The 55,697-nt window shown below is 71.9% G+C and carries 54 protein-coding genes (2 of these 54 cut by a window edge); 31 read left to right on the forward strand and 23 right to left on the reverse strand.

Annotation, left to right across the window (positions count from 1 at the left end; all coding sequences use genetic code 11):
- Both MED15_RS16310 and MED15_RS16315 read left to right on the forward strand, forming a co-directional pair.
- On the forward strand, positions 1-720 hold the 3' end of the coding sequence (locus MED15_RS16310) for an ABC transporter permease (protein WP_244220474.1). It extends 1,704 nt beyond the left edge of the window; the window shows 720 of its 2,424 coding nt (coding positions 1,705-2,424); its start codon lies off the left edge, out of view; its stop codon occupies positions 718-720.
- Positions 721-762: 42 nt separating this feature from the next.
- A complete protein-coding gene (locus MED15_RS16315; protein ID WP_112736078.1) occupies positions 763-1,773 on the forward strand; it encodes a hypothetical protein in 1,011 nt (336 codons plus the stop codon).
- Between the two features lies 1 nt (position 1,774).
- On the opposite strand, the gene MED15_RS16320 is transcribed toward MED15_RS16315, so the two are convergent.
- The 4 genes from MED15_RS16320 to MED15_RS16335 are packed head-to-tail and all read right to left on the reverse strand — an operon-like array spanning position 1,775 to position 4,813.
- Positions 1,775-2,338: an SOUL family heme-binding protein gene (locus tag MED15_RS16320; protein ID WP_112731841.1), complete on the reverse strand. Its 564-nt coding sequence runs from the start codon at positions 2,336-2,338 to the stop codon at positions 1,775-1,777.
- A 32-nt stretch (positions 2,339-2,370) separates the two neighbouring features.
- Positions 2,371-3,120, reverse strand: a complete 750-nt coding sequence (locus tag MED15_RS16325; RefSeq protein WP_112698722.1) for a YqeB family protein — start codon at positions 3,118-3,120, stop codon at positions 2,371-2,373.
- Positions 3,121-3,122: 2 nt separating this feature from the next.
- Positions 3,123-3,920, reverse strand: coding sequence for an ABC transporter permease (locus tag MED15_RS16330; protein ID WP_112582272.1), 798 nt, complete (start codon positions 3,918-3,920; stop codon positions 3,123-3,125).
- Entirely contained in the window at positions 3,917-4,813 is an 897-nt protein-coding gene (locus MED15_RS16335) for an ABC transporter ATP-binding protein (protein WP_091397128.1), read from the reverse strand. The genes MED15_RS16330 and MED15_RS16335 overlap by 4 nt, the downstream gene beginning before the upstream one ends.
- Positions 4,814-4,945: 132 nt before the next feature.
- On the opposite strand from MED15_RS16335, the gene MED15_RS16340 reads away from it, so the two are divergent.
- The 4 genes from MED15_RS16340 (at position 4,946) to MED15_RS16355 (ending at position 8,929) form a co-directional block, all read left to right on the forward strand.
- Entirely contained in the window at positions 4,946-6,199 is a 1,254-nt protein-coding gene (locus MED15_RS16340; protein WP_112601807.1) for a sensor histidine kinase, read from the forward strand.
- Positions 6,178-6,909, forward strand: a complete 732-nt coding sequence (locus MED15_RS16345; RefSeq protein ID WP_112736080.1) for a response regulator transcription factor — start codon at positions 6,178-6,180, stop codon at positions 6,907-6,909. The genes MED15_RS16340 and MED15_RS16345 overlap by 22 nt, the downstream gene beginning before the upstream one ends.
- Before the next feature lie 96 nt (positions 6,910-7,005).
- On the forward strand, positions 7,006-8,430 hold the full coding sequence (locus tag MED15_RS16350; RefSeq protein WP_181562606.1) for an ATP-binding protein: 1,425 nt from the start codon (positions 7,006-7,008) through the stop codon (positions 8,428-8,430).
- Positions 8,431-8,575: 145 nt separating this feature from the next.
- Positions 8,576-8,929 carry a hypothetical protein gene (locus MED15_RS16355; RefSeq protein ID WP_225855057.1) on the forward strand — a complete coding sequence of 118 codons (354 nt, stop codon included), beginning with the start codon at positions 8,576-8,578 and terminating at the stop codon, positions 8,927-8,929.
- Between the two features lie 103 nt (positions 8,930-9,032).
- Here the strand turns inward: MED15_RS16355 and MED15_RS16360 are convergent, their stop codons facing one another.
- A complete protein-coding gene (locus tag MED15_RS16360; protein WP_112582264.1) occupies positions 9,033-9,812 on the reverse strand; it encodes a D-Ala-D-Ala carboxypeptidase family metallohydrolase in 780 nt (259 codons plus the stop codon).
- Between the two features lie 305 nt (positions 9,813-10,117).
- Here MED15_RS16360 and MED15_RS16365 point away from each other — a divergent pair, with 305 nt between their 5' ends.
- Positions 10,118-10,756: a DUF6642 family protein gene (locus tag MED15_RS16365; RefSeq protein ID WP_091393643.1), complete on the forward strand. Its 639-nt coding sequence runs from the start codon at positions 10,118-10,120 to the stop codon at positions 10,754-10,756.
- Between the two features lie 42 nt (positions 10,757-10,798).
- Positions 10,799-11,263, forward strand: coding sequence for a PPOX class F420-dependent oxidoreductase (locus MED15_RS16370; RefSeq protein WP_112582263.1), 465 nt, complete (start codon positions 10,799-10,801; stop codon positions 11,261-11,263).
- Between the two features lie 23 nt (positions 11,264-11,286).
- Here MED15_RS16370 and MED15_RS16375 read toward each other — a convergent pair whose 3' ends face one another.
- Both MED15_RS16375 and MED15_RS16380 read right to left on the reverse strand, forming a co-directional pair.
- A complete protein-coding gene (locus MED15_RS16375; protein WP_112736084.1) occupies positions 11,287-11,928 on the reverse strand; it encodes an NAD(P)-dependent oxidoreductase in 642 nt (213 codons plus the stop codon).
- 52 nt (positions 11,929-11,980) lie between these two features.
- Positions 11,981-13,213 (reverse strand): serine hydrolase domain-containing protein, encoded by a 1,233-nt coding sequence (locus MED15_RS16380; RefSeq protein ID WP_112736086.1) that lies wholly within the window; start codon positions 13,211-13,213, stop codon positions 11,981-11,983.
- 96 nt (positions 13,214-13,309) lie between these two features.
- Here MED15_RS16380 and MED15_RS16385 point away from each other — a divergent pair, with 96 nt between their 5' ends.
- The 3 genes from MED15_RS16385 to MED15_RS16395 all read left to right on the forward strand — a co-directional run bounded on the left by MED15_RS16385 (position 13,310) and on the right by MED15_RS16395 (position 15,486).
- The gene (locus MED15_RS16385; protein ID WP_112582257.1) at positions 13,310-13,903 is read left to right on the forward strand and encodes a pentapeptide repeat-containing protein; all 594 of its coding nucleotides are present in this window, start codon (positions 13,310-13,312) and stop codon (positions 13,901-13,903) included.
- 282 nt (positions 13,904-14,185) lie between these two features.
- On the forward strand, positions 14,186-15,043 hold the full coding sequence (locus MED15_RS16390; RefSeq protein WP_244220475.1) for a hypothetical protein: 858 nt from the start codon (positions 14,186-14,188) through the stop codon (positions 15,041-15,043).
- A 113-nt stretch (positions 15,044-15,156) separates the two neighbouring features.
- On the forward strand, positions 15,157-15,486 hold the full coding sequence (locus MED15_RS16395) for a hypothetical protein (protein WP_030331319.1): 330 nt from the start codon (positions 15,157-15,159) through the stop codon (positions 15,484-15,486).
- Positions 15,487-15,531: 45 nt separating this feature from the next.
- On the opposite strand, the gene dacB is transcribed toward MED15_RS16395, so the two are convergent.
- Both dacB and MED15_RS16405 read right to left on the reverse strand, forming a co-directional pair.
- Entirely contained in the window at positions 15,532-17,115 is a 1,584-nt protein-coding gene (gene dacB / locus MED15_RS16400; RefSeq protein ID WP_112736088.1) for a D-alanyl-D-alanine carboxypeptidase/D-alanyl-D-alanine endopeptidase, read from the reverse strand.
- A 66-nt stretch (positions 17,116-17,181) separates the two neighbouring features.
- Complete coding sequence (locus MED15_RS16405) at positions 17,182-17,898, reverse strand: MIP/aquaporin family protein (RefSeq protein ID WP_112601802.1); 717 nt, start codon at positions 17,896-17,898, stop codon at positions 17,182-17,184.
- A gap of 109 nt (positions 17,899-18,007) precedes the next feature.
- Between MED15_RS16405 and MED15_RS16410 the strand changes: the two genes are divergently transcribed.
- Together MED15_RS16410 and MED15_RS16415 are read left to right on the forward strand one after the other, a co-directional pair.
- Entirely contained in the window at positions 18,008-19,081 is a 1,074-nt protein-coding gene (locus MED15_RS16410) for an NAD(P)-binding domain-containing protein (protein WP_112736294.1), read from the forward strand.
- A gap of 192 nt (positions 19,082-19,273) precedes the next feature.
- A complete protein-coding gene (locus tag MED15_RS16415) occupies positions 19,274-19,555 on the forward strand; it encodes an adhesin (protein ID WP_091393621.1) in 282 nt (93 codons plus the stop codon).
- A gap of 8 nt (positions 19,556-19,563) precedes the next feature.
- On the opposite strand, the gene MED15_RS16420 is transcribed toward MED15_RS16415, so the two are convergent.
- Positions 19,564-20,634 carry a beta family protein gene (locus MED15_RS16420; protein WP_181562592.1) on the reverse strand — a complete coding sequence of 357 codons (1,071 nt, stop codon included), beginning with the start codon at positions 20,632-20,634 and terminating at the stop codon, positions 19,564-19,566.
- 91 nt (positions 20,635-20,725) lie between these two features.
- Between MED15_RS16420 and MED15_RS16425 the strand changes: the two genes are divergently transcribed.
- The 4 genes from MED15_RS16425 to MED15_RS16440 all read left to right on the forward strand — a co-directional run bounded on the left by MED15_RS16425 (position 20,726) and on the right by MED15_RS16440 (position 25,714).
- On the forward strand, positions 20,726-21,604 hold the full coding sequence (locus MED15_RS16425) for a sulfotransferase domain-containing protein (protein WP_112698727.1): 879 nt from the start codon (positions 20,726-20,728) through the stop codon (positions 21,602-21,604).
- Positions 21,605-21,851: 247 nt separating this feature from the next.
- On the forward strand, positions 21,852-22,244 hold the full coding sequence (locus tag MED15_RS16430) for a cupin domain-containing protein (RefSeq protein WP_091397116.1): 393 nt from the start codon (positions 21,852-21,854) through the stop codon (positions 22,242-22,244).
- A 46-nt stretch (positions 22,245-22,290) separates the two neighbouring features.
- Positions 22,291-24,090 carry a glycoside hydrolase family 15 protein gene (locus MED15_RS16435; RefSeq protein WP_112736090.1) on the forward strand — a complete coding sequence of 600 codons (1,800 nt, stop codon included), beginning with the start codon at positions 22,291-22,293 and terminating at the stop codon, positions 24,088-24,090.
- Positions 24,091-24,346: 256 nt separating this feature from the next.
- Positions 24,347-25,714 (forward strand): pectate lyase, encoded by a 1,368-nt coding sequence (locus MED15_RS16440; RefSeq protein ID WP_112582249.1) that lies wholly within the window; start codon positions 24,347-24,349, stop codon positions 25,712-25,714.
- A gap of 51 nt (positions 25,715-25,765) precedes the next feature.
- On the opposite strand, the gene MED15_RS16445 is transcribed toward MED15_RS16440, so the two are convergent.
- Positions 25,766-26,956 carry a threonine synthase gene (locus MED15_RS16445; protein WP_112698730.1) on the reverse strand — a complete coding sequence of 397 codons (1,191 nt, stop codon included), beginning with the start codon at positions 26,954-26,956 and terminating at the stop codon, positions 25,766-25,768.
- A 14-nt stretch (positions 26,957-26,970) separates the two neighbouring features.
- Positions 26,971-28,017 carry a DNA polymerase ligase N-terminal domain-containing protein gene (locus tag MED15_RS16450; protein WP_112736092.1) on the reverse strand — a complete coding sequence of 349 codons (1,047 nt, stop codon included), beginning with the start codon at positions 28,015-28,017 and terminating at the stop codon, positions 26,971-26,973.
- Positions 28,018-28,111: 94 nt separating this feature from the next.
- Between MED15_RS16450 and MED15_RS16455 the strand changes: the two genes are divergently transcribed.
- From MED15_RS16455 to MED15_RS16460, 3 genes are all read left to right on the forward strand, one after another.
- On the forward strand, positions 28,112-28,900 hold the full coding sequence (locus MED15_RS16455) for an aldo/keto reductase (RefSeq protein WP_112582244.1): 789 nt from the start codon (positions 28,112-28,114) through the stop codon (positions 28,898-28,900).
- Positions 28,901-29,026: 126 nt separating this feature from the next.
- A complete protein-coding gene (locus MED15_RS33495) occupies positions 29,027-29,179 on the forward strand; it encodes a hypothetical protein (protein WP_167457661.1) in 153 nt (50 codons plus the stop codon).
- Positions 29,179-30,144, forward strand: coding sequence for a golvesin C-terminal-like domain-containing protein (locus tag MED15_RS16460; RefSeq protein WP_112582243.1), 966 nt, complete (start codon positions 29,179-29,181; stop codon positions 30,142-30,144). The genes MED15_RS33495 and MED15_RS16460 overlap by 1 nt, the downstream gene beginning before the upstream one ends.
- Before the next feature lie 162 nt (positions 30,145-30,306).
- Here MED15_RS16460 and MED15_RS16465 read toward each other — a convergent pair whose 3' ends face one another.
- Positions 30,307-31,431: a glycoside hydrolase family 12 protein gene (locus tag MED15_RS16465; protein WP_112582241.1), complete on the reverse strand. Its 1,125-nt coding sequence runs from the start codon at positions 31,429-31,431 to the stop codon at positions 30,307-30,309.
- 299 nt (positions 31,432-31,730) lie between these two features.
- On the opposite strand from MED15_RS16465, the gene MED15_RS16470 reads away from it, so the two are divergent.
- Positions 31,731-32,837, forward strand: coding sequence for an FAD-dependent monooxygenase (locus tag MED15_RS16470; protein WP_112582240.1), 1,107 nt, complete (start codon positions 31,731-31,733; stop codon positions 32,835-32,837).
- Between the two features lie 130 nt (positions 32,838-32,967).
- Positions 32,968-34,728, forward strand: a complete 1,761-nt coding sequence (gene ctaD / locus MED15_RS16475) for an aa3-type cytochrome oxidase subunit I (protein WP_091393593.1) — start codon at positions 32,968-32,970, stop codon at positions 34,726-34,728.
- Between the two features lie 385 nt (positions 34,729-35,113).
- Here the strand turns inward: ctaD and MED15_RS16480 are convergent, their stop codons facing one another.
- The 4 genes from MED15_RS16480 to MED15_RS16495 are packed head-to-tail and all read right to left on the reverse strand — an operon-like array spanning position 35,114 to position 41,015.
- The gene (locus MED15_RS16480; protein WP_112698732.1) at positions 35,114-36,361 is read right to left on the reverse strand and encodes an MFS transporter; all 1,248 of its coding nucleotides are present in this window, start codon (positions 36,359-36,361) and stop codon (positions 35,114-35,116) included.
- Between the two features lie 40 nt (positions 36,362-36,401).
- On the reverse strand, positions 36,402-36,983 hold the full coding sequence (locus MED15_RS16485; RefSeq protein WP_112736093.1) for an isochorismatase family protein: 582 nt from the start codon (positions 36,981-36,983) through the stop codon (positions 36,402-36,404).
- 50 nt (positions 36,984-37,033) lie between these two features.
- Positions 37,034-38,320 (reverse strand): nicotinate phosphoribosyltransferase, encoded by a 1,287-nt coding sequence (locus MED15_RS16490; protein WP_112736095.1) that lies wholly within the window; start codon positions 38,318-38,320, stop codon positions 37,034-37,036.
- A gap of 16 nt (positions 38,321-38,336) precedes the next feature.
- The gene (locus MED15_RS16495) at positions 38,337-41,015 is read right to left on the reverse strand and encodes a LuxR C-terminal-related transcriptional regulator (protein ID WP_112736097.1); all 2,679 of its coding nucleotides are present in this window, start codon (positions 41,013-41,015) and stop codon (positions 38,337-38,339) included.
- 195 nt (positions 41,016-41,210) lie between these two features.
- On the opposite strand from MED15_RS16495, the gene MED15_RS16500 reads away from it, so the two are divergent.
- From MED15_RS16500 to rdgB, 9 genes are all read left to right on the forward strand, one after another.
- The gene (locus tag MED15_RS16500; protein WP_112582232.1) at positions 41,211-42,761 is read left to right on the forward strand and encodes a P-loop NTPase family protein; all 1,551 of its coding nucleotides are present in this window, start codon (positions 41,211-41,213) and stop codon (positions 42,759-42,761) included.
- A gap of 148 nt (positions 42,762-42,909) precedes the next feature.
- Positions 42,910-43,200: an ATP-dependent Clp protease adapter ClpS gene (clpS, locus tag MED15_RS16505; protein ID WP_088946433.1), complete on the forward strand. Its 291-nt coding sequence runs from the start codon at positions 42,910-42,912 to the stop codon at positions 43,198-43,200.
- Positions 43,197-43,697 carry a DUF2017 domain-containing protein gene (locus MED15_RS16510; RefSeq protein ID WP_091393575.1) on the forward strand — a complete coding sequence of 167 codons (501 nt, stop codon included), beginning with the start codon at positions 43,197-43,199 and terminating at the stop codon, positions 43,695-43,697. The genes clpS and MED15_RS16510 overlap by 4 nt, the downstream gene beginning before the upstream one ends.
- A gap of 52 nt (positions 43,698-43,749) precedes the next feature.
- Positions 43,750-44,238 carry a M67 family metallopeptidase gene (locus MED15_RS16515; RefSeq protein WP_112736296.1) on the forward strand — a complete coding sequence of 163 codons (489 nt, stop codon included), beginning with the start codon at positions 43,750-43,752 and terminating at the stop codon, positions 44,236-44,238.
- 65 nt (positions 44,239-44,303) lie between these two features.
- Positions 44,304-44,705, forward strand: coding sequence for a MoaD/ThiS family protein (locus MED15_RS16520; RefSeq protein ID WP_112736099.1), 402 nt, complete (start codon positions 44,304-44,306; stop codon positions 44,703-44,705).
- Positions 44,706-44,716: 11 nt separating this feature from the next.
- Positions 44,717-45,682: a PLP-dependent cysteine synthase family protein gene (locus MED15_RS16525; RefSeq protein ID WP_112736101.1), complete on the forward strand. Its 966-nt coding sequence runs from the start codon at positions 44,717-44,719 to the stop codon at positions 45,680-45,682.
- 223 nt (positions 45,683-45,905) lie between these two features.
- Positions 45,906-46,649, forward strand: a complete 744-nt coding sequence (locus MED15_RS16530; protein WP_030331266.1) for an MBL fold metallo-hydrolase — start codon at positions 45,906-45,908, stop codon at positions 46,647-46,649.
- Between the two features lie 120 nt (positions 46,650-46,769).
- Positions 46,770-47,495, forward strand: coding sequence for a ribonuclease PH (gene rph / locus MED15_RS16535; protein WP_112736103.1), 726 nt, complete (start codon positions 46,770-46,772; stop codon positions 47,493-47,495).
- Positions 47,496-47,544: 49 nt separating this feature from the next.
- Positions 47,545-48,162: an RdgB/HAM1 family non-canonical purine NTP pyrophosphatase gene (rdgB, locus tag MED15_RS16540; protein ID WP_091393561.1), complete on the forward strand. Its 618-nt coding sequence runs from the start codon at positions 47,545-47,547 to the stop codon at positions 48,160-48,162.
- Between the two features lie 62 nt (positions 48,163-48,224).
- On the opposite strand, the gene hutH is transcribed toward rdgB, so the two are convergent.
- The 6 genes in view from hutH to MED15_RS16570 are tightly spaced (at most 53 nt apart) and all read right to left on the reverse strand, a layout consistent with a single transcriptional unit that may run on beyond the window.
- Positions 48,225-49,763, reverse strand: coding sequence for a histidine ammonia-lyase (gene hutH, locus MED15_RS16545; RefSeq protein WP_112736105.1), 1,539 nt, complete (start codon positions 49,761-49,763; stop codon positions 48,225-48,227).
- A complete protein-coding gene (hutI, locus tag MED15_RS16550; RefSeq protein ID WP_112582225.1) occupies positions 49,760-50,947 on the reverse strand; it encodes an imidazolonepropionase in 1,188 nt (395 codons plus the stop codon). Before hutI ends, hutH begins: the two co-directional genes overlap by 4 nt.
- Entirely contained in the window at positions 50,944-52,311 is a 1,368-nt protein-coding gene (locus MED15_RS16555; protein WP_112736107.1) for a formimidoylglutamate deiminase, read from the reverse strand. The genes hutI and MED15_RS16555 overlap by 4 nt, the downstream gene beginning before the upstream one ends.
- The gene (locus tag MED15_RS16560) at positions 52,302-53,504 is read right to left on the reverse strand and encodes an allantoate amidohydrolase (protein ID WP_112736109.1); all 1,203 of its coding nucleotides are present in this window, start codon (positions 53,502-53,504) and stop codon (positions 52,302-52,304) included. Before MED15_RS16560 ends, MED15_RS16555 begins: the two co-directional genes overlap by 10 nt.
- Positions 53,505-53,557: 53 nt before the next feature.
- Positions 53,558-55,216 carry a urocanate hydratase gene (gene hutU, locus MED15_RS16565; RefSeq protein WP_112582221.1) on the reverse strand — a complete coding sequence of 553 codons (1,659 nt, stop codon included), beginning with the start codon at positions 55,214-55,216 and terminating at the stop codon, positions 53,558-53,560.
- A 17-nt stretch (positions 55,217-55,233) separates the two neighbouring features.
- On the reverse strand, positions 55,234-55,697 hold the 3' portion of the coding sequence (locus MED15_RS16570) for a MurR/RpiR family transcriptional regulator (protein ID WP_112582219.1). The gene runs 388 nt beyond the window's last position; 464 of the gene's 852 nt are visible here — the last part of the coding sequence; its start codon lies beyond the right edge, outside the window; the stop codon is at positions 55,234-55,236.

The raw sequence follows: 55,697 nt of genomic DNA on the forward strand, positions 1-55,697 counted from the left end.
GTCGTCGCCGGTTCGCTGAACGACCTGAGGGGTGACGACACGGTGGTGGTCAGCGCCTCGGCGAACCGGCTGCCGTCCGAGCCGTACCCGGTGGTCTTCGCCGACGGGACGACGGTGCCGTTGCGCGTCGTCGCCGTTGTCGACGACGCCTCGATCCCCGGCGACCTGCTCGTGCCGCGGGCCGTGGTGCGGGCGCACGACCCGTCGGCGCTGACGTCCACTGTGTACGTCCGGGACCGCATCGATCCACCGGTCGGCGCGCGGATCCTCGACGTTCCGGGCTGGGCGGCCGAGGCGGACGCCGCCGAGGACCGCCTCGTCTGGCTCTTCACAGTGCTGCTGATCGGGGTGTCCGCCGGCTACGGGGCCATCGCGGTGGCCAACACGCTGCTGCTGGCCGCCGCCGGCCGCGCCGCGGACCTGCGGCTGATCCGGATGGCCGGGGCGACCCGACGGCAGGTCATCTGGCTGGTCACGGCGGAGTCCGCCCTGGTGGTCCTGATCGGCGCGCTGCTGGGTGGGGCTGTCGCGTTCGTTGGTCTGCTCAGCATCAGCGCCGGCCTCGCCGAGCAGGTCGGTGCTCCCGTCGATCTGGTGATGCCGTGGTCGGTGGTCGTCGGGGTGGTGGGGCTGTGCCTGCTGCTCGCGGTGCTGTCCAGTGTGTTGCCGACGTGGCGGCTGCTGCGTTACCGCCCCGCCCGCTCACCGGTCGGCGGATGACCGCGCCCCCCGCACGGGCGGTGGGCCCGTTACCGTCCACGGATGCGATCCGCGCGCCCGGTCGGGCTGCTCCTCTCCGCCGCCGCCGTCGCGCTCTGGGCGTACGGCATGACCACGTGGCAACCGCTGACCGAGCCGCTCGGCCCGTGGTCGGAGAGCCTGCCGGGCAACAACGCCTACTGGGCGCGCGACCTGCGGTTCATGGCGATCATGGCGGTGCCGCTCGGGCTGGTGCTAGCCGGGCGCGGGCAGGTGCGGTGGAGCGGCCCGGCGGTGGTGCTGGGCGGCTGCTGGATCGCCGCCGACGTGGCTGTCGACCGGGCCGACCCGATCGGCCTCGACGCGACGGTGCTGCTCGCCGTCGCCGGCTACGCCGTGCTCGGCGTGGTCGCGGCGCTCCTGCTCTGGTGGGAGCGCGCCGCGCCGCAGACGCGGGAGCCTGGCACGACTCCGGCCGCCGACCGGCGGGTGCTGACCGGGGCGGCCTGCGTGGCCGGGGTGCTGACGCTGGTGGCGGCCGGAATCGAGTCACCGACCGACCGGGAGCCGGAGCTGAACCAGGGCGCCCTGGCCACGGCGGCGCTGCTGGTGGCAGTGGCCGTCGGTGCCGCGCTGGCGGCGGCTCCGGCGCGGACCCGGGCTCGCGTCGGGCTGGCGGCCGGCCTCGTCGTGGCGGCCCTGCTCGGCGTCGGGCTGGTCCGTGCCGCCGCGCCCGGTGAACGACTCCTGCCGGAGGCCGCTCTCGGGGCGGTGCTGCTCACCGGGGTCACAGTGCTGGCCTGGGACTGGCCGGGTGGTCGGCCGATCTGGTGGCACCACGCCCTGGCCGCGCTCGTCGCGCTGGTGGGCCCGTTGGTGTTCCTGGTGGCCACGGCCGTCCCGATGATGCTCCTGCTGCCGATCGGGGCGAGTTTCACAGCGCTGGCCGGCAACAGCCCGATCAACGCCGCCGACTCCGATCTGCTGGTCTCCCTGGCCGGGCTGCTCTCGGGGCTGGGTATGGCAGTGCTGCTGGCCCGGCCGAGCGTCGAAGACCGTCGGCGGCTCAGGTAGCTCACTCGACGACCGGCAGCACCACCTCGTTGCGGCGCAGGAACCACGGCTTCCACGGCGGGTCGAAGCGCGCGTACCGGATGGCGCCGGTCGGTTGCAGCCCGGCGGCGGTCACTGACCGGCCGAGCATCGTGGCCCGCTGGCTGAACGCCTGCTCCGTCCACCGCCCGGAGAACCGCATCGCCGCCGCCAGCCGCGCCGGAACCGCGCGGATCCGCACCCGGGCGTCCACCGGCTCGGGCAGGGTGGCGGTGGTGAAGCTGGCCGGCATGACGAACTGGATCAGGTACGCGCCCGGCCACTCACCCTCGATCTGCACCACCGGCACCGTCATGGCGATCTTCTCCGAGCCGCTGGCCGCCGCCGTCGCCGGCGCGGCGGAGCCGATCGGGTGCCGGGCCCGATTGGCGCCACCGATGTACGCGGCCAGCGGCCGGAACGCCTCGATCGGCGCCCGGGTGAACGACGCCTGGATCTGCATCTCGGCCACCAGGTGGGCGGGGTACCGACGCAGCTCGAAGCCGGGGTGTCGGGACACCACCCGGTACGGCTGCTGTTCGGTCATCGCGCGGCTCCCAGCGTCTGCTGGGACAGACGCTACCGCCCGTCCGGCTCCCGCTCGGCCGAAGTCGGCTGCTCCGGCCCGGGGGCGAGGGCCCGGGTGGTCAACCGCCAGTACTGCCGCTTGCCCTCGTCGCGCAGCACCACCCCGATCTGGCCCAGCTCGCGGCGCAACTCCCGGGCGTCGTCGCGGCGGTCCCGCTCGATGGCCCGGTCCCGGGCACGCAGCAGCGCGTCCGCGCCGGCCGGCAACCCGGGCAGGTCCGGAACCCACAGCCGGTACGCCGACCGGTGCGGGTCGTCGTCCGCCCAGCCCCAGCCGTGCGCCCGGAACGCCGCCGCCAGTTGGGCGGCCGGCAGGTCCGTCGACTCCCGGACCAGTTCCGCGCCGTCGGCGTCCAGCAGCACCAGGTGCTTGTCGGCGAGGAAGACCACCCGGGTGTCGACCCGGGCGATGGTCCGGTTCTCATCGGAGCGGCGCAGCTGGACCTGCGCCCCGTCGACGGTGACGATCAACCGTTCGGCGGTGCCGATCCCGGCGATGACCAGGCCGGCCAGGACGCCCACCCCGATGGTGCCGGCGGTGGCCTGCGGCTCGGGCAGCCGGTCCAACCACTCGATCAGGTCGCCGAACGGCACCCAGGGCAGCCGGGCGAGCCAGCCCGTCGCCGCCGCGAGGAGCCATCCGGCGCCCGCGCCGAGCAGCGGAAAGCCACCCCACAGGACCGCCAGCTCCAGCAGGCCGCCGCTGACCACGGTGCGCGGACGGTAGCTGGCCATGTCCATGGTCAGGACACCTCGCGGCGGAGCGTCCGGAACAGCCCGGCGGCCAGCGGGAGGACCATCCAGACCAGCAGGGACACCACAATCCGTCCCCACTGGCCCCCGGTCAGGGCGTCGCTGCTGAACAACGGTTCCATGGTCTTGCTGGTGTCCAACCATTCGGAGGGACCGCGCAGCGGCTTGACCATCTCGCCGAGCACCCCCCACAGGGTGGGCAGCAGCAGGTAGCCGACGATCGCCAGCGGCGGGTTGAGCAGCAGCAGACCGAAGGCGGCACCCATCAACACGCTGGTGACCTGGAGGATCCCCGCGTTCAGGACCAGCGACCAGTCGAACTCCCAGGTGCCCGCCCCGCCGGTGGCGGACGCCACCAGCGTGCCGACGGCGGCGACCGCGAGGCTGGCCAGCACCGAGGCGAGCGCGGTGAGCATCACGGCGAACAGCTTCGCGGCGACCACCCGCTCCCGGCGGGGCACCAGGGCGTACGTGGTGAGCGCGGTGCGCTGCGACCACTCACTGGTGATCGACAGGATGCCCAGCACCGGCAGCAGCACCGACACCGGCAGCAGTGAGGGGACGAAGAAGTTGAGGAAGGTCTGGTCGGCCTCCCCGGCGTAGATCAGTTGCAGGATGACGATCGCGGCGGTGGTCAGGCCGATGGTGATCAGCAGCCAGCGACCGGCCCGGGTGTCGACGAGCTTGCGCAGCTCCACGCCGGTGAGCCGGAGCAGCGACGGTCGACGTACCGGAGTGTGGTGCCGGGGCGCGACGGCGCCGGCGGCGGGCGCGGTGGTGGTGGTCATCGGACGGCCTCCTTGGTCGATTCGCCGGCGGTCAGGGTGAGGAAGAGCTGTTCGAGGCCGCCGCCGCTGGCGGGGCGCAGCTCGGCCAACGCGACGCCGGCATCGGCGGCGGCCTGGCCGACCGCCTCGGCGTCGGCCTGCACGAGCAGCCCCTCCGAGCTGTCGGCGGCGCTCAAGTTGGCCACCTCCAGCGCCCGCCGCAGCGCCGCACTGTCGCGGGCCCGGACCACAGTGCCGCCGCCAGCCAGCAGCTCGTTCTTGTCGCCCTGGGCCACGATCCGGCCGCCCCCGATAACCACCAGCCGGTCCGCGACCGCCTCCACCTCGCGCAGCAGGTGGGAGGAGAGCAGCACGGTGCCGCCCCGGTCGGCGAAGTCGCGCAGCAGGCCGCGCATCCAGAAGATCCCCTCCGGGTCCAGACCGTTGGCCGGCTCGTCGAGGATCAACACCCGGGGGTCGCCGAGCAGCGCGTGCGCCAGCCCGAGCCGTTGGCGCATACCCAACGAGTACGCCCGTACCCGACGCTTCGCGGCCACCGCGTTCAACCCGACCAGGTCGAGCTTCGCGGCGACCTCGCGCCGGTCCAGACCCATGGTGTACGCGGACAGCGTCAACGCCTCGCGGCCGGTGCGCCCGGCGTGCTGGGCGGAGGCGTCCAGCAGCACCCCGACCTCCCGCCCCGGGTTGGGCAGCTCCTGGTACGGGTGCCCGGAGACCGTGGCGCGGCCGGCGGTCGGCGTGGTCAGCCCGCAGATCATGCGCATGGTCGTCGACTTGCCGGCGCCGTTGGGGCCGAGGAAGCCGGTGACGGTGCCCGGCTCGCACTGGAACGACACGTCGTCCACGGCCGGGTGTGGCCCGTATCGCTTGGTGAGGTTCTCTACGGTGATCATGCGGTTGAGCCTGCCCGCGCCGCCCGGCCATCCGCTGCGGCCACCGGTCGGTGCTCCGTCGACCTTGGTCGATCATCGGATCTCGACTTTGGTAGCTGGTTGTCGGGCCCCGATGCTGCCTAGCATGGGCGCGTGACCAGCCTCGCCGTCCCGGAGCACCCCTGGCTGCTGCCAGGGGAGCTGGTGGTGCCGGCTGACCGCGGGCGTACGCGTCCGCGTCGCACCACCCGCGACTGGATCGTGGACAGCGTCGCGTTCCTGGTCTCCCTGCTCTGGGTGCTCTTCGCCACCGCCGACGCCCTGTCGCCCGACCCGGCGATGGCCACTCCGCTCCCGCACGACTGGATGACCGGTGCCGACGCCGTGATCGGGTTGGTCTGCTGCGGGCTGCTCTGGATGCGCCGCCGATGGCCGCTCGGGCTGATAGTGGCGACGACACCGCTGACGCTGTTCTCGATGGCCGCCGCCATCCCGCTGCTGATCTTCTACTTCACTGTGGTGGTGCACCGGCGGACCGCCATCGCGATCGCGGTCACCGGTGCCGGTCTCGTCACCAACCTGGTCTTCAGTTGGACACGCCCGGACCCGAGCATGCCCTACTGGGCCACCGTGTCCTGGGGAGTGGTGCTCAGTTTCGCGGTGCTGGCCTGGGGGATGTTCGTCCGGGCCCGCCGGCAGTTGATCGTGTCGTTGCGGGAGCGGGCCGAGCGGGCCGAGGCGGAGCAGCAGCTGCGGGTCACCCAGGCCCGCCACCTCGAACGCACCCGGATCGCCCGGGAGATGCACGACGTGCTGGCCCACCGGATCTCGCTGCTCAGCCTGCACGCGGGTGCGCTGGAGTTCCGCCCGGACGCGCCGGCCGACGAGGTGGCCCGGGCCGCCGGGGTGATCCGGGGCAGCGCGCACGCCGCCCTCCAGGACCTGCGCGAGGTGATCGGGGTGCTCCGCGCCGAGGACGACGGTGCCGGCGACGCCCCCGAGCCGCCGCAGCCCACCCTCGCCGACCTGCCGGCCCTGATCGCCGAGTCGCGGTCGGCCGGGGTGCGGGTGAACGTCAGCGACAGCGTCGCCAGCCCGGGGGAGGTGCCGGCGGCGTTGGGCCGGGCCGCGTACCGGATCGTGCAGGAGGGGCTGACCAACGCCCGCAAGCACGCTGCCGGCGCGGCAGTCACCGTGGACGTGGCCGGCGGGCCGGGCGCCGGGCTGACCGTGGCGATCGGCAACCGGTGGCCGGTCGGCGCGCCGGCCGGCGGCACACTGCCGGGTGCCGGCACCGGCCTGGTCGGCATCAGCGAACGGGTGACCCTGGCCGGCGGGCGACTCGCCTACGGCCGGGACGACAGCGGTGACTTCCGGCTGGCCGCCTGGCTGCCGTGGCCGGCGTGACCAGCCCTGCCGGCGCGGCCGGCCCGCCGGACGCGGCCGCGCCCCCGGTACGCGTGCTGATCGTGGACGACGACGCGTTGGTCCGGGCCGGGCTCTCGATGATCCTCGGCGGTCTGCCGGACCTGACAGTGGTCGGCGAGGCGGCCGACGGTGGCGAGGTGCCGGCGGCCGTCGCCGCGTACGCCCCGGACGTGGTGCTGATGGACATCCGGATGCCCCGGGTCGACGGGCTGACCGCCACCGAGGCGCTGCGTGCTCAACCGCACCCGCCGGAGGTGCTGGTGCTGACGACCTTCGACGCCGACGAACAGGTGCTGCGGGCGCTCCGCGCCGGGGCGGCCGGTTTCCTGCTCAAGGACACCCCACCGGCGGAGATCGTGCGCGCCGTACGCCGGGTCGCGGCGGGCGAGGCGACGCTCTCGCCGACGGTGACCCGGACGTTGATCGCCCACGTGACCGCGGCCGCCCCTGGCCCGGTCGGCCCGGACCCGCGCCGCGAACGGGCGCTGCGGCTGCTCACCGGGCTCAGCGAGCGGGAGCGGCAGGTGGCGGTCGCGTTGGGGCGGGGCCGCACCAACGCGGAGATCGCGGGGGAGTTGTTCATGAGCGTGGCGACGGTGAAGGCGTACGTCTCCCGGCTGCTGACCCGACTGGAACTCAACAACCGGGTCCAGGTGGCGCTGCTCGTGCACGACGCCGGCCTCGTCTGACGAGGCCTTCGCCGGGGTCAAGGGCCGGACACACCAACGCGGATGAGGTTACACTCATTTTTGGTTGTTCCATCGTTGGTTGTGTCAGGAGTGATCGTGGACGGCTTTGTCGGACGGGACCGTGAACTCGACCTCCTGGGCGCCATGCTTTCTCGGGTGCGACGGGGTGGCCGTGCTGGTCGGCCTGGGCGGGCCCTTCTCATGCGCGGTCGGCGGCGGGTGGGCAAGTCCCGACTGGTCGAGGAGTTCGTGGAGCGGGCCGAGGTGCCGTACCTCTTCTTCACCGCCTCGGCGCAGCCGACCGTCGCAGCCGAGCTCGCCCTCTTCGTGGAGGAGGCGGCCGCCTCGACACTGCCGGGTGCGCAGATCCTTCGGGAGCAGCAACCACAGACCTGGGACGCCGCGCTGACCCTGCTCGCCGCCGCGCTGCCGTCCGACCGGCCGAGCGTCGTCGTCCTGGACGAGATGCCGTACCTCATCGCGGGCGACCCGGGTTTCGAGGGAACGTTGCAGAAGGTCTTCGATCGCGAGTTGTCCCGTCGACCGGTTCTCCTGATCTGCGTCGGATCGGACCTGGCCATGATGGAAGCCCTCAACGACTACGGCCGGCCGTTCCACCAGCGAGCCACGGAGATGGTCATTCCGCCGCTGAGCCCGGCCGACGTCAGCGACATGCTCGGCCTGTCCGCCGCCGACGCGTTCGACGCCTACCTGGTGTCCGGCGGTTTGCCGCTGATCCTCGACGAGTGGCCGACCGGTGCGTCGGTCCACGAGTATCTGACCGACGCGGTACGGGATCCGACCTCTGCCCTGCTGGTCAGCGGCGAGCGGGCACTGGCGGCGGAGTTTCCGCCCCAGTCCCAGGCGGGGCTGGTGCTGCGGGCCATCGGCTCCGGTGAGCGGACCTTCTCGCTGATCTCCCGCGCGGCAGGGGATCTTCCGCAGGCGTCCCTCAACCGCGCCCTGCGCCTGCTGAAACAGAAACGGGCCGTGGAGGTCACCGTTCCGCTGTCGACCAAGCCGTCGCGGGAGACCCGGTACTCGGTGGCCGATCCGTACCTGCGTTTCTGGTTGTCGTTCCTGGGGCCGCACCTCTCCGAGATCGAGCGGGGGCGGGGCGACCTGACCCTGGACCGGATCGACCGGTCGTGGACGTCCTGGCGAGGGCGAGCCATCGAACCTGTCGTCCGGGAGGCGCTGCGCCGGCTGCCCAGTGACCATCTACCGGCGGAGGCGGCGACGATCGGCGGCTACTGGACCCGGACCAACGACCCGGAGATCGACATAGTCGGCGCCGACCGTGCGCCCGTCGCTCGGAGCATCAGCTTCGTCGGATCGGTCAAGTGGCAGGAGAACCGACCCTTTGACGCGCATGACCTGGGCCGACTGCTCCTGCACCGGTCCCAGCTTCCCGGCGCCGACGAATCGGTGCCGGTCGTCGCCGTGTCGCGCAGCGGCACTGCCGTCGACGGCATCCGGGTGCTGTCGGCGGAGGATCTGCTTACCGCGTACCGGAATTGAACTTTCGTCCGGTGTCCGCCGTACCCATGGCCGAGGATGTCGGTGCGGTAGGTCCGCCGTACCGCTGCCGAACTGCGGGAGGCCTGCCGTGCGAGTTGGTGAGCAGTCGACGGATCCCATCGATCAGGTACTGGGTGAGGTGCCAATGCCGGCACCACTGACCCCGGAGGATGTCCGGCTCGCGGTCCGGGCGGTGGTCGTGCACACCGCCGAGGAGTGGCCCACCGGGCCGCTGTGCCGCAACGACGGCGCCTCCTACCCGTGCCGGCTGCACCGCTGGGGGCGTCGGGTGTTGGAGACACACGGGCTCAACGAGCGGCAGATCGAGGCGTTGATCCGGCATGGCAATCCGTTTGTGCACGTGCCGTTCCCGTTCACGGCGACCGGGCCGTCGCGGCAACAGGCCGCGCGAGTCGTCCCCCAGGGGGTACGGCCCACCGCTGCTGGCCGGCCGGTGACTCCCCCCGTCACCGCGCCGCGCTGGCCCCGGGCGAGCTGAGCGCGCTACCCCCTCCGCCCATCCGACCCGGGGCGACACGACGTCGGCCCGGCGCGAAGATTCCCCCTCCGCGTCGGGCCGACGTCGCTCTGAGCGGGTGGGCTCAGTTGCCAACCCCGCAGTCCGGGGCGGACCAGCTCGTCGTGTTCGAGCTGTCGTCGCTGTTGTTCTCCCGACGCGAGTCGACGTGCACGTGGTCGTCGTGGTCGGGGTAGCCCGGCCCGTAGATCCCACTGAAGCCGTTGTTACGGGCACCGCGGGCGACCTGGCACAGCGAGGACGTCCGTGAGGTCACGTCGGCCGCGTTGCCGTACAGGTGTTGGCTGTCGGACGCGCCGCCGACCTGGTTGTTGCAGGCGCGACTGCGGAACCCACTCGACACGTAGAGCGGCTTGTCACCGAGGCCCTTGCGCAGCGCCTCCAGCTTCCACATGGTGCGCAACGCGTTCTGCTTGGTCTGGTTCGCCGACAGCGGGCCGCCGCTCCACCCGCTCCCGCCGCAACCGTTGTCCAGCTCGCCGTAGGTGAAGTGTGCGGGCGTGCAGTCGTTGTCCTGGAGTTGGTACAGCTTGGCGAAGGTCTGTGGGCCGGCGATGCCGTCGGCGCGCAGCCCGTACGCCTGCTGGAACCGCTTGACCGCGGCGGCGGTCTTCGGCCCGTAGCGGCCGTCGTTCTCCACGATGTCCCGGTAGCCGGCCCACCCGGCGACCCGGATCTGCAACTGGCGGACGTCGTCGCCGGAGCGCCCCTGGCTCAGGGTGCGGTTCCAGGTGTAACAGCCGTCCGCGTACGCCGCCGGTGCGGCGATCACCGTGGCGATTGCGGCCCCGGGCAGTGCCAGGGCGAATGCGACAGCGACCCGCTTCAAGGTGTTTACGCGCACAGAAGTCCTCCCGATAGGAGAGCGAATGGGGTGGCACCAGGACATCGACCGAGAAGTCCCGTGATTTCCACCCTCGCACTGATCAGTGCCGTTGGAGGTGGTTAACGAGAATCGTGCTCACAATCTGCTGTCCCTGGGTATTGGCTGGGAATTCGGCTGATTTGCGAAACAGCCATTTCCGACCGATCACCCCGGCTGCGGTCAAGGGCACCGAACGTCGCAATCTGCCACACGGAGGGTGATGTTCCCGGGGCGATGGCGGCCGGTAACGTCAGCTGCGGGGCGGCGGACTGGCGGAGGTGCGCGTGGCACGCGGTGGCGTCTTCTGTGTCGAGGGTCAGTGGCACCGTGACCTCAACGAGCGGGGCTCGGTGCTGCCCACGCTGGAGCTGCTGGAGCGGCTGGGCAAGATCCGCTTCATCCACAAGGACGCGGCCACCCGCGACGAGTTGTTCTACTTCCTGGACCGTTGGCTGCTCAAGCAGTACGCCGACCACCGGGTCGGCTTCTTCGCCATGCACGGTGAGCCGAGCCGGCTCTGCCTGACCGACTGGCAGTCGGTGGAGTTGAACGAGGTGGCCGAGCTGATGGCTGGCCGCGCGGAGGGGCGGCGACTCTATTTCGGCAGCTGCTCGGTGCTGCGCGCCTCGGACGCGGTGCTGCGCGAGTTCCTGGAGGTCACCGGAGCTGCTCTGATCTGCGGTTTCACCCGGGAAGTCGACTGGGTCGAATCGGCGGCCTTCGAAACCGTGCTCCTCGACGTGCTCGCCAACGGCCAGCGACACAATGCCGCCGAGCTGCGGATGGGCTCCGCCCACTGGGCTCCGCTCGCGTCGTACCTCGGCTTTCGGGTGATCTACGCCAACGGTCGGGCCTGGCGTCCGTCCGGCCGCCCCCGGGTGCCCACCCAGGCGGTGCACCGCGCCGCGGCCCGACCCCGCTGACCCGCCGCCGCCGCTGCGCCCGCACCCTGGTAGGAACGGGGAATGGCACGCAGCATCGCAAGGAACACCCGGGTCGACCGGGACGGCCTGCTCGACTTCCTCCGGCCGCGACACCGCGTCGTGCTGATGACCACCCGCGCCGACGGGCGACCGCAGTCCTCCCCGGTCTCCGCAGGGGTCGACGGGCAGGGGCGGCTGGTCGTCTCCACCTACCCCGAGCGGGCCAAGGTGAGCAACCTCCGCCGCGACCCCCGGGTTTCGGCCTGCGTGCTCAGCGACGACTGGAACGGCCCCTGGGTGCAGATCGACGGCACCGCCGAGGTGCTCGACCTGCCCGAGGCACTGGAGCCCCTGGTCGAATACTTCCGCAGCATCTCGGGCGAGCACCCGGACTGGGACGACTACCGGGCGGCCATGGTGCGTCAGGGCAAGTCGCTGATCCGGGTCACCATCGACGCCTGGGGTCCGATTGCCACCGGTGGTTTCCCGGCCCGCCTCGCCGACTGACCGCGGCTGGCCCCGCAGCCGCGTCAGTACGCGGCGGTGAAGCGGGCGTTCGGGTGTCGCGGCTGCTCGATCTCGTCGATGATCGCCACCGCCAGGTCCTCGTAGGTGAGCACCGAGCGGCCCTGAGCATCGGTGACCGGCTGGTCGGTGCCGGTGCGGTAGTGCCCGGTGCGGGCGCCGGGGTGGAACTCCAGCGGGGGTGGCGAGACATACGTCCAGCTCACCCCGTCGGCCGACGTGCGGTAGTAGTCCAGCGCGTCCGCCTGCCCCAACGCCGATTCCCGGTACTCCGCCGGGAAGTCCGGTTCGTCGAGAATGCGGGTGCCGCCCGGGGTGAGCAGGGTGGACCCGCCGCCCAGGTGGATGATCCGCGGTGCGGCCGGCATCCCGCGCAGCGTGGTCACCAGGTTCTCCGCCGCGTTCCGCCACAGCTCGCGCTCGCCGCCGCCGATCGCCACGACCAGCGCGTCGGCGTCCGGCGCCAACTCCCGGACACTCCGCTCGCTGGTCGCGTCGCCGGTGACCGTCCGCACCCCGGCTGGTAGGTACGAGGTGGCCTCCGGGCGGCGGACGGCGGCGATCACCCGGTGCCCCCGGTCGACCGCCTCGGAAACGACCCGCGAACCGGCGGTGCCGCCCGCGCCAAACACGACGATGGTGCTCACCAGCTCAGGCTAGGGACTGGGCCAGCTCACGGTTGGTGGAACGACGATCCCGTCAGTCGATCAGGGCGGCGTAGACGAGCTGGCGCAGCTGGGAGCGGAGCGGATAGGTGCTCGACGGCATCAGCTGCGTGAACAGCAGCGCGGTGATCTCCTCGGCCGGGTCGACCCAGAACGCGGTGCTGGCCACCCCACCCCAGTAGTACTCCCCGACGCTGCTCGGCACCCGACTGGGGATCGGGTCGTCGACCACCGCGAAGCCGAGGCCGAAGCCGATCCCGTCCAGGGTGGTCTCGGCGAAGCCGCCGGTGGACAGGGTGCCCAGGTCCTGACCGCCGGGCAGGTGGTTGCGGGTCATGAACCGCACAGTGCGCGGCCCGAGTAGCCGGACGCCGTCCAGCTCACCGCCGCGCAGCAGCACCTGCGTGAATCGGTGGTAGTCGGCGGCGCTGGAGATCAGACCACCACCGCCGGAGAGCAGCGCCGGCTTGCTGAAGGCGAGCGACCCCAGGCTGTCGTAGCGGACGGCCCGGCCGCTGCGCGGTTCCGGTACGTAGAGCGCGGCCAGCCGCTCGGCCTCGTCGCCCTCCACCCACCAGCGGGTGTCGGTCATGCCGAGTGGGCCGAAGATCCGGTCGGCGAAGAACGCGTCGAGGCTCTGCCCGGAGATCACCTCGACGAGTCGGCCCAGCACGTCGGTGGCGACGGAGTAGCCCCACGCCGAGCCGGGCTGAAACAGCAGCGGCAGCTCGCCGAAGGCCGCGCAGGCGCCGGCCAGGTCGACGTCCGCCGGCGGGTACAGGTCGTAGCCGGCGGCCCGGTAGAGGCCGTCGACCACCGAGGTCTGCATGAAGCCGTACGTCAGGCCGGCCGTGTGGGTGAGCAGGTGCCAGACCCGGATCGGCTCGACCGCCGGCACCGTGTACGGCTTGAGCGCCGACCCCTTGGAGTAGACCCGCAGGTCGGCGAACTCGGGCAGCCAGCGGCTGATCTCGTCGGTCAGCTCGAACCGGCCCTCCTCCCACAGCATCATCGCCGCGACCGAGGTGACCGGCTTGGTCATCGAGTAGATCCGCCACAGGGTGTCGGCCTCGACCGGTGCGCCCGACTCCCGGTCGCGCAGCCCGTACGTCGAGGAGTGCGCCACCTCTCCACGACGGGTGACCACCACCTGCCAGCCGGCCAGCCGGCCGTCGTCGACGTACCGGCCGAAGTGCTCGTCGATCCGCGCGAGCCGCGCAGTGTCGAAACCGATCTGATCCGGGTCCTTGCTCCGAGCCACACTCACGACGCCGAACGTACTCGCCGGTACACCGCCACCGGAAGGGGGCCGCCGCCGGCCTGCCGGCCGTCGGCTGCCGGCGGCGCCCACTAGCCTGGCCGGATGCCGGAGTTGACCGAGGACGTGACCTTCCGCAACGAGGACTGGTACGGCGAGGAGCTGACCGATCGGCACTTCGTGGGTTGCGAGTTCTTCGGGGTGGACCTGACCGAGGCGGTGAGCAGGGGCGCGGTCTTCACCGGCTGCACGTTCGGCAACGTGGCGTTCAACGCCTCCCGACATGTCGACTCCGCCTTCACCCGTTGCGTCTTTCGGCGGTGCAACTTCTTCGAGGCCGAGTTCACCGGCTGCAAGCTGGTCGGCAGCACCTTCAGCGAGTGCGATCTGCGCCCCTTGACGGTGGACGGCGGTGACTGGTCCTTCGTCGCGTTGCCCGGTGCCGACCTGCGTGGCGTCCGGCTGACCGGGGTGCGCATGCGCGAGGTGGACCTCACCAGGGCCAACCTCACCGGTGCTACGGTCACCGGTGTCGATCTTTCCGGGGCGCAGTTGACCAATGTCCGGCTCGGCGGCGCCGACCTGCGGGGCAGCGATCTCACCGCGCTGGATCCGACGGTCGTCGAACGGGCCGGCGCCGTGATCGACGTCGAGCAGGCCGTGGTCGTCGCGCAACTGCTCGGCTTCCGGATCGGCTGACCCGAAGGCGCTCCTGGTCTGCCGAAGTGCCCGTCCGGGCGGGCCGGGTTGTCCGACAGCGTCCCATTGTGGGCTGGACACGTCCGGTAGTCCGGATCTAGCGTGTCGTCCACGCCCGGGTAAACGTGAAACTGCCCACAGTGGATGGTGTGGTCCTCGGCGGTGCAAAACGGCCGGGCGGCGGAGTTGGAGGGGTCGGTGGCGGACGAAGACCGCACGCGGGCTGGTTCGAGGGCTGGCGACGGGCCGCCGAAGCACCGTCCGCGCGCCATTACCGCCGGGGTGACCCGCAGGGTGTTGCGCCGCGCCCGACAGCGGCGGCGCTGGGCGGTGGAGGGAGCCGCCGTACTCGTCTGCCTGGTGGTGTTGATCTCGTACCTCGTCACCAGGCCCGGTCCGGCGCCGGACGACGACCAGGCGGGTCCGGGCGGCGTGCCCGCCGGTGCCGCCCGTTCCCCCGGTTTCCCGGCCGCCGACGGGCGCACCGGCGAGGCGGGGCCGGCGACGCCCGGCCTGCGTCCGCGCCAGCGCCCACCCTCGCCGGACCCGACGCCGTCGGCCAGCACGCCTGCCCCGCCGCCGGCTAAGCCCGGTCCGCCGTCGCTGACGGTGAGCCGGGGCGAGATGCCCGCGATCGTCAACCTCACCGCTGCTGGCGCCCGGGACTGGGTGCACTGGGGGGAGCGCGGCGGCGGATCGATGAACCGAAAGCGCTCCGGCTCCGGCGAGATCATTGACGGGGGTGGCTCAGGCCGGCGGGTCGGTTGGGACGGCAACCAGGAGTACGTGCGCTGGACCGACGGCACGCCGGAGCGGTCGACGAGCGGCAGCTCCAACGGCGTCTACGCCTGCGGTGCCGGGAACGGGTTCAGCCTCGCCGTCGCAGGCAGTGGTGAGCCGCGCACCGTCGAGCTCTACGGTGGCATCTGGATGGCTCGGGGGCGACTGGAAGCGCGGCTGTCCACCGGCGGGCCCGCCAGCACCGCCCGACTGGAAGACCCCTACACCAGTCAGAGTGCCCGGTTCACCATCCGCTTCACAGTGCCGAAGGGTGCCCGGCTGCTGCTGAGCTGGACCGTCGAGAAGGTCTTCACGTCGCACTGCGGCAACGTCGGCCTCCAGGCCGTGACGGTGCGTTGACTGACTGATCGCTGCGCGTTCGGCCAGCGGGACAGTTTGTCCGTCGCGGACCGTCGATTGCGTCGTAACTTTCTGCTGTCCCCATCCGACCATCCAGTGTGGAGGCAGCGGAGATGAGTAGCAGCACCGCCCACCGCGTCCGTCGTGCCGCTTCGTCCGGCACCGGTGAAGCGTCCGGGGAGGTTCTTCGCGACATCCCCCTGCCGCCGTACGTGACGGGCGAGGACACCCAGTTCGCCGTACGGGCGGTGGTGGTGCACGCCCCCCGACGGTGGTCCGGGGGTGTGGTCTGCCGTAACGATGCCAGCCCGCACCCGTGCCGCCTGCACCGCTGGGGCACCCGGGTGCTGGCGCTGCGCGGGCTGCGGGCCGCTGAGATCGCCGCGCTCATCGAACGTGGTGACCCGACGGCGGTGGTCCCCCCACCGGACCGTCCGGCCTGAGCGCTCGCTGGGCCGGGAGGCGCGTTCGCGCCTCCCGGCCGTCGCTCAGCAGGTGATCGGTTTGACCCAGGAGCACTCGACGCCCTCCGGGGTGCGCGGCGTCTCCGGCACCGCCGGCCGGGCCACCCTTGCCGTCGACGCACCACCCTCGCGGAAGCCGGCCAACGCCACAGCGATCTGGTCCTCGAGCGACTTCACCGACGCCGTGAGGTAGTTGTTCAGCAGGATGGAGAACGCCAGCAGTCGACCATCGGCGCTGGTGACGTAGCCGGAGAGCCCGGAGACACCGGTCAGGCTGCCGGTCTTGGCGTGCACGTTGCCCGCGGCCGGCGTGCCGGCCATCCGGCTGCGCAGGGTGCCGCCGACGAACCGCTCGGGCTGACCGGCGATCGGCAGCGCCGCGTACCAGGTCGCGAACCATGGTTCGGCGCGAACGGCGCTCAGCAGGTCGACGAATTCTGTCGCCGGGATCAGGTTGCGCCGGGACAGCCCTGAGCCGTCACGCTGGCGGAGTCTCCCGGTGTCCATTCCGGTGTCGGCGACATACTCGCTGATCGCGGTGAGACCGGCCGTCCAGGTGCCCGAGCCGGAGAGCACCCGACCGATCTCCTTGGTCAACACCTCGGCGTGCCCGTTGTTGGACAACTTCAGGAACGGCGTCATCAGCTCGCCCAGGCTCATCGAGTCGTGGCGCGCCACCGGCTGGGCCGTCTCCGGGGTGGGCTGGCCGAGCACGGTCCGGCCGAGCACCCGGATGCCGTGTCGGTGCAGCGCCGCCCGGAACACGTCGGCCGCGTAGCCAGTGGGTTCCCAGACGGTGACCCAGTCGCTGGCGGGCTCGTCGCCGACGGCGATCTGACCGGTCACCACGACGGTGTTGCCGCCGTGCTCGCGCTCGATCGAGATCGAGGTCTCGCCGTCGCTGACCGTCTGGGCGCGGTTGTCGACGTGGACGTACCCGGTGGCGGGGGTGGTGGTGACCACCGGCGGGGCGCCGGCCCGGTCGGCCGGTGCGGCGTGCACGATCACGGTGCCCGCGTCGTAGTCGGTGTCCGGGGCGACGGTCAGTGCGGAGACCTGCGCGGCGTAGTAGTAGGGCTCGTCGTCCCAGGTCCAGTCGGGGCCGAGCCGGGTGCGGTCGTAACGGCTGTCGTCGGCGACCAGGTTTCCGGTGACCACTCGCACGCCGTCGGCGGCGACCTGCGCGGCGAGCGCGTCGTAGTCGGTGGCGAGCATGGTCGGGTCGCCCCCGCCGCGCAGGTAGAGATTGCCGGAGAGCAGGCCCGCACGGCGCTTGCCGCTGGCCCGTACGTCGGTGCTGAAACGGTGACCCGGGCCGAGCAGCTCAAGGGCGGCCGTCGAGGTCAGCAGCTTGGTGTTGGACGCCGGAACCAGCCGGCGGTCACCGTTGCGGTCGTAGAGCGTCTGTCCCGTGCTGGTGTCGACCACGACCACCGACGCCTGCGCGCCGGCCAACCGGGTGTCGGCGAGGATCGTGTCGATGGTGGCACGCAGCTGGGTCGTCGCGGGGGTGGGCGACTCGGCCGTGGCACCGGGCGCGGCGGCGGTGGCCGCGGTGGCGACCAGCGCGAGCAGTGCGAGGGCCCGGGGAAAGTGACGGCGATGCATCTGCTGATGCTGTCACGGAGATATTCGCCGGAGAAGGCCCTCAGGCGAAAGATATTGCCGTCTGGGCTACTTCGGCCCGCCGACCGTCTTCTCGTGGCCACCCCAGTAGTGCCGCTGCGCCCCCATCACCAGTGGTGCGACCAACGCGGCGAGCGCCCCGCCGAGCAGCGGGAAGACGATGAACACCCAGAGCTGCCGGAGCGCCACGCCGCCCTCGAAGACCGCCGGACCGAACGCGCGGGCCGGATTGACCGCCGCGCCGGTCAGCGTCACGCCCACCAGTTGGGTCACGGCCAGGGCCAACCCGATGGCCAGCCCGGCTGTGCCCGGATTTTCGCTCCGACTTGTCACCACCAGCACGACCAGCACGAAGAGGAAGGTCAGCACGACTTCCAGCACGGCCGCGCCGCCCCGGTTGATGTGCGCGCCGTAACCGTTCGTGCCCAGGGCCCCGGTCTGGTCCGCTACGTCACCCCATCGGGTGAGCGCCCAGAGCACGAAGCCCGCGACGGTCGCGCCGAGGAACTGCGCGATCCAGTACGCCACCGCCCCGAGCACCGAAATCTTGCCGGAGAGCAGCACACCGAGCGTCACCGCTGGGTTGACGTGGCTGCCGGAGAGCGGGCCGATCGTGTAGACGAGGGCCACCATCACGAACCCGAAGGCCAGCGCCACCACCACCACGCCGCCCTGGACCCGTGCCGCGACCGCGCTGCCCACCCCGAAGAACACCAGCAGCAGGGTGCCGAGGAACTCGCCCGCGTACCGACGGAAGTCGCTCATTCACTCAGCGTAGGTGCAGGTCAGGTGGTGGACGTCGGAATGGCCGGCTGTGATCGGCGCGACGGTCGAGGGCGGGCACAGCGGTGACATCCGGGGCGTTGCAGCACACGTGGACACCCACTCCGCGGACGTCGTGGTGATCGGCGCCGGGCAGGCCGGCCTGAGCGCCGGCTATCACCTGCACCGCACCGGCTTCGCGCCCGGCAGCGGCTTCGTCATCCTCGACGCCGACAAGGCTCCCGGCGGTGCCTGGCAGCACCGCTGGCCGACGCTGGTCTTCGACCGGGTGCACGGCTTCCACGACCTGCCCGGGCTGCCGCTCCCGCCCACCGACCCGCAGCGCCCGGCTTCCGAGCAGGTCCGCGCCTACTTCGCCGCGTACGAGAGGGCCTTCGACCTGCCGGTGCGGCGGCCGGTGCGGGTCCGGGCGGTGCGCTCCCGCCCCGACGGCCGGCTGGATGTGCACACCGACCGGGGCACCTGGACCGCCCGCGCCTTGATCAACGCCACCGGCACCTGGACCCGACCGTTCTGGCCGCACTACCCGGGCCGGTCGACGTTCCGGGGACGCCAGTTGCACACCGCCGACTACCGAGGGCCGGCCGAGTTCAGCGGCCTTCGCGTGGTGGTGGTCGGCGGCGGCACCTCGGCCGTGCAACTGCTCGGCGAGGTCTCCACCGTCGCGGCGACCACCACCTGGGTGACCCGCCGGCCGCCGACGTTCAACGACGAGGAGTTCGGCCCCGAACTGGGTCGGGCCGCTGTGGCCCGGGTGGACCAGGCGGTCCGGGCCGGCCGACCGCCGGGCAGTGTGGTGGGCGTGACCGGTCTTCCGGTCACCCCGGAGGTACGCCGACTGCGCGAGCGCGGCGTCCTCGACCGGCTACCCATGTTCGACCGGATCACGCCCGACGGGGTGGCCTGGACGGACGGGAGGTCCGTGCCGGCGGACGTGATCCTGTGGTGCACCGGCTTCCGGGCGGCCATCGACCACCTCGCCCCGCTGGGGCTGCGCGCGCCCGGCGGCGGTATCACGATGGACGGCACCCGGGTGGTCGCCGACGCGCGGGTTCACCTGGTCGGGTATGGCCCCTCGGCCAGCACGATCGGGGCCAACCGGGCCGGTCGCGCGGCGGTCAACGAGATTCGCGCCTGGCTGGCGCCGGCCCCCGCTCTCCACTGACCTGGCTCTATTTGACGGATGGCCCGCCAGCGGGCACGGTGGGAGTGACGGGGCCGTCAGCTGCCCCGATTCGATGCGACGGCGATGACCGTTCGCCCCTCTGTCGCCTCCCACGTGTGCTCGTACGCGGGCCGACTGTCCGGTCCGCGCGGTATCCGACCGCGAGCCGAGAATCCACGAGGAGTTCCATCAATGCTCACCATGACCGATAACGCCGTGCTCGTCATCCGTGACCTCGCCAACCAACAGGACGTCGCCCAGGACGGCGGTGTACGTATCGCCGCCGACACCGAGGCGGGCTCGCTCACCGTCGAGCTGGTGCCCGAACCGGTACAGGGCGATCGCGTGGTCGACAACCAGGGCGCCCGGATCTTCCTGGACGAGGACGCCGCCGAGCTGCTCGGCGACGCGTCGGTGGACGCCACCGTCGACGACGAGGGCATCATCCAGTTCGGCTTCACCGAGAAGCAGTAGATCCGGCTTCACCGCAGCGATCGTCCCCGCTGCGGTGGTGGCCCCTGCCCGGGGTGCCACCGCGGCGCGCCGTCGCCGGCCGGATGCAACAGCGTGGCGAGCACGTGGGCCAGGTGGTGCGAGGTGCTCCACGCCGCCCAGTTGGCGGTCGAGCCGGCCCCGGCACCCCGGCGGGCCCGGCGCAGCAGCTCATGGTCACCCCACGAGAAGGCCGCACCCGTGGTCGGCCAGTGCGGTGCCGACACCAGCGTGCGACACAGGTCGGCGAACCGGTCGTCGCCCCGGCCGCCGCGTCGCGCCCAGCGGTAGACCCACCAGCTGCCGTCGTCGGTGTAGCGCACGGTCGGCAACCGGTCGCCAGGGTCACCGGTGCCCGGCCCGGCCGGGTGGACGCCGTAGTCGCCGTAGTCGACCCCGGCGTCGGCCAGACGTCGCCACAGTTGCCAGTCCCAACGCTCCAGCTGGACCGGCTCGTCGATGGGCAACCGGGACAGCGTCGGCGGCATACCGCCCGCCGCCACCGTCACCGACCGCCAGGCGTGTCGGCGCGCCCAGTCCAGCAGGTGGCGTACCCGGGGCTCGGCGGTCCGCACGTCCGCCGGGCAGCAGACGTCCCCCGCGTCCACCAGCAGGTCGCACTCCTCCGGGGCGAGGCCGGTGAACCGCCAGATCCGTTCCACAGCGGTGGTGCTCGCGTCCGGCCCGGCCCGGTCCTGGCCGGCCCGCAGCCGGATGAGCGCGCGCCGGCCGTACGCCCGCGCCGCAGCGCCGTGCGCGACCAGCCGGTGGTCGCTCTCGGAGAGCCCGATCACCGGCATCACCGGTACGCCCCAACGGGTCAGCTCCGCCTCGGGGATGTCGGGCAGTGCGCTGACGTCGATTGCGGGCAGCAGCCCGGATGGCAACCGGCGAACAGCGTCCATCGTGGACCGACCGATAGCGGTGATCTCCAGGATCGGGGCGACCAGTGCGGCGTACGCGGGATCGAGGTGGCTCAGGGCCTCAAGCTCGCCTCGTCGGCTGGCGAGGATGGGGCGGTAGACCGGTGCCGCCGCCCGGCCCCCGTGCGCGGGCACCATAGTTCAATCTAGCCAGGCATACGCACATCCCCCAGGAATGTAAGCCGGAATTCGGCTGCTGCACTGTCGGTTCGGCGACTACCATCCACCGATGCCCACGCCAATCCACCGATACCAATCCGACGAAGAGGACAGCGCGCGGTGGACCGGTTTCCCGTTCCGCGACGGCGACATCGTGATCAGCACCCGGTCGAAGAGCGGCACCACCTGGATGCAGATGATCTGTGCGCTCCTGGTGCTGGGCACCCCGGAGTTGCCGGCGCCGCTGACCGTGCTGTCGCCTTGGCTGGACTGGTTGGGCGAGCCGCAGGCCGCGGTGTACGACCGGCTGGCCGCCCAGCCACACCGGCGGTTCATCAAGACGCACACCCCGCTGGACGGGGTGCCGCTCGACCCCCGGGCGCACTACGTGGTGGTGGCCCGGCACCCGCTGGACATGGCGGTCTCCCTCTACCACCAGAGCGCCAACCTGGACCGGGCGCGCATCGCCGAGTTGACCGGCCAACCCGCCCCGGCCGGGCCACCCCGGGAGCGGCCTCCGGTGCGGGAGTGGTTGCTGAGCTGGGTCGACCGGGAGGTGGACCCCCGCGTCGAGCTGGATTCGCTGCCCGGGGTGTTGATGCACCTGAACGACGCGTGGGCCCGCCGGCACGAGCCGAACGTCGAGCTGGTGCACTACGACGACCTGCTGGCCGATCTGGCTGGTGAGATGCGCCGGCTGGCCGACCGGTGGCAACTCCCGAGCCCAGGGCCGGAGTTGGTTGAGGCCGCCACCTTCGGTCGAATGCGGGAGCGTGCCGACCGGCTCGCACCGGACACGCTCGGCGTGCTGCGTGACCGGCAGGCGTTCTTTCGCCGGGGAGGCTCGGGTCAGGGACGTGACCTGCTGGACGAGGCGGGTCTCGCCCGCTACCAGCAACGGGTCGCGGCGCTGGCGCCGCCCGACCTGCTCAGCTGGCTGCACCGCTAGGCCCCCAGGCGGACAAGAGCGCACGGCGCCGTTTCGACAGTGGTCGGAACGTCGCCGTGCTCTGGCCGTCTCCCACCACCGCAGCCGTTCGGCGGTACGCCGGCGGGGACCTGGCTCGACCGGCCGTTCGCGCCGGTCAGCGTTGTCGATCCCCGGTCCGCGCGGATCCAAACCCGCCAGCCGTGGGGAATTGCACCATCCGCCAGTCCCGGCGTGGCGCGCCGCTGGACGGGGTATGAGCGTGGACATGGAGCATTTCACTATCGCGACTGTCGCCGAGAAGAGCCCGGATTTCCGGCGCGTGCTGTGGACCGGTGAGCACACCCAGCTGGTCATCATGACCATCCCCGCCGATGGGGAGATCGGCGAGGAGGTGCACGAGGACATCGACCAGATCCTGACCTTCGTCAGCGGCGTCGGCGAGGCGCGGGTCGCTGGCGCGAAGCGGAAGGTCGTCGCGGGCGACCTGGTCGTGGTGCCAGCGGGAACCAAGCACAACTTCGTCAACACGGGTCCCAACCCGCTGGTGCTGTACACGGTCTACGGGCCGCCGGAGCACGCCGACAAGGCCGTGCACAAGACCAAGGAAGAGGCCGACGCGGCCGAGGCGGCGGGCGAGGACGAGCCACCCACCGAGTGATCCATCCATCCGGCCTGATTCGGGCCGATGCGGGTACCCCCGGCGGGTGGAGCAGCAGCCGCAGATTTCCGACTACGGGTTTCTCTCGGACTCTCGTTCGGGTGCCCTGGTCGGCAAGGACGGCTCGATCGACTGGTGGTGCCCGCACCGGTTCGACGGTTCGTCCGTGTTCGCGCGGTTGCTCGACCCGGGAGCCGGCCACTTCCGGCTGGCGCCGGTCGGGGTCGGCGGCCCGGGTCACCGGGTGGAGCGCGCGTACCTGCCGGACACGTTGGTGCTGCGGACGGTGCACCACACCCGACACGGCAGCGTGGCGGTCACCGACGCGCTGGCCGCCGAGGTCGGCGCACGCGCCCACGAGCTGGGCAAGAACTCACCCGCCGTGTTGATCCGGGTGGTCGAGGGGCTCTCCGGGCGGGTACGGATGGCGTTGGACTTCGCGCCCCGCCCGGAGTACGGCCTGCTCACGCCGTACCTGCACGAGCAGCCGGACGGCGGGGTGCTGGCCGGTGCCGGCCCGGTGGTGCTGATGTTGCGGGCCGGGGGTCTGCACCTGCGGGCGGGCGTCGACCGGGTGACCCACGAGTTCGAGGTCTCCGCCGGTCAGGTGATCGGGATGGACCTCGCGTTCGGCGAGGCGTACGGCGATCCGCCCGCGCGGATGGACCCGCTGACCACCCTCGCTGAGACGACGCAGGCGTGGCGGGCGTTCCGGGAGACGCACGGGTACTCCGGCCGCTACCCCGAACTCGTCAAACACAGCTCGACGGTCCTGACCGGCCTCACGTACGCCCGAAGTGGCGCGGTCGCCGCCGCACTGACCTCATCGCTGCCGGAGCAGATCGGCGGCGACCGGAACTACGACTACCGCTACTCCTGGTTGCGGGACTTCTCGTTGACGATGCGGGCTCTCTGGGTGGCGGCCTGCCCCGACGAGACGTCCCGGCTGTTCGCCTGGGCGACCCGCTCGATCGGCCGGTTCGGCGACGAGCCCGTGCCGGTGCTCTTCGGGCTGGAGGGGGAGCGTGACCTCTCCGAGCACCACTGCAACCACCTGCGCGGCTACCGCGACAGTCGACCGGTGCGGGTCGGCAACGACGCCTGGCGGCAGCGGCAGCTCGACGTGCCGGGTGAGGTGATGTCGGCGGTGTGGCGGCTGCGCGACTACCTGGGCGCGCGGTTCGAGGACGAGCTGCGGGAGATGGTGCTCGGGCTGACCGAGCAGGTGGCCGCGACGTGGCACCTGCCGGACCGGGGCATCTGGGAGACCCGCGACGAGGAGCGCCACTACGTCTCGTCCAAGGTGTCCTGCTGGTTGACAATGGACCGGGCGGTGGGGCTCGCCGACCGGCTCGGTGATCGGGCCGACCCCCGTCGCTGGGCGCGGGTGCGCGACGAGATCCGCGACTCCGTGCTGCGCGAGGGGTGGAACGACCGGATCGGGGCGTTCACCGGCGCGTTCGGCTCGGCGGAGCTGGACGCCTCGGTGCTCGCCCTGCCGGTCACGCACTTCCTGCCGGCCACCGACCCACGGATGCGCTCGACCATCGCCATGGTCGAGCGCGAGCTGGGCACCGAGGACGGCCTGCTGCGGCGTTGGACGACCGACCCGGCCGGATTCCTGTTGTGCTCGTTCTGGCTGGTGGAGTGCCTGGTGATGACGGGTGAGCAGCAGCGCGCCGAGGCGCTCTTCGAGCGGGTCGTCGGTCACGCCAACGACGTGGGGTTGTTCAGCGAGCAGATCGACCTCACCACCGGCGCACAGCTCGGCAACACCCCGCAGGCGCTCTCGCACATCGGGCTGATCAACGCGGCGTGGCGGATCACCGAGCCGGAGAGCTACTGAACGGTCGGCGTTACGTCGCGGCCGGAATCCTGCAACAGACCTGCAAGCGCAAGGCATTGACGTTGATGGTTGGGCGGTCCTAGCCTCGAAGGAGTGGGAAAGCCCTTTCCCCAGGGCTTCAGTCCCGCTTCACTCCGCTTCGGATCCGGGCGTCCGGCGGGGCGCACACCGATCCCGTTCAGCGCAGCACGCCGTGCGAACACGTCTCGGTACGGCGGCCGAGGGATCACCACCACATGCGTCAAGGAGGACACCTGTGCAGAAAAGACGAATCTCCGGCCGCCGACCACTCCTGCTGGCGGTGGGCGCCGGGGTGACCGCCGCGGCCCTCGCGGCCGGCATGACCTCGGCCTTCGCGGCCACCGTCTTCAGCGACGACTTCAACGACGGCAACACCTCCGGCTGGTCCAAGTCCGGCGGCACCTGGACCGTCGACGGCTCTGGCGTGCTCAACCAGTCCAACGCCGGCAGCGAGCTGGCCCGCCAGTTCGCCGGTCAGACCAGCTGGACCAACTACTCCGTGCAGGCCCGGGTCAGGCCGACGAGCTTCGGCTCGTCCAGCGCCCTGGTCGGGCTCGCCGCCCGCTCCACCAGCAGCACCAAGATGTACCGGCTGGCCCTGCTCGGCTCCGGTCGGGCTGAGCTCCAAGCGGTCAACGGAAGCTCCGTCACGGCGATCGGTTCCGCCTCGATCGGGGTCGGCGCCGGCACCTGGTACACGGTGCGCATCGAGACCAGCGGCAGCACCATCCGCGGCTTCGTCAACGGCACCCAGATCGCGTCCGGCAGCAACAGCCTGGCCGGTGCGGGCCGGATCGGCCTGGTCACCGCGTACGCCAGTGGCGGCTTCGACGACGTGTTTGTCGACTCGTCCGGCGGCGGCACCCCGACCACACCGCCACCGACGACCACTCCGCCGCCCACCACGCCGCCGCCGACCACCACACCTCCGCCGGCCGGCTGGCCGACTCCCACCGGCAGCCAGAAGGTGGACGCCACGATCCCGGTCTCCGGCTCCTTCGACGGTGGGCTCAAGCGCTACTACGGCATCGGTGACGGCGGGCAGAGCGAGAGCCAGGACCCGATGTTCGAGTTGGCCGCGGGAGCCACCCTGCGCAACGTGATCATCGGTGCTCCGGCCGGCGACGGGGTGCACTGCGAGGGCAACTGCACCCTGATCAATGTCTGGTGGGAGGACGTCGGCGAGGACGCGGCGACCTTCCGCGGCGGTACCACGTACACCGTCGACGGCGGTGGGGCCCGCTCCGCCAGCGACAAGGTCTTCCAGCACAACGGCTCGGGCACCGTCTACATCAAGAACTTCCGGGTGGAGAACGCCGGGAAGCTCTACCGGGCCTGCGGTAACTGCTCCACGTCGTACCAACGGCACGTGGTGATCGACAACGTGATCGTCCGGAACACCGACGCGATCGCCGGCATCAACACCAACTGGGGAGACACCGCCCGGTTCAGCCGGATCACCATCGTCGGCGACCCGGATCGGGAGACCTCGATCTGCGTGAAGTACAAGGGCGTGCCGAAGGGCAGCGAGCCGACCGAGATCGGCGAGGGCGCCGACGGCGTCAACTGCCTGTACTCGCCCTCGGACATCACGTACCAGTAGACCGGCACGACGGCACCCCGCGGACCGCCCGGTCCGCGGGGTGCCGCCAGGTCACCCCATCACTGGTACGCCCGAGACGTCGACAGTGTCCGGATACTTCAGCCCGGCACCGGTGTTGAGCACCACCACCCGTTCGCCGGCCCGGATCCACCCGCCCGCTCGCAGTTGTCGGGCGGCCGTGAGGCAGGCCGCCCCCTCCGGGCAGAGCAGCAGCCCCTCCCGGGCGGCGAAGTCCCGCAGATCGGCCAGGATGTCCGCGTCGTCGACGGCGACCGCCGTGCCGGAGGACTCCCGCAGCGCCGCCAGGATCAGCTCGTCGCCCAGCGGGGCCGGCACGGTGATGCCGAACGCCACAGTGTGCGCGTCCTCCCACGGCTGCGCCCGGTTCTCGCCGGCGGCGAAGGCCCGCACGATCGGCGCGCAGCCGGTGGACTGCACCGCCACCAGGCGGGGCAGCTTGTCGCCGATCCAGCCCAGCTCGCGCAGCTCGTGCAGCGCCTTGTGGATGCCGATCAGGCCGACCCCGCCGCCGGTCGGATAGATGATCACGTCCGGCGTCTGCCAGCCGAGCTGCTCGACGATCTCGTACCCCATCGTCTTCTTGCCCTCCAGCCGGTAGGGCTCGCGCAGCGTGCCAGCGTCGAAGATCGCCCCGTTCGACTCCGCGATCAGCTCGGCCACCCGCCGACCGGCGTCGCCGATCAGCCCGTCGATCAGGCGCAGGTCGGCACCGGCGGCGACGCACTCGCGCCGGCAGATGCTCGGCGCCCCCAGCGGCATGACGATGGTCGCGCCCATTCCGGCCCGCGCGGCGTACGTGGCCCAGGCCGACCCGGCGTTGCCGTTGGTGGGCATCGCGATCCGCTCGACGCCCAGCTCGCGGGCCCGGCTCACCCCGACCGCCGCGCCCCGGGCCTTGAACGACCCGGTCGGGATCAGCCCCTCGTCCTTGACCATCAGGTCCGCGATGCCGATCTCGGTGCCGTACGCCGGAGTCCGCAACAGCGGCGTCCAGCCCTCACCCAGCGTGGTGACGTGCCGAGGGTCGGCGACCGGCAGCACCTCGCGGTAGCGCCACAGGTCGGCCGGGCGCAGCGGAAAGCGTTCCGGGGTGACCGCCTTCGCCACGGCCGGCAGGTCGTAGCGGGCCAGCAGCGGCGACCCGCACTCGCAGAGATTCTGTAACCGGTCGGCGGCGTACTCCTTGCCGCAGCGCGGGCAGTCCAGGTGAGTCAGGTACACGTCGCTCCTCGCCGTCACGTCGCGTCGATGCTCAGCCAGTGCCGGCTGCGCCGCCCCGGCTGGTAGACCGAGTCCAGTCGCTTGGCGACCACGCCCGGCAGGCCCTGTTCCCGCCCGGCACGCAGGGCCTCGTCGCCCGCGCCCGGGAACCACGGCGGAGTCTGCCAGTGCGTACCGGACAAGACCAGCCCATCGAGCAGCTCCCGGCGTTGCGCGTACGGCACGTCGACGCTGCTCACGCCCTCCAACCAGAGCAGGTCGACGATCAGGTACTGGGCGCCGGCGGGGACCCGACTGCCGGTGGCCGGCCGGACCGGGCGGACCCGCCCGGCACCGTCGATGCGGACCAGCACACCGTCGAGCACCGCCTCGGTGGGCGCGAGCGCCTCGGCCATCGCGCGCAGCCACGGATACCCGCCGGTGATCTCCTCGTCGGTCTCGGAGAGCAGCCGCAGCCGCCCGCCGGAGACGTACGCCATCGCCCGGACGCCGTCCCAGCGCAGCTCGTAACCCCAGGCGGCGCGGTCGCGGGGGAGCCCGGCGGCGGGCGTGCTGTGCATCGGTCGGACCAGATCCGGCATCGCTGTCCAGCCCGGCGGCGCGGGGTCGGTGCGGCGGACCATCCAGTCGCGCCCGCCGGTGGCGAAGAGGACGTAGCGGCCGGCGGTCCGCTCACCGGAGAGCGTCACGATCACCTCGTCGTCGCGCCACTTCTCGCAGCGGTAGGTGCCCCGGTCGTGGATCAGCATCCGGCCGCCGCCGTACTCGCCGGCGGGGATCTCGCCGGCGAAGTCGAGGTACTCCATCGGGTGGTCCTCGGTGTGCACGGCGAGATGGTTGCGACCCGGATCGCGGGGGAGACCGCGTGGCACCGCCCAGGACGCGAGCACCCCATCGCGCTCCAGGCGCAGGTCCCAGTGCAGGCTGCGGGCGTGGTGCTGCTGGATGACGAAGCGGGCGGCGGCGTCGGGGCCGGGCGACGGAGGGCTCTCCGGCGGAACCGGCTCGGGCGTGCGGGCCGCGTCCCGCCGTCGCCGGTACTCCTCCAGCCGGTCGGTCACACAGGCATTCTCCGGCAAACCGGACCAGTGCGCTGGACGCCGGAGTGTCCGGTTCGCTCGGCGGTCGGGGGCGCGGCGGGGTAGAACGGACCTCATGGACCACACCGACCAGCCCACCGCCCTGCTCCCCGGTGACGTGCGGATGCCCCTGCTCGGCTTCGGCACCTGGCAGGCCACCGGCCAGGCCGGTTACGACGCCGTGCTGGCCGCGCTCGACACCGGCTACCGGCACCTTGACACCGCCACCGTGTACGGCAACGAGCGGGAGGTCGGCCGGGCGGTGCGGGAGAGCGGGCTGCGCCGGGAGGACCTCTTCATCACCACCAAGCTCCCGCCGGACCGGGTGGGCCGGGAGCGCGCGACGCTGGAGGCCAGCCTGGAGGCGCTCGGGGTCGAGCACGTCGACCTGTGGCTGATCCACTGGCCGCCGTCGTCGCCGGGGGACAGCATCCCGCTCTGGCGCGAGCTGCTCGCCGCCCGCGACGAGAACCTGGCCCGGGCGGTCGGGGTGAGCAACTACAGCACCGCCGAGATCGACGAGCTGATCCAGTCCACCGAGGAGAACCCGGCGGTCAACCAGATCCGGTGGAGCCCGTCGCTGTACGACCGGCAGCGGCACGCCGAGCACCGGGACCGGGGCGTGGTGCTGGAGGGGTACAGCCCGTTCAAGACCAGCGACCTCAGTGAACCGGTGCTGACCAGGATCGCCGCCGCGCACGGCGTCTCCCCGGCGCAGGTGGTACTGCGGTGGCACATCGACCACGAGATCGTGGTGATCCCGAAGTCGGTGACCCCGGAGCGGATCACCGCCAACTTCGACGTCTTCCACTTCTCGCTCACGGCGGAGGAGATGCGCGACATCGACGCGCTCGGCGAGGTCTGAATCGGCGGTTTCCTTCAGCCAGCGACCCAGCAATGAAGGGTATCGACATCGACGCACATGACGGTATAGCGTCCCCGTCATCACGTTCGTCGATCCGTTCGTACCCGCCGTCGCTGGAGGATCGCCATGGCCCGAACCCCGTCCATCCGTCTGCGCCGCCGTGGGGTGCTCGGCATCCCCGCCCTGGTGGTCGCCGCGCTGACCGTCGTCGCCCGACCCGCCGCCGCGAACGCCGCGCCGAAGGCCGAGTGCCTCGCCGACCTGCTTCAGGACGCCTGATGGCGACGATTCCCTGGCTGGTGGACGTGCTGCGTGCCGCCGGGGTCCAGGTCGTGGTCGAGGGGGACTGGCTCAACCGGATGCGGCCCGGCTCGTTCGACCCGATCGGGGTGCTCTGGCACCACACCGCCTCGACCTCCAGCGCCAGCAACCCGCACCCGGCGCTCGGCATCTGCATCAACGGCCGGTCCGACCTGCCGGGGCCGCTGTGCCAGGCGCTCGTCGACTACAACGGCGTCTTCCACGTCATCTCCGCCGGCCGGTGCAACCACGCCGGGGTCAGCGGCGGCAGCGGACCGATCCCGGCCGGGGACGGCAACACCCTGATGATCGGGTGGGAGATCGACTACAACGGCGTCAACCAGGAGATGACCGCCGCGCAGTACAACGCGTCGCTCGCCGCCACCGCCGCCGTGCTCACCCGGCTCGGCCGGGACAGCAGCTACGCCCGGGGCCACCGGGAGACCAGCACCACCGGCAAGATCGACCCGTCCTTCATCGACCTGAACGTCATGCGCGCCGACGTGGCGGCGAGAATGGCCGGCGGCGGCACAGCCTGGTCCTCCACCGTGGACAACACCACCAGCGGTCGGTTCACCGCCAGCGCCAACTGGGGTGTGTCGTCGTACTCAAGTCAGCGCTACGGCGCCGACTACCGCTACGCGGACCCGGTCGCCGCCAGCGATGTCGCGTGGTACCGGTTCAACGTCCCGGCCACCGCCAACTACCGGGTCGAGGCCTGGTGGCCGGCGAACTCGGGCTACAACAGCGCCGCCCCGTACATCGTCGCCACCAGCACCGGCAACCAGACCGTCCGGGTCGACCAACGGGCCACCGGCGGGCAGTGGCGAATCCTCGGCACGTTCACACTCCCGGCCGGTGACGCCAACCGGGTCGGCGTGAGCCGGTGGAGCAACGCCACCGGCCTGGTCGTCGCCGACGCCGTACGCCTCACCCGCGTCTGACCTTGACGGCACCCGCCGCGGCTTGACGCGCCCGGCCCGGCTTGATCGACTCGACTTCCCGGAAGTCGGGGTGTCCCACGTGCGAGGACGCCCCGACTTCAAGGAACCCGAGTGGATCTCCTGAGTGGGGGCGCGGCCGCTTGGTCGCGCCCCCACGACAGTTCAGGAGCGGGAGCAGGTTGCCCCGTTGAGCGAGAAGCTGGTCGGCGACGAGTACGACCCGCTCAGCGTCCCCTGGTAGCCGAAGCTGGCAGTGCCCCCGGGTGCGACCGACCCGTTGTGGCCGGTGTTGCGGGCGGTCACCGTCGACCCGCTCTGGCTCACAGTGGCATTCCAGGCGTTGGTCACCTGCTGCCCGCCGGGCAGGCTGTAGGTGAGCGTCCAACCGTTGATCGCGCTGGACCCGGTGTTGGTGATCTGCACGTCGGCCGTGAAGCCGTTGTTCCACGAGTTCGCCGTGTACTTCACCGCGCAGCCCGCGCCACCGCCCGGCGGCGGGGTCGTCGGAGGTGGGTTGGTGGGGTTGCCGCCACCGTTGACGTTGGCCGAGAACGAGGTCACCGCGAGGCCGACGCCGCCCTGCCACGGCTCGAAGCCGGCCTGGATGCTGGTCAGGTACCAGGAGTTGGTGATCGCGCCCCGGTTGCGGGTGTCGTTGATGAAGTCCAGCACGCTGAAGTTCAGGCTGGAGATCGCCGACGACGCGACGTAGGAGATGACGTTGTTGGAGCCGTTACTGCCCCGCCAGACCTCCCAGGTACGGCCGGCCAGGTTCGTGGTGCCGACGACCGAGCCGATGGGCTGGATCGGGCCCTGCCGGTTGAGCCAGATCATGATCTCCATTTGGTTCACCCCGTCCCGCTTGGGCGACGGGTCCAGCCAGATGTCGTACGACGCGTTGTAGGTGGCGCCGCTGACGTAGCGGTAGGAGATGCTGCTGGTGGCGCTGCTGATCTGGCTCACCTGGATCGGCAGGTTCGTGCCGGGGGAGCAGTTGGTGTAGTGACAACCGAAGAACACCGACGGGTATGCCGTGGGCGCCCCGTTGGTGGGGCTGCTGCCGTTCAGGGTGGTGATCTCGAAGCCGTTGCTGGTGGCGTTGATGCACTGCTGGGCGGTGGTGCCCCAGCGGTTGTTCTGCACCACGTAGCGGCCCTGGATGACTGTCGAGCCGTACTGTTCGCAGATCTGGGTGTCGGCGGAGGCGCTGCCGCCGAGGGCTACTGCCACCAGGGAACTGGCGACCAGCAACCCGGCGGCGGCCAGGGCCCGAAGTTGACGTTTCATGACACTCCTTGACTCGGCGCGTGCCGGGCGCCGGATGTGGTGGGGCAGTGCGGGAGCGCTCCCACGCTCAACGACACATTTACATGTCTGAAACTGGTGCGCAACCGTACGGGTCGAACTGGTGAATTGTGAGGATTGCCATGTCCCGCCGGACGGCTGGCGGCGGACGGCCAGCCAAGCGGCGCGGGTCACCGACGGGCGGCGGGGTGCGGACCGATTGGGCCTGGTGTGCGTCGATCGCTCCGAGTAGCGTGTTGCCTCCAACGCGTGCCGCTCCCCCTCCGGAGGCGTACACCACCATGGGTGGCTCCCCCCTGCGCATCCTCGTCGTCGGCGCGGGCATCGCCGGCCTGGCCGTGGCCCGGGCGCTGCGCCTGGCAGGCTTCCGGCCCGACGTCACCGACAAGCTGCCGCCGGGGGAGTCCACCGAGACCGGTCTCTACCTGCCCGGCAACGCCGCCCGCGCGCTGCACCGGCTCGACCTGCACGACCCGGTCCGGCCGATCGGGCAGGTGATCCGCCGGCAGCGGTTCTTCGACGCCGCGGGCGCGCAACTCTGCGAGGTCGACCTCGACGCACTCTGGACCGGCGTCGGCGAGTGCCGGGCGCTGCCCCGGGCCGACCTGCACCGGGTGCTGCTCAGCGGTGCCGGAGGCGCCGTCCGGCACGGCGCCGAGGTCCGCACCCTGGACCTCCTTCCGGGCGCGGTCGGCGTCACCTTCACCGACGGCACCACCACGGAGTACGACCTGGTCATCGGCGCCGACGGGCCACGCTCCTCGGTCCGCGCGCTGGCCGCGCTCGGTGGGCCACCACGCCCGGTCGGGCAGGTGGTCTACCGGGCCGTCCTGCGCGACGGTCCACCGGTCACCGAGTGGACCGCACTGCTCGGCCAGCGCTCCGGGTTCCTGATGGTGCCGATCGGCGCCGGGCGGCTGCACCTCTACGCCGACGAGGCCGGCACCGAGGAACCCGCCGACCCGCTGGCCCGGCTGCGGGATCTCTTCGCCGACTACCGCGGCCCGGTACCCGAGGTGCTGGCAGCCCTCGACGAGGTGCACGTCGGGATCACCGACGAGGTGGAGTTGGGCCGCTGGTACCGGGGGCGCGTCCTGCTGGTCGGCGACGCGGCGCACGCCACCGCGCCGACCCTGTCGCAGGGTGCGGCCATGGCCCTGGAGGACGCCGTGGTGCTGGCCGAGTCGCTGCGCGCCGCCAACAGCGTGGAGGCGGCGCTCGTGGCGTACGAAAGTCGTCGCCGTCCGCGTACCCGATGGGTGCGGGACCGGACCCGGGACCGCAACCGGACCAGGGACGTGCCGCCGGCGCTGCGCGACCCGCTGCTGCGCGGACGCGGCGACCGGATCTTCGGGGAGCACTACCGGCTCCTGCTCGGCCCGCTGTAGGCCCGTAGTAGATCGTGTCACGCCACCCCACGCGGCGCTGCGACCTGCCGGGGACTATCCTCCTTGCGGATGACGGCCCGCCGATAACCAGCGTGTGCCGAGCGGGACAACCGAGAACCGGAGGCCACTCGTGACCACCGTCGCACCCAAGCCGGTCGTGACCCGGCCCTGGCCGGTCCGGGAGCCGGTCAAGGGGTCGGCCATCGCGCGGCTGCTGCGAACCACGGACGCGAAGCAAATCGGGATCATGTACATGGTCACCGCGTTCGTGTTCTTCATGATCGGTGGCCTGATGGCCCTGGTCATGCGTGCTGAGCTGGCCCGACCCGGGCTGCAGTTCCTGTCGCCTGAGCAGTACAACCAGCTCTTCACGATGCACGGCACGATCATGTTGCTGTTCTTCGCGACGCCGATCGTGTTCGCGTTCGCGAACTACATCGTGCCGATCCAGATCGGCGCGCCTGACGTTTCCTTCCCCCGACTGAACAGCTTCGCCTACTGGCTGTACCTGTTCGGCGGGACGATGGCGACCGCCGGATTCATCACCCCGGGTGGCGCCGCTGACTTCGGCTGGTTCGCGTACGCGCCGCTGAGCAGCGTCGAGCACTCGCCGGGCGTCGGCGCCAACATGTGGATCATGGGTCTGGCCATCTCCGGCCTGGGCACCATCCTCGGCGCCGTGAACATGATCACCACGGTGCTGACCCTGCGCGCGCCCGGCATGACCATGTTCCGGATGCCGATCTTCACGTGGAACATCCTGGTCACCAGCCTCCTGGTGATCCTGGTCTTCCCGCTGCTGGCCGCCGCGCTCTTCGCGCTCGCCGCGGACCGCATCCTCGGCGCGCACGTGTACGACCCGGCAACCGGTGGGCCGATGCTCTGGCAGCACCTGTTCTGGTTCTTCGGGCACCCCGAGGTCTACATCGTGGCGTTGCCGTTCTTCGGCATCATCAGCGAGGTCATCCCGGTCTTCTCCCGCAAGCCGATCTTCGGCTACAAGGGTCTGGTCGCCGCGACCGTCGCGATCGCCGCGCTCTCCATGAGCGTCTGGGCGCACCACATGTTCGCCACCGGCCAGGTGCTGCTGCCGTTCTTCAGCTTCCTGAGCTACCTGATCGCCGTGCCGACCGGTATGAAGTTCTTCAACTGGATCGGCACCATGTGGCGGGGCCAGATCAGCTTCGAGACGCCCATGCTCTGGGCGGTCGGCTTCCTGGTCACCTTCCTCTTCGGTGGTCTCACCGGTGTGCTGCTGGCCAGCCCGCCGATCGACTTCCACGTGTCGGACTCGTACTTCGTGGTGGCGCACTTCCACTACGTGCTCTTCGGCACCATCGTGTTCGCGGTCTTCGCGGGCATCTACTTCTGGTTCCCGAAGATGTTCGGCCGGATGCTCGACGAGCGCCTGGGCAAGGTGCACTTCTGGCTCACCATGATCGGTTTCCACACCACGTTCCTGGTGCAGCACTGGCTCGGCAACGAGGGCATGCCCCGTCGGTACGCCGACTACCTGCCCAGCGACGGCTTCACCACGCTGAACACGATCTCCACGATCGGCGCGTTCATCACCGGTATCTCCACGCTGCCGTTCATCTACAACTGCTGGAAGTCGTACAAGACCGGCCCGGTGGTCGAGGTGAACGACCCCTGGGGTCACGGCAACTCGCTGGAGTGGGCGACCAGCAGCCCGCCGCCGCTGCGCAACTTCGACCGGATGCCCCGGATCCGCTCCGAGCGGCCGGCGTTCGACGCGAAGTTCCCGGAGTTGGCGGCCGGTGGCCAGAGCCTGGCCGGCCCGCCGGAGGGTGGCGCCAAGCCGCTCACCAGCGAGTCGGACGGCGGAGCCAGCTACCGCGAGGACACCGCGAGCGACGCCGACCGGCACTGACGCTCAAGCTCAGCAGTACGACGGGCGCCGCCCCCGGGACACCGGGAGCGGCGCCCGTCGCCATCTGGGTCCGCTTGGCTCCGTCTGGTCCGGCGGGCCGCGTCGCACCTGCGTCGCACCTGCGTGGCCGGATCTCCAGGTGACGGTAGTGCTGATGAGCGATATACCTGTGAGTCATAAATATGCCTCACAGGTATATCTGCCGTGAGCATGTGTGCCGTCTGTCGGGCGGTCGAGGTGGATCGCCTACCAGCGTGGGCGCTGCGTCGGTCCGCCAGAGCAGCACGCAGGCCGTTTCGACGCGGCTCCACGGCCGCGTTGGACAGCGCAGCGAGGGACCGGTTGGGGACGCCGAGCTTCAGCTTCGCTGACGCCGGCGGGGTCGTCAGTGGGCGGCGGAGGTGAGATCGGCCTCGGCGGGCGGCGGGGTGGCCGCTTCGGCGATGCGGCGGCGGCGCAGCTCGATCGGGAGCACCACCAGGGTGACCAGCGCGCCGAGCGCACCGGTTACCACGAAGCCCCAGAGTGGCGCGCTGGCGTCGATCACCGCGCCGGCGAGCGGGGCGCCGACCGCGATGCCGACGGTGACCGCGGAACCGTGCAGACCCATCGCCTCACCGCGTACCTCGGCCGGAACCAGGCGGCTGACCGCGTCCGAGCCGGCCGCGATGGTCGGCGCGCACAGCGCGCCGGCGGGGATCAGCGCCAGGCACAGCAGCCACCAGTGCGCACCGCCCAGCCCCACCGGAATGGTGCACAGGGCCAGCGCGGCGGTCAGTACCAGCGGGGAGAACGAGCGGTGCACTGCCCCGTACGCGAAACCGCCGGCCAGCGAGGCGACCGCCCAGATGGCCAGGACCGCGCCGGTCCACCCGACCTCGCCGCTGGCCCGCAGAACGGCGACCACCGCCACGTCGGTGCCGCCGAGCACCAGGGTCGCCGCGGCGCTGAGTGCCAGGACGGCGAGCAGTCGGGGGGTCAGCCACTCCCGGCGCGGCACCCGGCGTTGGGGGCCGGTGGGCTCGGTGGCCTCCCGGATCGGTGGGTTGACCACCCACAGGGCGATCCCGGCGGCGACGATGCCGCCACCGACCAGATACATGGTGGTCTGCGCGGAGATCGCGGTGACCAGGGCCACCGCCAGCGCCGGGCCGATCATGAAGGACAGCTCCACCGACATCGAGTCCAGTGCGTAGGCCGGGCGGCGTTGCTCCTCCGGGACCAGCGCGGCGATCGACTGACGGACCACGGAGAAGATGGGCAGGGCCAGCGAGCCGGCCACGAAGGCGGCCGGCAGGAGCACGGGGTACGCCAGCGTCGGCGCGGTGGACCAGAAGATCGCCTCAGCGATGGCGGTGAGCACCAGGACCGGGCGCAGTCCACGCCGGTCCACGAGTCGGCCGAGCAGCGGCCCGCCGATCGCCGCGCCCACGGTGACCGCCGCACCCACCAGGCCGGCAGCCCCGTAGCCCCGATCGAGGTCGAGCACCACGTGGAAGGTCAGCGTCACCCCGGTCGCGGTGAGCGGGATGCGGGCGAGGACGGCGACCACCAGCAGCGACCGCAGGCCGGGCAGAGCGAGCGCCCGCCGGTAAGGCTTCATGTTCACGTGGGTCCGTACCTCCGGCGACATCCTCGACCGGCGGCGGCCCGTTGGCCAACCAATTAGCGCCTCATGCGGCCCTGATCACAGGCTGGCCGTGCAGGATCACCCCGGCGCCTTCCATCGCGCGCAGGGCCACGTCGGTGGTCGCCGGGGCGACGGCGGCGGTCAACTCCAGCAGCACGGTGGTGGCGAAACCCTCCCGGGCGGCGTCCAGCGCGGTCGCCCGGACGCAGTGGTCCGTGGCGATGCCGACCACGTCGACCCGGTCCACGTCGCGCCGGCGCAGCCAGTCGGCCAGGCACTCGCCGTCGTCGGCATGCCCCTCGAATCCGGAGTACGCCGCCGCGTGCTCGCCCTTGTGGAAGATCGCCTCGACCCGGGCGGTGTCCAGTTCCGGGTGGAACTCCGAACCGGTGGTGCCTACCACACAGTGCCGGGGCCAGGACTCCACGAAATCCGGCGGATCGCCGAAGTGGGCACCCGGGTCGACGTGGTAGTCCTTGGTGGCGACCACGTGCGTCCACCGGTCCGGCTCGGCGGCGAGTAACCGGGAGATGCCGGCGGCCACCCCTGCGCCGCCGGCGACGGCCAGCGAGCCGCCCTCGCAGAAGTCGTTCTGCACATCCACGATGATCAGCGCGTTGGCCATCGGGGGGGTTCCTCTCTCCGCACGGTCGGTCGGTGGCGCTCGGGGATGACTCAGGCAGCGGGTACGACGGTGACCGGCACTGCCGGATCGCCCACAGACAGCTTCAGTCCCTCCCACGGGATGGAGATCAGGCACTCCCGCAGGTGCTCCCGTGACTCGTCGAGGGTGGGCAGCGGCACCGACTCACCGGCGACCACGTACGACTGCTGGAGCAGGCGGTCGTTGGGCTGCCGGTCGGGAACGCCCTGCGGGACGATGACCTCCTCGGTGGCGGTGCCGGTCGGCTTGTGCCGACGGACCGCGACCTTCCGGCCGCCGATGGTGGCCTTGTGCTCGGAGCGCTTCACCACCGGCCGTCCCTCGACCTCGACCAGTTTGTAGACCAGCCCGGCGGTCGGTGCCCCGGAGCCGGTGACCACGGCCGTGCCGGCGCCGTACATGTCCACCGGTTCGGCGGCCAGCGCGGCGATCGCGTACTCGTCCAGGTCACCGGAAACGATGATCTTGGTCTCGGTGGCACCCAGCGAGTCGAGCAACTCCCGGGACTGCTGAGCGATCACCGCGAGGTCGCCGGAGTCGATCCGTACCGCCCGCAGGTCCGGCCCGGCCACCGAGATGGCGTTGCGGATGCCCTGGCTGATGTCGTACGTGTCGACCAGCAGGGTGGTGTCCTTGCCCAGCGTGGCGACCTGCGAGGCGAACGCCGCCCGCTCGTCGTCGTGCAGCAGGGTGAACGCGTGCGCCGCCGTGCCCGCCGTCGGGATGCCGTAACGCGCGCCGGCGGCGAGGTTGGACGTGAACCGGAACCCGGCCAGGTACGCGGCCCGCGCCGCGGCCACCGCCGCCTCCTCGTGTGCCCGACGCGACCCCATCTCGATCAGCGTCCGGCCCCGCGCCGCGGTCACCATCCGGGCCGCTGCGGCGGCCACCGCGCAATCGTGGTTGAGCACGGACAGCGCCAGCGTCTCCAGCACCACACATTCGACGAAGCCGCCGGAGACGGTGAGGATCGGTGAACCGGGGAAGAACAGCTCACCCTCGGCGTACCCGTCGATGTCGCCGGTGAAGCGGTAGTCGGTGAGCCACGCCGCCGCCGTCTCGTCGACCACCCCGGTCCGCAGCAGGAACTCGACCTCGGCGGGGTCGAACCGGAAGTCGCGGATCAGCTCGATCAGCCGGGCCGTCCCGGCGACCACGCCGTACCGGCGGCCGCTGGGCAGCCGGCGGCTGAACACCTCGAAGACACACCGGCGGTCGGCGGTGCCGTCCTTCAGTGCCGCGCTGACCATGGTCAGCTCGTAGTGGTCGGTCAGGAGCGCGGGGCGGTGGTTGCTCACCGCCCCAGCCTAAGGTTCAGCTCGGGTCGCCGCCGTCGTGGCCCGGGATCGAGCGTAACGCCGCCCACAGCTCGGCCCGGCCGGTGACGCCGAGCTTGGCGTAGATCCGCTGGAGGTGGTTCTCCACGGTGCGCGCCGAGAGGTAGAGCCGTTCGGCGATGGCCCGGCTGGGAGCGCCGTGCGCGGCGAGGCGCGCCACCTGCCACTCCCGCTCGGTGAGCACGGGCGCGCCCGCCTGGAGCGCCGGCGTCCGGATCAGGTCACAGCGCCCGAGCAACCCGGCGAGGCGCTCCCGGGCGTCGTTGGCGGCAGCCGAATGCTGCCGGCGCAGCCGCTGGACGGCCTGGGAGGTGGCCTCGGCGGCGTACACGGTCAACTCCAGGGCGGCATAGTCGTCGGCGACCGCGAGCAGATCGGTGGGGGAATCGGTCACCGCGGCGCGGGCGTGTCGGGCCAGCAGCGGCGGGAGCACCCCGTCGACCCGCTCGGAGAGCTCGGCGAGGCGCTGCGCGACGGTGCGCCGACCTCCGTCGGAGCAGGTGGGGCCGACCGCCATGCCCGCCTGGTCGAGTCGGACGAGGTCGTGCAGGACATGCACCTCGTGCCCGGCGAAGCCGTCCGAGCGCAGCCGGTCCACCAGGTCAGCGAGGTGTTTGACAGCGCCCGGCAGGTCGCCCGAGGCGGCGAGCGTCGCGCCCCGGGCCTGCTCCAGCCACGGGTAGAGCACCGCCATGCCCGGCGAGTGGGTGCGGTCGGCTTCGGCCATCGCCGAAACCGCCTGCGCGGCGTCACCGCGCAGCGCCGCCGCCTGGGCGCGTTCGGCCTGAGCCAGACCGGCGTAGACCCGACTCGTGGCCAGCACCGCGCAGGCACCCAGGGAGGTCCGCAGGGCCGCGTCGCTCTGCCCGCGCAGCCGGGCCGCGTACGCCTGGAGGATGGCCAGGTAGCCGGTGCCGAGGCGGAAGTCGCCGGCTCCGGCGAGGTCGGCGAACTCGTCGGCCACGATCGCGTCGATCCCGGCCAGGTCGCCGGTGAGCATGAGCCGGGTGCCTCGGGCCAGCTCCAGGGCCAACTGGAGGTACGGCATGTCGGTGCGCCAGTTCGCCGCGGCCGAGTGCACCTGGGCGATCGCCGTACCGCTGCGGGTCAGCTCGCCCTGCGCGGCCTGAACGTACGCGATGGTGGAACGGGCCAGCTCGCGGGCGGCGACGCCGGCCGCCGGCCGGTCCAGTACCCGTCGGCTGAGCTGCACCGCGGTGGTCGTGTCCAGTCGGTGCAGGCGCATGATCGCCTCGAAGGCGTGCACCCGGGAGCGGTCGGCGGAGTCGCTGAGCTGCTCGACCCGGCTTGCGATCTCCTCCACGGTGGACTCCTGGCTCAGCCCCCAGTAGCTGACCATGCCGCGTACGGTCAGCCAGCGGCAGAGCCGCCGCTCGTCGCCGGGCTCGGGGGTGACCGCGTCGAGGACGTCGATCGCCTCGTCGGGCCGGTCGGCGAACATCAGGATGGTGGCCAGCAGCTCCGCCGCGTCGTAGCCGCCGTCGGCGTTCAGTGCGGCCCGCGCCAGGCGGGTCGCCAGCGGCACGTCGTAGCGGGTGAACGCCTGTACTGCTGCGTCCAGCAGCAGAGCCGGATCCTGTGCGGTGCCCGAGTCGAGTCGCCAGACGGCCACCCGCAACAGGTCGTCGCGTCGGCGTTTGCCGACCTGCTCAAGCAGCTCGGCGAGGTGTGCCTGAAGTCGGCGGGTGCGGCTGACCGGGCAGCGGCGGCGCATCACCTCGCCGTAGAGCGGGTGCGCCAGCCGGACGTTGGTGCGGCGGTCGTGCTGAATGACGGTGATCAGCCCGCGTTCCTCGGCGGTCTCCACGTCCGACTGCTCGGCGGCCTGCCTCAGGAGGTGCAGGCCCAGTGGTTCGCCGAACGCGACCAGCTCGACCACTGCGCGGACGCCGTCGGTGAGCTTGCCGACCCGGGTGTCGATGAGGTCGGTCAGGTTGGGCGCCAGTTCCAGTCGCCCGGTCCACTTCCAGATCCCGTACGTGCGCTTCAACTCGGCGCTGCCGTTGGCGGCGTGCACCAGCTCGCGCAGCAGCAGCGGGTTGCCGGCCGACAGCCGGCCGAGCCGGTCGGCGGAGCCGGCGTCGACCGGGCCGCCCAGGATCGCCGCCAGCAGGTCGGTGGTCTCCTCCTGCGGCATCGGGGTCAGCTCGACGTGCTCGACCAGGTCGTCGGTCCAGAGTGCGCGGATCGGCAGCGGGATCTGCTCGCCGTCGCGCAGGGTGCCGACCACTGTGGCGTTCTCGGCGCGGGCGACCAGGTGCACAAGTGCGGCCGAGGGGGGATCGAGCAGGTGGGCATCGTCGATGGCGAGCACGATCCGTCGGCCGGCCGCCTGCTGTTGCAGCACGTTGAGCGCCCAGCGCAGGATGCCGGCGGGGGAGAGGCCCTGGGGCTGCTCGGCGGGGAGGACCTGGACCAGCCCTCCGAACGGCAGCGCCGCGGTGGTGGCGCTGGCGGCAATGGACCAGATCGCGAACCGGTCGGTGGGCAACGCGCCCACGCCCTCGCGCAGCAGCCGACTCTTGCCGATGCCAGCGCTGCCGCTGAAGAAGAGCCCGCGGCCGGCCTCACCGGTCACCGCCTCCAGCAGGCGGTTGAGCTCACCCGTGCGGCCGACGAACTCCCATCGACTCATTCGCGCAGCATATCGACCGGAATCCGTCCGCGCCCGCACCGTCACGGTGCGAAGTTGAGTATTCGCACAATTACCCGTGAGTATTCGAGGTGTTCCGCCCGGTCGCCAGCCCGCCCGTAGTCTTCGGAACATCCGGGTTGACGCACCGGAATTTTCGCGACCGGACCCACGGTCACCTGCAACGGGAGGCACCTGATGAAGCAGGGCCCTCTCCCCTCGGTCGACTCGCCGGACGACATGACCGGCCCAACCGACCTACCCATCTGCGGCCCTCTCCCCACCCGGGTCGGCGTGTCCGGCGCCGCCCCGGACGAGCCGCTCGGTGTGGTCGCCGTCGGTCCGGCCGGTGCCGAGCGGCGTGCCGTGCTCGCCACCCTGCTCGAGCTCGACCCGGTCATGCTCACAGTGCCGGCGGGCAGCTGGTTGGTGGTGCGCGACGCCAAGGTGCCCACCCGCGCGGCGTTCGTGCCCGGTTACCGCCAGCCGCACTCGTACGGCGCGGACCGGGACGCCGCCGGTCCGGCGTTGGCCCGCCCGCCCCGGCGGGTCGAGCTGAGCGTGCCCCAGCCGCTGTTGCGGCACTTCACCCTCGTCGACGTTCCGGACACCGCCACCCTCGGCGTGTCCGGCACCCGGGTGCTGCTCGAAGCGGCGGGCCGAGCCGGCGCGCTGCTCTTCGTGATCGCCGCCGATCAGGCCTTCACCGCCGCCGAGTTGAACCTGCTCGCCGAAGTCGCCCCAACCTCGGTGGAGGTCGTCTTCGCGGTCACCCCCGGCGCGGCGGGGTGGGCTCCGCTGGCCGACGGCACGGCGACTACGGAGGGCGCGGGGGCGTCCGTCCCGCCGGTCGGGGGCGCGGAGACCGAGGTGGACGCGGTCGCGGTGACGGTGGAGGCACATCGGGCGGCACTCCTGGCCGCGGTGCCGGCGCTGGCCGGCGCGCGGTGGTTCCCGGTCGACGGCGCCGACACCGCCGCCGACCTGCGGCGGGCGCTGGTGGGTTGGGCGTCGCGTGAGGGGTTGCAGCGGGCCAGCGTCGATCCACCGGTCCTGCCGGGTCAGCAGGGCCGCGTCGCCGTGGCCGCCGATCCGGGTGACTGGTCCGAGCGGCTCGACCGCCACACCCGCTCGTGTGCTCAGCGGATCCGCCAGCACCTCGCCCTGGAGTTGGCGAACATCCACCTTCGGGCCGTTCAGGAGATCGTGTTCGGAGTCGGCTGTGCCGGCCTACCGGATCTCCTCGACCGGGAGATGGCGGCGTTGTCGTTGTTGGCCACCGCGCAGTGCGATCAGGCGGTGCGCGGCATCATGACCGACGTCGCGTCCCAGGTGCTCGGCGCGCCGCCGGCCGAAGGCGTGCGCCGCCGGATCGCCGCCGCGGTGCAGTACGGCCTGGCCGATCACCGGCCCGGCCACGAACTGGACAAGGTGTTGTTGATCACCAGCACGGCCGGCGTGGCCGAGTTGACCGGCCTGGAGGCGATCGACGCCGCCGCCAGCTATCCGGTGGCGTCCCGGGACGAGGTGCTCCCGCCCATTGCGGTGGCGCTCTCCGGCGGATGCTGGCAGCAGTGGCGTACGCCCGGCAACGGCGACCACAGCGCGGCGCGGGCCTGGTCCCAGCGGGCGGTGCGCGAGGTCGAGTTGGGGTTGTCCAGGGAGATCTCCCGACGGTTCGAGGTGATCCGCCTCTCGCTGGGCGTGGTGCTCTCCGATGCAGTCGATCACGGCATTCTGCTCGCCTGACGGCGCGCCCACCGGTTGGTCCGGGTCCGGGCCGGACCCCACCTCCGATGGCGGCCGGGGCGGGTCGGGAGGGCCCGGGGTGGGTGATCCGCGCCGGGCCGGCGTTCCGGTTCCTCGGTTCCGGGAAACCGGTGGCACGATGGGGGGCATGGCGGCTCCGCAGGTTGCACCGGTCGAGACGCCGGACACTGACGAGGTGCCGGCGTCCGACCGGCAGTGGGTGACGATCGTGTGGGACGACCCGGTCAATCTGATGACGTACGTGACCTGGGTCTTCCAGAAGCTTTTCGGCTACAGCCGGGAGAGGGCCGAACAGCTGATGCTGGACGTGCACCACAAGGGTCGTGCCGTGGTCTCCACCGGTGCCCGCGAACGGATGGAGCACGACGCGTCGCAGCTGCACGCGTACGGGCTGTGGGCGACGGTGGACAGATCATGAGCATGTTCCATCGCCAGGCCGGTCACTACGTCGCAGTCTTCGCCGTCGACGAGGTGCGGGTGCTGCGCAAGGTCGCCTCCGAGGTGGTGGGTCTGCTCACCGATGGCTTCGACCACACCGACCCGGTCGTCGGTCGGCTCTTTCCGGCGGTCTACCCACAGGACGCTCCGGGCACCGCCGAGTTTCGCCGCTACACCGAGGGCGACCTGAAGACCGCGAAGATCGATCAGGCGGGGGCGATCCTGGCCGCGTTGCCGGACGACGCCGGTGGCGAGGTGCGGCTGGACGCCGAGGCCGCCGAGGCGTGGTTGCGGGCACTGAACGACGCCCGGCTCGCGATGGGCGTCCGCCTGGAGATCAAGGACGGCACGGATCTGGGCGAGGAGTTGGACGACGCGGTCGCTGAGGACCCGGGTTCCAGCCGGGTGTTCCAGCTTTCGGTCTACGCCTATCTCGGATATCTACAGGAGTCGCTGCTCAACGCCTTGATCGACTAGGGGTGACCGGCGCCACTTCGGCCCGTGCCCGGCAGGCGTTAGGCTGGTGCACGTGCTGAGCATCGACCGGTCGATCATTGACGCGATCGTCGCCCACGCGCGCCGGGATCACCCTGACGAGGCGTGCGGCGTGGTCGCCGGTCCCGTCGGCAGCGACACCCCGACCCGGCACATCCCGATGGACAATGCCGCGAGGTCGATGACGTTCTACGAGTTCGACTCGATGGAGCACCTGCGCGTGTGGCGGGAGATGGACGACCGGGACGAGGAGCCCGTCGTCATCTACCACTCGCACACCGCCACCGAGGCGTACCCGTCGCGGACGGACGTCTCCTTCGCCGGTGAGCCGGGGGCGCACTACCTGCTCGTCTCGACCCGTGAGCCCGACTCGGAGGAGATCCGGTCGTTCCGGATCGTCGACGGCGTGATCACCGAGGAGCCGGTCCGTGTCGTGGAGGCCGGTGTCGACCCGCACGCCGTCCAGTCCTACATGTTCGGGCAGAGCCCGGCGACGGTCGATTACGAGTGTTCCGGCCGCTGACCTGTCAGCGCCGCAACCGTCTCGTCCCGTCACCGTAGGCACACCCGATCGAGGAGTTCCACATCATGGCCATTGAGGTTCGCATCCCCACCATCCTGCGCAGCTACACCGGCGGCGCCAAGGTCGTCGACGGCTCCGGCGACACGCTCGCCGATCTGCTCACCGACCTGGATTCCCGGCACGGCGGTCTGCGCGGCCGTCTGATCACCGACGCGGGCACGCTGCACCGCTTCGTCAACGTCTACGTCAACGACGAGGACGTCCGCTTCCTCGGCGCGCTCGACGCGAAGCTCTCCGACGGCGACAGCGTCACCATCCTGCCGGCGGTTGCCGGCGGCGCGTTCGGCTTCGCCGCCGCAGCGGCGATCAGCTCGCACAGTGCCGCCGCAGCGGCGATCAGCTCGCACAGCATCAGCTCGCCGAGTGTCGCCGCCGCGGTGAGCCGCGACGCCGTCGCGGCTCGCTGAGGTCGGCCGCCATGGCGCGGTACGACAGCCTGCTCGACGCCTGCGGGGGTACGCCGCTGGTCGGCCTGCCCCGACTCTCCCCGACGGTGCCCGAGGGGGCCCCTCCGGTGCGGCTCTGGGCCAAGCTGGAGGACCGTAACCCCACCGGCAGCATCAAGGACCGCGCGGCGCTGTTCATGGTCCGGGCGGCGGAGGAGGCTGGCCGGCTCCGCACGGGTGACACCATCCTCGAGCCGACGAGTGGCAACACCGGCATCTCGTTGGCCATGGTGGCGAAGCTGCGCGGCTACCGGCTGGTCTGTGTGATGCCGGAGAACGTCTCCACCGAGCGGGTGCAGCTGCTCCGGATGTACGGGGCCGAGATCATCTTCTCGCCGGCGGCGGGGGGTTCCAACCAGGCGGTCGCCACGGCGAAGCAGATCGCCGTCGAGCACCCCGACTGGGTGATGCTCTACCAGTACGGCAACGAGGCCAACGCGCGGGCGCACTACGAGACGACCGGGCCGGAGCTGCTGCACGACCTGCCCAGCATCACGGACTTCGTGGCGGGGCTGGGCACCACCGGCACCCTGATGGGCACCGGGCGTTACCTGCGGGAAAAGGTCGAGGGCATTCAGATCGTGGCCGCCGAGCCGCGCTACGGCGAGTTGGTCTACGGCCTGCGCAACATCGACGAGGGGTACGTTCCGGAGCTCTACGACGCCTCGGTGCTCTCCCGGCGGTTCTCGGTCGGCACCCGGGACGCGGTGCTGCGTACCCGCCAGCTCGTGGAGGTGGAGGGCATCTTCGCCGGGTTCTCCACCGGTGCGATCCTGCACGCCGCGCTGGCGGTGGCGCACGAGGCGGTGCGCGACGGCCGGCGGGCCGATGTGGCCTTCGTGGTCTGCGACGGTGGGTGGAAGTACCTGTCCACCGGCGCGTACGGCGGCACACTCGCCGATGCCGAGGACGCCCTGGAGGGGCAGCTCTGGGCCTGACCGATCTGATCTGCCGACTACGGGCCGTCGACATTCGTCGACGGCCCGTACGCATCCCGACGTACCGCGAGCGGGTGTCACGTTCGTGACAACTTCCGTTGGATGATTCTTGCTGCCGGGTGCGCCAGCGTAGGCTGCGCAGCGTGGCGTACGCGTCGGTAGAGATCATGGCCGGGACCATCACCGGCGCGGGTGCTACTGATAGTGACAGCGAGACCACTCGATGCGACTGACCGTTCTGGGAAGCGCCGGCAGTTTCCCTGGCCCCGAGTCGCCCTGCTCGGCCTACCTCGTCGAGGCCGACGGCTTCCGGCTCCTCGTCGACTTCGGCTCGGGGTCGCTGTCCAGCCTCCAGCGGTACGCGGGACTGCACGCCCCGGACGCCATCCTGCTGACCCACCTGCACTGCGACCACATGTTCGACGCCGTGCTGTACGTGGTGGTGCGCCGGTACGCCCCGGACGGCCCCTACCCGGCGCTGCCGGTGTACGCGCCCGCCGGCGCGCCGGACCGACTCAGCGCCGCCTACGGCGACGACGGTTCGGTGGAGGACGTGTACCAGTTCTACGCGCTCCAGCCGGGCACCTTCCCGATCGGCCCGTTCGCCGTCACCGTCGACCGGGTCAACCACCCGGTCGAGACGTACGGTGTGCGGCTGGAGCACGACGGCCGTTCGCTGTGCTACTCGTCGGACACCGCGCCCTGTGAGGCGCTGCTGCGGTTGGCCCAGAACGCCGACGTGTTCCTCTGCGAGGCCAGTTACCTCGACGGCATGGACAATCCGCCGGATCTGCACCTGACCGGTCGGGAGGCCGGCGAGGCGGCGACCAAGGCCGCTGTGGGTCGGCTGCTGCTCACCCACCTGGTGCCCGCCTGGGGCAGCGAGGCGCACACGTTGGAGTCGGCCGCTTCCGCGTACACCGGGCCCCTCGAGGTGGTCCGGCCCGGCGCCAGCTACGACGTCTGACGCAGCACGCCCGGTTCGCGAGGCCCGGCGGCGGTCGCCGGGTTCCTCGGTGTGCACGGCGCGGACGTTCCCCGGGGCACCGCGAGCGAGGTGGATCGCCGCACCGCATAGGGTGCAGGCATGGTGCGACCTGACGGGCGAGGGCCCTCTCAACTTCGACCGGTGACAGTGACCCGTGGCTGGAGCACCCATCCGGAGGGCTCGGTGCTCGTCGAGTTCGGCGGCACCCGGGTGCTCTGCACGGCGAGCGTCACCGAGGGGGTGCCCCGCTGGCGCAAGGGCTCCGGGCTCGGCTGGGTGACCGCCGAGTACGCGATGCTGCCCCGGGCCACCAACACCCGCTCGGACCGGGAGAGCGTCAAGGGTCGGGTCGGTGGCCGTACCCACGAGATCTCCCGGTTGATCGGCCGTAGTCTGCGGGCCAGCATCGACCTCAAGGCGCTCGGCGAGAACTCGATAGTGCTCGACTGCGACGTGCTCCAGGCCGACGGCGGCACCCGCACCGCCGCGATCACCGGCGCGTACGTCGCCTTGCACGACGCGGTGGGCTGGCTTGCCGCCCGCAAGTCGTTGGCCGGCAAGCCGGAGAAGGTGATGCACCGCTCGGTGGCCGCGGTCAGCGTGGGGGTCATCGCCGGGGAGGCCCGGCTCGACCTCTGCTACGAGGAGGACGTCGCCGCCGAGGTGGACATGAACGTGGTGTGCACCGGCGCGGGCGACTTCGTCGAGGTGCAGGGCACCGGCGAGGCGGGCGTGTTCGCCCGCGACCAGCTCGACGCCCTGCTCGACCTGGCCGTCGCCGGCTGCGCCGAGTTGGCCGAAGCCCAGCGGAAGGCCCTCGCGTGAGCGCGAGGAAGCTTGCGAGCCCCGCAGTCGCGAACAAAGGTGTCTCAGCATGAACAAGGTCCTGCTCGCCACCCGTAACCGCAAGAAGCTGGTCGAGCTACAGCGGATCCTGGACGGCGCGCTCGGCGCGCACCGGATCGCCCTGCTCGGGCTGGACGACGTCGAGCAGTACGCGGAGCTGCCGGAGACCGGCCTGACCTTCGGCGAGAACGCGCTGATCAAGGCGCGGGAGGGCTGCCGGCAGAGTGGGCTGCCGACCATCGCCGACGACTCCGGGCTCGCGGTCGACGCGCTCAACGGCATGCCGGGGGTGTTCAGCGCCCGCTGGTCCGGCCAGCACGGCGACGACCGGGCCAACCTTCAGCTGGTGCTGGACCAGATCGCCGACGTCCCGGACGAGCAGCGGGCCGCCTCGTTCGTCTGCACCGTGGCGTTGGTGCTGCCCGGCGGCAAGGAGCACCTCGTCGACGGCCGGCAGTCCGGGCGGGTGCTGCGCGCGCCGCGCGGTGACGGCGGGTTCGGCTACGACCCGATCTTCCTGGGCGACGGACAGGACCGGACCAACGCCGAGCTGACCCCGGCGGAGAAGGACGCCATCAGTCACCGGGGCAAGGCGCTGCGCGAGCTGGCCAAACTGATCGCCAAGGTGCTGCCGCCCGCCGCATGACGGGCACGAGGTGCTGCCGCCCGCCGCCTGACCCGCGGCGGACGACAGCGACCCGCCGGAGACTAGCCCAGCGGGCCAACCTCCCGTTCGATGGCGGCGCGCAAGTCCGGCCCGGCGACGACGGCACGGGCCGCCTCCATCACCGGGGCGAGGAACACGTCCGGGCCAGGCTCGCCGGCTGCCGCACCGAGGGCGGCGACGGCCGCCCGGCCGGCCGGGGACGGCTCCAGCGGGGCGCGCAGCTGGAGGCCGCGTACGCCGGCCAGCAGTTCCACGGCGAGCAGGCTGGTCAGGTTGTCCAGCACGGTACGCAACTTCTTGGCCGCCGCCCAGCCCATCGAGACGTGGTCCTCCTGCATTCCGCTGGTGGGCAGCGAGTCCACCGAGGCGGGGGCGGCCAGTCGACGGTTCTCGGCGACGATCCCGGCCGCCGTGTACTGGGCGATCATCAGCCCGGAGTTGACCCCGGCGTCGGGGGAGAGGAACGCCGGCAGCTCCCGGGAGCGGGTGACGTCGAGCAGCCGGTCGACCCGCCGTTCGGCGATCGCGCCCACCTCGGCGGCGGCGATGGCGAGGAAGTCCGCGGCGAAGCCGAGCGGCGCGCCGTGGAAGTTACCTGTCGACTCGACCCGGCCGTCCGGCAACACCACCGGGTTGTCCACCACTGACACCAGCTCCCGGCCGGCGACGGTGCGGACGAAGTCCAGGGTGTCGCGGGCCGCGCCGGCCACCTGCGGGGCGCAGCGCATCGAGTACGCGTCCTGCACGGCGTGCGCCAGGTCGTCGCGGTGCGAGTCCATCACCCGGGAGTCCTGCAACAGGCGGTGGATGTTCGCCGCCGACGCCGCCTGACCGGGGTGTGGCCGGATCGCGTGCAGCTCGGGCAGGAACGGCCGCTCCGAGCCGAGCATCGCCTCGATGGCCAGCGCTGCCGTCACGTCGGCCATGGCGAACAGGTGCGCCGCGTCGTGGATGGCCAGCAGCAGCATGCCGAGCATGCCGTCGGTGCCGTTGATCAGCGCCAGCCCCTCCTTGGCGGCCAGCTCGATCGGCTTGAGCCCGGCGGCGGTCAACGCGTCGGCCGCGTCCTGCCGCTCACCGGCCGGCCCGAGCACCCAGCCCTCGCCGAGCAGCACCAGCGCGCAGTGCGCCAGCGGCGCCAGGTCACCGGAGGCGCCGAGCGAGCCGTGCTCCGGCACCCAGGGGGTGATGTCGTGGTTGAGCAGGTCGACCAGGGCCTCCGCGACCAGCGGCCGGACCCCGGAACGGCCCAGGGCGAGGGACCGCACCCGCAGCAGCATCATGGCCCGGACCACCTCGCGCGGCATCGGGGCGCCCACCCCGGCGGCGTGTGAACGGATCAGCGCGTGTTGCAGCTCGGCCCGCCGCTCCGGGGCGATGAAGGTGTTGGCCAACGCGCCGAACCCGGTGGAGACCCCGTAGACGGGACGGCCCGACGACTCGATGCCGTCCACGATGGCCCGGCTGGTCGCCATCGCGTCGATGGTGGCCGGGGCGAGGACGACAGTGGCGGTGCCGCGGGCCACCGCGAGCACGTCGTCGGCGGTGATACCGGTGGGCTGGATGGTCACGTGCGTCATTGCAGTGCTCCGTTGCGTATTACCTGGCGGATCAGGGGGACACCGGGCCGGTAGGCCAGGTGCAGGTACGACGGCGCGTCGAGGACGACGAGGTCGGCCCGCGCGCCGGGGGTGAGGACACCGATGTCGTCGCGGCGCAGCGCCCGCGCGCCACCGGCGGTGGCGGCCCAGACCGCCTCCGCCGGGGTCATCCGCATCTCGCGGACCGCGAGGGCCACGCAGAACGGCATCGACGAGGTGTACGACGAGCCAGGGTTGCAGTCCGTCGCCAGCGCCACTGTGACACCGGCGTCGAGCAGCCGGCGGGCGTCCGGGTACGGCGAGCGGGTGGAGAACTCAGCGCCGGGCAGCAGGGTCGCCACCGTGCGGGTGCCCGACCCGTCGCTGTGGGCCGTGTCGGCCAGCGCGGCCACGTCGGCGTCGCTGAGGTGGGTGCAGTGGTCGACGCTGGCCGCGTCCAGCTCCACGCCCAACTGCACCCCGGGGCCGGGGCCGAGCTGGTTGGCGTGCAGCCGTACGCCCAGCCCGGCGGCCCGACCGCAGGCCAGGATGGCGCGGGCGTGGTCCACGTCGAAGGCGCCCCGCTCGCAGAACACGTCGATCCACTTCGCGTACGGAGCGGCGGCGGCCAGCATCGGCCCGCAGACCAACCCCACGTAGTCGTCGGGGCGGTCGGCGTACTCGGCGGGCACCACGTGCGCGCCCAGGAAGGTGGTCTCGGTGCTGGTCTCGGCGGCGATCCGCAGCGAGCGGGCCTCGTCGGCGACGGTCAGGCCGTACCCACTCTTGATCTCCATGGTCGTGGTGCCCTGGCGCAGCGCCTCCCCGCGCAGCCGGCGCACTGTGGCACGCAGCTCGTCGTCGGTGGCGGCCCGGGTCGCGCCGACAGTGGTCCGGATGCCGCCGCCGGTGTAGGGCTGACCGGCCATCCGGGCGGCGAACTCGGCGGCCCGATCCCCGGCGAAGACCAGGTGGGCGTGGCTGTCCACGAAACCCGGCAGCACGGCGGCACCGCCGGCGTCGACGTGATGGTCGGCGGCCGGCGCGTACGCGGACGGCCCGACCCAGACCACCCGGCCCTCCTCGACCAGCACTGCGGCGTTGCGGCGGATGCCGAGCGGGCCCTCGCCGGCACCGTTGGTGACCAGCTCCCCGATGTTGTCGACCAGCAGGCTGCCGCTCATGCGGGCGTCACCGCCTCGATCGCGGACGACAGTTCGGCCGGCACGTCCACGGTCAGGTGTCGGCCCTCGGCCACCACCACCCGGCCGTCCACCACTACCTGCTCGACGTCCGCCGCGCTGGCGGCGAAGAACGCGCCCACCGGCGGCACTCCGGCGGTGCGGGCGCTGTCCAGGCGTACCGTCACCAGGTCGGCTCGGGCGCCCACCGCGATCCTCCCGGCGTCGGCCCAGCCCAGCGCGGCGTGCCCGGCGACGCCGGCCGCGTTCAGCAGGTCGAGCGGCGCGAAGTGACCACGCCGGCGGGTACGCAGCCGCTCGTCCAGCTCGACCGCCCGGGCCTCCTCGAACAGGTCGATCACGGCGTGGCTGTCGCTGCCGAGGCTCAATCGGATGCCCGCGTCGGCCATCCGGCGGGCCGGGCCGATGCCGTCGGCGAGGTCCCGCTCGGTGGTCGGGCAGAGGCACACCCCGGTCCGGCTGTCGGCGAGCAGTGACAGGTCCGCGCTGGTGGGGTGCGTGGCATGGACGGCGGTGGTGTGCGGCCCGAGTACGCCGTGCTCGGCGAGCAGCGCGGTGGGCGTACGCCCGTGCACGGCCCGGCACTCGTCGTTCTCGGCGGGCTGCTCGGAGAGGTGCACGTGCAGCGGCGCCTGCCGCTCCCGGGCCCAGTCGGCGACAGTGCGCAACTGATCGGCCGGGACGGCCCGTACCGAGTGCACGGCCGCGCCGACCCGGGCGTGCGGGTCCGACGGCTGGAACGCGGCGGCCCGCTCGGCCCAGCGGCCCGCGTCGCCGTCGCCGAAGCGGCGTTGCGGCCCGGCGAGGGGCCGACCGTCCACGCCGGAGGTCAGGTAGCAGGCGTCCAGCACTGTGAGCCGGATCCCGGCGTGCGCGGCGGCCTCGACCAGCGCATCGCCCATCGCGTTCGGGTCGTCGTAGGCGCCGCCGTCCGGTCGGTGGTGCAGGTAGTGGAACTCGCCCACGCAGGTGATCCCGGCGAGCGCCATCTCGGCGTAGACGGCCCGGGCCAGAGCGAGGTAGGTCTCCGGGTCCAGCCGGTCCGCGACGGCGTACATCTGGTCCCGCCAGGTCCAGAAGTCACCCCGCCCACCGTGGGTACGCCCGCGCAGCGCCCGGTGGAAGGCGTGCGAGTGCGCGTTCGCGAGGCCGGGCACTGTGAGGCCGGGCAGCGGCACCGCGTCGGCGTGCACCTCGACCCCGGCCGGTGGCCTGCTGCCGGGGGTCAGCGGCGTCACCGCGGTGATGCGGCCGCCTTCGACCTCGATCAGCACGTCGGGGGTGGGTTCGGCGTGCTCGGGCAGCCAGGCGTACTCGGCGAGCCAGCGGTTCGGTGTCACCGGCATGTCAGCTCCTCCAGCACCCGGGCCAGCGCCCGGACCCCGGCCGCGCAGTCGTCGTCGGTGGCGGCCTCGGCGGGGGAGTGCGAGACACCGGTCGGGTTGCGCACGAAGAGCATCGCGGTGGGCAGGTACGCGGCGAGCACCCCGGCGTCGTGCCCCGCCCCGGTGGGCAGCACCGGTGCGTCGAGCAGCGTGGCCAGCCGTTTGGCCAGTCCGCCGTCGAAGGCGACCACCGGGGTGGCCGACTCCTCGGTGACGGTCACCGTCGTACCGTCGCGGCGGGCCCGCTCGGCGAGCTTGCCGCGTACCGCGTCGACCAGCCCGGTCAGCGTCTCCGGGTCGGCCGCACGGGCGTCCAGCCAGCCGGTCACCTTTGACGGGATCGCGTTTGTGGCGTTGGGTTCGACGGCGACCCGGCCCACCGTGGCGTGCGCGCCGCGCAGCCGGGCCTCCTTGTTGGCCGCCAGCACCGTGAACGCGTAGGTCAGCATCGGGTCGCGGCGGTCGGCCATCCGGGTGGTGCCCGCGTGGTTGCCCTCGCCGACGACGTCGAAGCGCCACCGGCCGTGCGGCCAGATCGCGCTGGCCACCGCGACCGGCGCGTCCGTGTCGACGAGCGCGCGGCCCTGTTCGACGTGCAACTCCACGAAGGCGCCGAACCGGCCCAGCAACTCCGGGCGGGCGCCCGCCGGCCGGTCACCGAGCGCCTCGGCGAAGCTCACCCCGGCAGCGTCGCGCAGGCCGGCAGCGCGTTCGGCCGACAGCGCCCCGGTGAGCAGCCGCGACCCCAGACACGGTACGCCGAAGCGCGCCCCCTCCTCCTCGACGAAGGCACCCAGGACCAGCGGCCGGCCGGGGGTGACGCCCGCGGCGCGCAGCTCGTCCACGGCGAGGAACGCGCTCACGATGCCGAGCGGCCCGTCGTACGCCCCGCCGTGCGGCACGGAGTCGAAGTGGCTGCCGGTGAGCACCGCGTCGGACGCCTCCGGGTCACCCCAGTGGGCGAAGAGGTTGCCGTTGCCGTCCCCGGTGACCGGCATGGCACGGCGTTCGGCCTGCGCCCGGAACCAGGCGCGCAGCTCCCGCTCCGGCTCGGTCAACGCGTACCGCAGATAGCCGCCGCTGTCGGCGTTCCGCCCGACCGGCGCGATCTCGTCCCACAGGGCCCGGAACCGGGCGGAAAGGTCGTCGGTCACGGCACCTCCGTTGTTCGCGACTGCGGGGCTCCGCTGCGCTGCGCTCCTCGCGCTCACGCGGGTCCCCCCTCCGTCATCGGGACCCGGACCCCGGTGCGGTCGGCGACCTCGCGGGCGCTCTCGTAGCCGGCGTCGACGTGCCGGATGACGCCCATCGCCGGGTCGTTGGTGAGCACCCGCTCGATTTTCTGACCGGCGAGGGCGGTGCCGTCGGCCACGCACACCTGCCCGGCGTGGATCGACCGGCCGATGCCCACCCCGCCGCCGTGGTGAATGGACACCCAGGACGCCCCGCTGGCCGTGTTGACCAGGGCGTTGAGCAGCGGCCAGTCGGCGATGGCGTCGGAGCCGTCGGCCATCCCCTCGGTCTCCCGGTACGGGCTCGCGACGCTGCCGGTGTCCAGGTGGTCCCGGCCGATCACCACCGGGGCGGAGAGTTCGCCGGAGGCGACCATGTCGTTGAACCGCACGCCCGCCCTGTCCCGTTCGCCCTGACCGAGCCAGCAGATCCGGGCCGGCAGGCCCTGGAAGGCGACCCGCTCACCGGCCAGCTTGATCCAGCGGGCCAGCGACTCGTTCTCCGGGAACAGGTCGAGGATGGCCCGGTCGGTGGCGGCGATGTCGGCCGGGTCACCGGAGAGCGCCGCCCACCGGAACGGGCCCCTGCCCTCACAGAACAACGGCCGGATGTACGCGGGAACGAAGCCCGGGAAGTCGAAGGCGCGCTGGTAGCCGCCGAGCTGCGCCTCACCCCGGATCGAGTTGCCGTAGTCGAACACCTCGGCGCCGGCGTCGAGGAAGCCGACCATCGCCTCGACGTGCTTCGCCATCGACGCGCGGGCCCGGTCGGTGAACTCGGCCGGCTTCGCGGCGGCGTAGTCCCGGGCCTCGGCCAGCTCCACCCCCACCGGCAGGTACGCCAGTGGGTCGTGCGCGCTGGTCTGGTCGGTCACGATGTCGATCTCGACGCCCCGGTTCAGCAGCTCCGGGAAGACCTCGGCGGCGTTACCGACCACGCCCACGCTCAGGGCCCGGCGCTCCCGCTTCGCGGCGCGGACCCGAGCGATCGCGTCGTCCAGGGAGTCGGCGACCTCATCCAGGTAGCGGTCGTGCACCCGACGGTCGAGCCGGGTGCGGTCCACGTCCACGATCAGGCAGACGCCGCCGTTCATGGTGACCGCGAGTGGCTGCGCGCCGCCCATTCCGCCGCAGCCAGCGGTCAGCGTCAGCGTGCCGGCGAGGGTGCTGTCGAACCTCTTGGCGGCCACCGCCGCGAACGTCTCGTAGGTGCCCTGCAGGATGCCCTGGGTGCCGATGTAGATCCACGAACCGGCCGTCATCTGCCCGTACATGGTCAGGCCGAGCTGTTCGAGGCGGCGGAACTCCGGCCAGGTCGCCCAGTCGCCGACCAGGTTCGAGTTGGCCAGCAGCACCCGGGGCGCCCACTCGTGGGTGCGCATGACACCGACCGGGCGGCCCGACTGCACCAGCATCGTCTCGTCCTCGCGCAGGTCGGTCAGCGTGCGGACCAACGCGTGGTACGACGGCCAGTCCCGCGCCGCCTTGCCGGTGCCGCCGTAGACCACCAGGTCGTCGGGGCGTTCGGCCACCTCGGGGTCGAGGTTGTTCATCAACATCCGCAGGGCGCCCTCCTGCTGCCACCCGCGGGTGGTGAGCTGGCTGCCCCGTGCGGCACGAATGGGCTGGGTCATCTCTGGTTCTCCTCCGGTCAACCGAGGAACAACTGTCGGCGGGCCGCGGAGGCTTCGAACGCCTCCAGTCGGCGCTGGGTGTCGGCCGGTGTGGCGTCGCAGATCGCCTGCAACAGCACCATGGCCAGGGTCATCGGGGCGGTGTGCAGGTCGAAGACGAGCTGCGCGCCGACTGCTGCGGCGAGCACCACGTCGGCGTGCTCGGTGGCCGGGCTGACCGGGGAGTCGGTGATCGCCACCACTGTCAACCCGGCGTGGCGGGCGTCGCGCAGCGCGTCCAGGGTTTCCCGGGGATAGCGGGGCAGCACGAAGGCCAGGACGGCGGACGCCCCGGCCTCGGCAGCCTGCTCCAGGCGGTCGGTGAGCAGGCTGCCGCCGTCGTCGAGGACCCGTACGTCCGGGTGCACCTTCGCCGCGAAGTAGGCGAAGTACGCGGCCAGCGGCGCGGCGGCGCGCAGGCCGAGCACCGGCAGTGGGCGAC

This window comes from Micromonospora noduli (assembly GCF_003264475.1).
Classification (GTDB): Bacteria; Actinomycetota; Actinomycetes; order Mycobacteriales; family Micromonosporaceae; genus Micromonospora; species Micromonospora noduli.

What these genes read in the sequence shown, in the direction of transcription:
- MED15_RS16315 (WP_112736078.1), top strand. Translation starts at nt 763, where the DNA reads ATGCGATCCGCGCGCCCGGTCGGGCTGCTCCTCTCCGCCGCCGCCGTC.
- MED15_RS16320 (WP_112731841.1), bottom strand. Translation starts at nt 2,338, where the DNA reads ATGACCGAACAGCAGCCGTACCGGGTGGTGTCCCGACACCCCGGCTTC.
- MED15_RS16325 (WP_112698722.1), bottom strand. Translation starts at nt 3,120, where the DNA reads ATGGACATGGCCAGCTACCGTCCGCGCACCGTGGTCAGCGGCGGCCTG.
- MED15_RS16330 (WP_112582272.1), bottom strand. Translation starts at nt 3,920, where the DNA reads ATGACCACCACCACCGCGCCCGCCGCCGGCGCCGTCGCGCCCCGGCAC.
- MED15_RS16335 (WP_091397128.1), bottom strand. Translation starts at nt 4,813, where the DNA reads ATGATCACCGTAGAGAACCTCACCAAGCGATACGGGCCACACCCGGCC.
- MED15_RS16355 (WP_225855057.1), top strand. Translation starts at nt 8,576, where the DNA reads ATGCCGGCACCACTGACCCCGGAGGATGTCCGGCTCGCGGTCCGGGCG.
- MED15_RS16370 (WP_112582263.1), top strand. Translation starts at nt 10,799, where the DNA reads ATGGCACGCAGCATCGCAAGGAACACCCGGGTCGACCGGGACGGCCTG.
- MED15_RS16385 (WP_112582257.1), top strand. Translation starts at nt 13,310, where the DNA reads ATGCCGGAGTTGACCGAGGACGTGACCTTCCGCAACGAGGACTGGTAC.
- MED15_RS16395 (WP_030331319.1), top strand. Translation starts at nt 15,157, where the DNA reads ATGAGTAGCAGCACCGCCCACCGCGTCCGTCGTGCCGCTTCGTCCGGC.
- dacB (WP_112736088.1), bottom strand. Translation starts at nt 17,115, where the DNA reads ATGCATCGCCGTCACTTTCCCCGGGCCCTCGCACTGCTCGCGCTGGTC.
- MED15_RS16405 (WP_112601802.1), bottom strand. Translation starts at nt 17,898, where the DNA reads ATGAGCGACTTCCGTCGGTACGCGGGCGAGTTCCTCGGCACCCTGCTG.
- MED15_RS16415 (WP_091393621.1), top strand. Translation starts at nt 19,274, where the DNA reads ATGCTCACCATGACCGATAACGCCGTGCTCGTCATCCGTGACCTCGCC.
- MED15_RS16420 (WP_181562592.1), bottom strand. Translation starts at nt 20,634, where the DNA reads ATGGTGCCCGCGCACGGGGGCCGGGCGGCGGCACCGGTCTACCGCCCC.
- MED15_RS16425 (WP_112698727.1), top strand. Translation starts at nt 20,726, where the DNA reads ATGCCCACGCCAATCCACCGATACCAATCCGACGAAGAGGACAGCGCG.
- MED15_RS16430 (WP_091397116.1), top strand. Translation starts at nt 21,852, where the DNA reads ATGGAGCATTTCACTATCGCGACTGTCGCCGAGAAGAGCCCGGATTTC.
- MED15_RS16455 (WP_112582244.1), top strand. Translation starts at nt 28,112, where the DNA reads ATGGACCACACCGACCAGCCCACCGCCCTGCTCCCCGGTGACGTGCGG.
- MED15_RS33495 (WP_167457661.1), top strand. Translation starts at nt 29,027, where the DNA reads ATGGCCCGAACCCCGTCCATCCGTCTGCGCCGCCGTGGGGTGCTCGGC.
- MED15_RS16460 (WP_112582243.1), top strand. Translation starts at nt 29,179, where the DNA reads ATGGCGACGATTCCCTGGCTGGTGGACGTGCTGCGTGCCGCCGGGGTC.
- MED15_RS16465 (WP_112582241.1), bottom strand. Translation starts at nt 31,431, where the DNA reads ATGAAACGTCAACTTCGGGCCCTGGCCGCCGCCGGGTTGCTGGTCGCC.
- MED15_RS16470 (WP_112582240.1), top strand. Translation starts at nt 31,731, where the DNA reads ATGGGTGGCTCCCCCCTGCGCATCCTCGTCGTCGGCGCGGGCATCGCC.
- MED15_RS16480 (WP_112698732.1), bottom strand. Translation starts at nt 36,361, where the DNA reads ATGTCGCCGGAGGTACGGACCCACGTGAACATGAAGCCTTACCGGCGG.
- MED15_RS16485 (WP_112736093.1), bottom strand. Translation starts at nt 36,983, where the DNA reads ATGGCCAACGCGCTGATCATCGTGGATGTGCAGAACGACTTCTGCGAG.
- MED15_RS16495 (WP_112736097.1), bottom strand. Translation starts at nt 41,015, where the DNA reads ATGAGTCGATGGGAGTTCGTCGGCCGCACGGGTGAGCTCAACCGCCTG.
- MED15_RS16500 (WP_112582232.1), top strand. Translation starts at nt 41,211, where the DNA reads ATGAAGCAGGGCCCTCTCCCCTCGGTCGACTCGCCGGACGACATGACC.
- clpS (WP_088946433.1), top strand. Translation starts at nt 42,910, where the DNA reads ATGGCGGCTCCGCAGGTTGCACCGGTCGAGACGCCGGACACTGACGAG.
- MED15_RS16510 (WP_091393575.1), top strand. Translation starts at nt 43,197, where the DNA reads ATGAGCATGTTCCATCGCCAGGCCGGTCACTACGTCGCAGTCTTCGCC.
- MED15_RS16520 (WP_112736099.1), top strand. Translation starts at nt 44,304, where the DNA reads ATGGCCATTGAGGTTCGCATCCCCACCATCCTGCGCAGCTACACCGGC.
- MED15_RS16525 (WP_112736101.1), top strand. Translation starts at nt 44,717, where the DNA reads ATGGCGCGGTACGACAGCCTGCTCGACGCCTGCGGGGGTACGCCGCTG.
- MED15_RS16530 (WP_030331266.1), top strand. Translation starts at nt 45,906, where the DNA reads ATGCGACTGACCGTTCTGGGAAGCGCCGGCAGTTTCCCTGGCCCCGAG.
- rph (WP_112736103.1), top strand. Translation starts at nt 46,770, where the DNA reads ATGGTGCGACCTGACGGGCGAGGGCCCTCTCAACTTCGACCGGTGACA.
- rdgB (WP_091393561.1), top strand. Translation starts at nt 47,545, where the DNA reads ATGAACAAGGTCCTGCTCGCCACCCGTAACCGCAAGAAGCTGGTCGAG.
- hutH (WP_112736105.1), bottom strand. Translation starts at nt 49,763, where the DNA reads ATGACGCACGTGACCATCCAGCCCACCGGTATCACCGCCGACGACGTG.
- hutI (WP_112582225.1), bottom strand. Translation starts at nt 50,947, where the DNA reads ATGAGCGGCAGCCTGCTGGTCGACAACATCGGGGAGCTGGTCACCAAC.
- MED15_RS16555 (WP_112736107.1), bottom strand. Translation starts at nt 52,311, where the DNA reads ATGCCGGTGACACCGAACCGCTGGCTCGCCGAGTACGCCTGGCTGCCC.
- hutU (WP_112582221.1), bottom strand. Translation starts at nt 55,216, where the DNA reads ATGACCCAGCCCATTCGTGCCGCACGGGGCAGCCAGCTCACCACCCGC.